The organism is Variovorax sp. GW821-FHT09B01, from assembly GCF_059418345.1.
In genome coordinates this window covers 112,823-170,493 of the sequence record NZ_JBWKPQ010000001.1, presented here as the reverse complement: position 1 = coordinate 170,493, position 57,671 = coordinate 112,823, and the positions used below count along the sequence as shown (strand labels likewise).

General features: G+C 69.2%; 34 protein-coding genes (2 of these 34 running past the window's edge). 9 read left to right on the top strand and 25 right to left on the bottom strand.

The window, feature by feature from the left end; translation table 11 throughout:
* The 5 genes from AC07RV_RS00660 to AC07RV_RS00640 form a co-directional block, all read right to left on the bottom strand.
* Positions 1-5,116, bottom strand: partial view of a filamentous hemagglutinin family protein gene (locus AC07RV_RS00660; RefSeq protein ID WP_296783764.1) — the start only. The gene continues 6,617 nt to the left of window position 1, outside the view; 5,116 of the gene's 11,733 nt are visible here — the first part of the coding sequence; the start codon lies at positions 5,114-5,116; its stop codon lies beyond the left edge, outside the window.
* Positions 5,117-5,494: 378 nt separating this feature from the next.
* Positions 5,495-6,487: a FecR family protein gene (locus tag AC07RV_RS00655; protein ID WP_296783766.1), complete on the bottom strand. Its 993-nt coding sequence runs from the start codon at positions 6,485-6,487 to the stop codon at positions 5,495-5,497.
* Between the two features lie 72 nt (positions 6,488-6,559).
* Positions 6,560-7,087 carry an RNA polymerase sigma factor gene (locus AC07RV_RS00650; protein ID WP_296783768.1) on the bottom strand — a complete coding sequence of 176 codons (528 nt, stop codon included), beginning with the start codon at positions 7,085-7,087 and terminating at the stop codon, positions 6,560-6,562.
* A gap of 3 nt (positions 7,088-7,090) precedes the next feature.
* Positions 7,091-7,798, bottom strand: a complete 708-nt coding sequence (locus tag AC07RV_RS00645; RefSeq protein WP_296783770.1) for an STN domain-containing protein — start codon at positions 7,796-7,798, stop codon at positions 7,091-7,093.
* Positions 7,799-7,976: 178 nt separating this feature from the next.
* Positions 7,977-8,147: a hypothetical protein gene (locus tag AC07RV_RS00640; RefSeq protein WP_296783771.1), complete on the bottom strand. Its 171-nt coding sequence runs from the start codon at positions 8,145-8,147 to the stop codon at positions 7,977-7,979.
* 36 nt (positions 8,148-8,183) lie between these two features.
* Here AC07RV_RS00640 and AC07RV_RS00635 point away from each other — a divergent pair, with 36 nt between their 5' ends.
* Positions 8,184-8,807, top strand: a complete 624-nt coding sequence (locus tag AC07RV_RS00635) for a TetR/AcrR family transcriptional regulator (protein WP_296783774.1) — start codon at positions 8,184-8,186, stop codon at positions 8,805-8,807.
* An 87-nt stretch (positions 8,808-8,894) separates the two neighbouring features.
* The gene (locus tag AC07RV_RS00630; protein WP_296783776.1) at positions 8,895-10,094 is read left to right on the top strand and encodes an MFS transporter; all 1,200 of its coding nucleotides are present in this window, start codon (positions 8,895-8,897) and stop codon (positions 10,092-10,094) included.
* A gap of 44 nt (positions 10,095-10,138) precedes the next feature.
* Here AC07RV_RS00630 and AC07RV_RS00625 read toward each other — a convergent pair whose 3' ends face one another.
* The 11 genes from AC07RV_RS00625 to AC07RV_RS00575 form a co-directional block, all read right to left on the bottom strand.
* The gene (locus AC07RV_RS00625; protein WP_296783779.1) at positions 10,139-12,271 is read right to left on the bottom strand and encodes a tripartite tricarboxylate transporter substrate-binding protein; all 2,133 of its coding nucleotides are present in this window, start codon (positions 12,269-12,271) and stop codon (positions 10,139-10,141) included.
* Positions 12,272-12,462: 191 nt separating this feature from the next.
* Positions 12,463-13,209: an ABC transporter permease gene (locus tag AC07RV_RS00620; protein ID WP_281081689.1), complete on the bottom strand. Its 747-nt coding sequence runs from the start codon at positions 13,207-13,209 to the stop codon at positions 12,463-12,465.
* Position 13,210: 1 nt separating this feature from the next.
* Positions 13,211-14,473, bottom strand: a complete 1,263-nt coding sequence (locus AC07RV_RS00615) for an ABC transporter substrate-binding protein (protein ID WP_093345346.1) — start codon at positions 14,471-14,473, stop codon at positions 13,211-13,213.
* Positions 14,470-15,333, bottom strand: coding sequence for an ABC transporter ATP-binding protein (locus AC07RV_RS00610; protein WP_296783786.1), 864 nt, complete (start codon positions 15,331-15,333; stop codon positions 14,470-14,472). Before AC07RV_RS00610 ends, AC07RV_RS00615 begins: the two co-directional genes overlap by 4 nt.
* Positions 15,330-16,406 carry an acyl-CoA dehydrogenase family protein gene (locus AC07RV_RS00605; protein WP_296783789.1) on the bottom strand — a complete coding sequence of 359 codons (1,077 nt, stop codon included), beginning with the start codon at positions 16,404-16,406 and terminating at the stop codon, positions 15,330-15,332. Before AC07RV_RS00605 ends, AC07RV_RS00610 begins: the two co-directional genes overlap by 4 nt.
* Complete coding sequence (locus AC07RV_RS00600) at positions 16,396-16,980, bottom strand: carboxymuconolactone decarboxylase family protein (protein ID WP_093345342.1); 585 nt, start codon at positions 16,978-16,980, stop codon at positions 16,396-16,398. Before AC07RV_RS00600 ends, AC07RV_RS00605 begins: the two co-directional genes overlap by 11 nt.
* A 61-nt stretch (positions 16,981-17,041) precedes the next feature.
* Positions 17,042-18,070, bottom strand: a complete 1,029-nt coding sequence (locus AC07RV_RS00595; protein WP_296783793.1) for an AraC family transcriptional regulator — start codon at positions 18,068-18,070, stop codon at positions 17,042-17,044.
* 57 nt (positions 18,071-18,127) lie between these two features.
* Positions 18,128-18,667, bottom strand: a complete 540-nt coding sequence (locus AC07RV_RS00590) for a P-loop nucleotide/nucleoside kinase family protein (RefSeq protein WP_296783795.1) — start codon at positions 18,665-18,667, stop codon at positions 18,128-18,130.
* Between the two features lie 14 nt (positions 18,668-18,681).
* On the bottom strand, positions 18,682-20,373 hold the full coding sequence (locus AC07RV_RS00585) for a response regulator (RefSeq protein ID WP_296783798.1): 1,692 nt from the start codon (positions 20,371-20,373) through the stop codon (positions 18,682-18,684).
* Positions 20,374-20,383: 10 nt separating this feature from the next.
* Positions 20,384-21,880 carry an ATPase domain-containing protein gene (locus AC07RV_RS00580; RefSeq protein ID WP_296783801.1) on the bottom strand — a complete coding sequence of 499 codons (1,497 nt, stop codon included), beginning with the start codon at positions 21,878-21,880 and terminating at the stop codon, positions 20,384-20,386.
* Positions 21,881-22,087: 207 nt separating this feature from the next.
* Positions 22,088-22,867, bottom strand: a complete 780-nt coding sequence (locus AC07RV_RS00575; RefSeq protein WP_296783803.1) for a sulfite exporter TauE/SafE family protein — start codon at positions 22,865-22,867, stop codon at positions 22,088-22,090.
* Between the two features lie 630 nt (positions 22,868-23,497).
* Between AC07RV_RS00575 and AC07RV_RS00570 the strand changes: the two genes are divergently transcribed.
* Positions 23,498-24,268 carry a winged helix-turn-helix domain-containing protein gene (locus AC07RV_RS00570; protein ID WP_296783806.1) on the top strand — a complete coding sequence of 257 codons (771 nt, stop codon included), beginning with the start codon at positions 23,498-23,500 and terminating at the stop codon, positions 24,266-24,268.
* Positions 24,269-24,281: 13 nt separating this feature from the next.
* On the opposite strand, the gene AC07RV_RS00565 is transcribed toward AC07RV_RS00570, so the two are convergent.
* The 3 genes from AC07RV_RS00565 to AC07RV_RS00555 all read right to left on the bottom strand — a co-directional run bounded on the left by AC07RV_RS00565 (position 24,282) and on the right by AC07RV_RS00555 (position 38,629).
* Positions 24,282-24,707 (bottom strand): ANTAR domain-containing protein, encoded by a 426-nt coding sequence (locus AC07RV_RS00565; protein WP_296783808.1) that lies wholly within the window; start codon positions 24,705-24,707, stop codon positions 24,282-24,284.
* A gap of 69 nt (positions 24,708-24,776) precedes the next feature.
* Positions 24,777-25,652 (bottom strand): OmpA family protein, encoded by an 876-nt coding sequence (locus AC07RV_RS00560; protein WP_296783810.1) that lies wholly within the window; start codon positions 25,650-25,652, stop codon positions 24,777-24,779.
* 17 nt (positions 25,653-25,669) lie between these two features.
* Complete coding sequence (locus AC07RV_RS00555) at positions 25,670-38,629, bottom strand: ESPR-type extended signal peptide-containing protein (protein WP_296783811.1); 12,960 nt, start codon at positions 38,627-38,629, stop codon at positions 25,670-25,672.
* A gap of 315 nt (positions 38,630-38,944) precedes the next feature.
* On the opposite strand from AC07RV_RS00555, the gene AC07RV_RS00550 reads away from it, so the two are divergent.
* Genes AC07RV_RS00550 through AC07RV_RS00540 form a run of 3 tightly spaced genes read left to right on the top strand, consistent with a single transcriptional unit; the run spans position 38,945 to position 43,381 of the window.
* On the top strand, positions 38,945-39,682 hold the full coding sequence (locus tag AC07RV_RS00550; RefSeq protein ID WP_208512853.1) for a response regulator transcription factor: 738 nt from the start codon (positions 38,945-38,947) through the stop codon (positions 39,680-39,682).
* The gene (locus AC07RV_RS00545; RefSeq protein WP_296783812.1) at positions 39,682-40,980 is read left to right on the top strand and encodes a FecR family protein; all 1,299 of its coding nucleotides are present in this window, start codon (positions 39,682-39,684) and stop codon (positions 40,978-40,980) included. Before AC07RV_RS00550 ends, AC07RV_RS00545 begins: the two co-directional genes overlap by 1 nt.
* Before the next feature lie 7 nt (positions 40,981-40,987).
* Entirely contained in the window at positions 40,988-43,381 is a 2,394-nt protein-coding gene (locus AC07RV_RS00540) for a CHASE2 domain-containing protein (protein WP_296783814.1), read from the top strand.
* Between the two features lie 59 nt (positions 43,382-43,440).
* Here AC07RV_RS00540 and AC07RV_RS00535 read toward each other — a convergent pair whose 3' ends face one another.
* From AC07RV_RS00535 to AC07RV_RS00525, 3 genes are all read right to left on the bottom strand, one after another.
* Positions 43,441-46,278: a peptidoglycan-binding domain-containing protein gene (locus AC07RV_RS00535; protein WP_444852609.1), complete on the bottom strand. Its 2,838-nt coding sequence runs from the start codon at positions 46,276-46,278 to the stop codon at positions 43,441-43,443.
* 9 nt (positions 46,279-46,287) lie between these two features.
* On the bottom strand, positions 46,288-47,466 hold the full coding sequence (locus AC07RV_RS00530) for a cell wall hydrolase (protein WP_296783819.1): 1,179 nt from the start codon (positions 47,464-47,466) through the stop codon (positions 46,288-46,290).
* Between the two features lie 111 nt (positions 47,467-47,577).
* A complete protein-coding gene (locus AC07RV_RS00525; RefSeq protein ID WP_296783822.1) occupies positions 47,578-49,059 on the bottom strand; it encodes a hypothetical protein in 1,482 nt (493 codons plus the stop codon).
* Between the two features lie 287 nt (positions 49,060-49,346).
* Between AC07RV_RS00525 and AC07RV_RS00520 the strand changes: the two genes are divergently transcribed.
* Positions 49,347-50,195, top strand: coding sequence for a peptidoglycan-binding domain-containing protein (locus AC07RV_RS00520; RefSeq protein ID WP_208508153.1), 849 nt, complete (start codon positions 49,347-49,349; stop codon positions 50,193-50,195).
* A gap of 4 nt (positions 50,196-50,199) precedes the next feature.
* Here the strand turns inward: AC07RV_RS00520 and AC07RV_RS00515 are convergent, their stop codons facing one another.
* The 3 genes from AC07RV_RS00515 to AC07RV_RS00505 all read right to left on the bottom strand — a co-directional run bounded on the left by AC07RV_RS00515 (position 50,200) and on the right by AC07RV_RS00505 (position 55,543).
* The gene (locus tag AC07RV_RS00515; protein ID WP_296783827.1) at positions 50,200-54,054 is read right to left on the bottom strand and encodes a patatin-like phospholipase family protein; all 3,855 of its coding nucleotides are present in this window, start codon (positions 54,052-54,054) and stop codon (positions 50,200-50,202) included.
* Positions 54,055-54,126: 72 nt separating this feature from the next.
* Positions 54,127-55,023, bottom strand: coding sequence for a hypothetical protein (locus AC07RV_RS00510; RefSeq protein WP_296783829.1), 897 nt, complete (start codon positions 55,021-55,023; stop codon positions 54,127-54,129).
* 199 nt (positions 55,024-55,222) lie between these two features.
* On the bottom strand, positions 55,223-55,543 hold the full coding sequence (locus tag AC07RV_RS00505) for a hypothetical protein (RefSeq protein WP_296783832.1): 321 nt from the start codon (positions 55,541-55,543) through the stop codon (positions 55,223-55,225).
* A 232-nt stretch (positions 55,544-55,775) separates the two neighbouring features.
* Here AC07RV_RS00505 and AC07RV_RS00500 point away from each other — a divergent pair, with 232 nt between their 5' ends.
* Together AC07RV_RS00500 and AC07RV_RS00495 are read left to right on the top strand one after the other, a co-directional pair.
* Complete coding sequence (locus tag AC07RV_RS00500) at positions 55,776-56,960, top strand: efflux RND transporter periplasmic adaptor subunit (protein WP_492713613.1); 1,185 nt, start codon at positions 55,776-55,778, stop codon at positions 56,958-56,960.
* Positions 56,960-57,671, top strand: partial view of an efflux RND transporter permease subunit gene (locus AC07RV_RS00495; RefSeq protein WP_296783838.1) — the beginning only. 2,423 nt of this gene lie beyond the right edge of the window; the window shows 712 of its 3,135 coding nt (coding positions 1-712); the start codon lies at positions 56,960-56,962; its stop codon lies off the right edge, out of view. The genes AC07RV_RS00500 and AC07RV_RS00495 overlap by 1 nt, the downstream gene beginning before the upstream one ends.

The following is a 57,671-nucleotide window of genomic DNA, read 5'->3' as shown; positions in this document are numbered from 1 at the left end:
CGGGCGCATTCAGCGTCAGGCTGCCGCCGGCCGACAGCGGCGCCGCGGCGCTTCCGTTGCCGCGCACGGTGATGGACCGGTCCGAGTTGATTCGCGCCGTGACGGCCGTGGCCGGGTAGACCTGCGCGGCCTTGATCTCCAGCGCGCCACCCACGTCCAGCGTGGCCCTGAGCTGGGAGTCGTCGTAGTCGGTGCCGCCTTCGCTGTAGGCCCCTGCCACGAAGCGCAGGTCGGCGGTGTCCAGCACCGTGCGTTCGAAGCCGCGCATCTTGACGTCGACGGGCGACGCAGACTCGCCCTTCGCACCCCTGCCTGCGATGTCGATGGCCTGGCTGGCCGACAGGATCAGTTCGCCGGCATTGCCGGCCGTGGCGTCGACCGTGCCTGCCAGCGGGTTCAGTTGCAGATGGCGGGCGTGCAGGCGCACCACGCCGCCCTGCCCGTCGCTCCTGATGACCGGGGCGGTGATGCCCAGGCGACCGGCGACGCTCAGGTCGACGCCGCCGGCCAGCCGCACGCCCACTTGCGTGGAATGCAGATCGACCGCCGAGAAGCCCGTGTCCTGCAGCGCCCTCGCCGACACGTGCAGGGTGCCATCCGAGGTGGCGATGTTGCCGATGTCGATCTTGTGGGTCAGTGCCGTTCCGGTGCCGCTCCAGAAATACTTGTTGAGCAGTTCGACCACCCGCTTGTCGATGCCCGCGTCGTGCTCCCACGGCGCCCTGTCGGCGCCCGGTCCCGCGGCAAGCGCCGCGCCCGCGTCGAGGACCAGCCCCTGGCTGCTGGACACCGACGTCGGCAGCATCGTGTTGAGCGCGGTGCGCATGGCACTGCTCATCTTGACGTCGCCGACGTACTCGTCGTGGACGTCGAGGTTGCCGCTGGTGCCGATGATCCGCGCGTACCTTTCGCCGTTGAACGTGTACGTTCCGGTGGGGCTCTTGTAGTAGAGGAAGGAGCCGATGTCCGGCGCCACCAGGTCCCCGGACGCACTCCCGGCCGCGCTGGTGTCCGTGATGGACAAGGACCCGCCCGCCGCCTGGGCATTGCCGCCGTGGGCGCGAAGCCTGGCATTCATCGCACCGCCGGCCGCGGCCGTCATCACGACCGCGCCGCCATCGCTGCCCAGCTCCTGGTTCACGCGCCGCAGGGCGCCGAGCGCACCCGTGCCGCGATCCCAATACGCCACCGTGCCCCGCGCGCCCGACACGTCGATCAGCGCACCCGCTTGCGCATCCAGCGTGCCGGCGTTCAGCGTGACCGTGCCGCCCGGCAGCACCCTGCCCTGGGGCAGGCGCATGACCGGGTCGTGGAAGATTTGCGCCATGCCGGGCAGCAGCAATTCGGCCCCATCGGCCAGCGTCAAGGTGTTCTTGGCGCGGATGTTCAGCGTCCCGGCCGGCGCCTGAAGACGGCCCGCCACAAGCACGGAAGCCCGCCCGGACCCGTCGGCGTCCAGCGAGATCGCGCCGCCGGTTTCGGTCTGGATGCTGGCGTTCGCGTCGATGCGGATGCCGCCGCCGGACGCGGCGGTCGCCAGCGACAGGCCGCCGGGCGCGCGCGCGGCGCGGCGCGGCTCGCTCGGTTCGTCCAGTGCCCTGGGGGCCAGCACATCGCCCAATGCGCTGCCGCTGGGCAGCGTGCGCAGCGTCGATACCGCGGCGGGCATGTCCCAGCTCGCGGGTTGGATGTGGACCCGTGCGCCTTCCGCGACCACGATGTCCCCGCCGAGCGAACGGATGCCGATCGTGCCGAAGCCGCGCTCGGCGTACAGGGTCTGCGGCAGGTGCAGCGGCTTGGCTGCGCCCGATGCACTTCCGCCCGTTGCCCCGCCCGCGGGCGCGGAGCCGCCCACCTGCACGTCACCGGTCGCGGTGATGGTGAGCCGGGACGCATCGCCCCCCGCCCAGCCGCGCAGGTCCAGCGTGTCGAGCGCCGTGTTGTCGAACGCCGTCAGGGTGATGGCCCCGCCATTGCCCGCCTGCACCTTGCCCGCCTTGCCGCCCGACGTGACACCGGACAGCCAGCCGCCGCCGGACACGTCCAGCGCTGCGCCGGCGGCCACGTCCACGTTGCCGTACACCGTGCCGAGGCCCTCTTTCATCGGGGTCCCCAGGGCAATCGAGCCACCATGGATGGCGCGGCCCAGCGTGACGCCCCCAGCGGTGTCGTTGACCCACTGGCCCGCGACGCTCAGCAGGCTGTTCGCACCCAGGCGCAGCACGCTGTCCGCCTGGCCGCCGGCGCTCAGGGCAATGGAGCCACCCGGGGCGATGAGCTTGCCCTGAATGTCGAAGTTGCCGGGGATGCCCTGGCCGTCGTAGACCGCGGCCGTGAAGCGCGCCCCCGGCTGCAGATTCACCACCGCGTTGTCTTCCAGCACGAAGCCCGTGTTGAGGTTCAACTCGATGGCGCCCAGGCCTGAATGGCTCAGCCCCGCGGCGGACAGCCACGTGGTGCGGCCCACGCCCGCGCCGGCGCCGGGGGATTGCCCTTCCGGCTCGGTCAGGAAGGCATCCCTGCCCAGCGGGCTGTCGATGGAGAAACCCGCCGGCAGCAGCGCGGGCCTGTCGCTGATGATGACCTGCCCCAAGGTCCACATGCCCTCTTGCGCCCGGTTGGAACCCACCGTGAGGCGGCCGGCCCGAGGCAGCTCGGACGCTTCCTGCACCCGGTCGCCGGGCTGCACCGAGCCCCTGAACTCACCCTCCAGGATGAAGGCGCTGCCGGCACGGATGTCGATCGAACCGGCATTCCGGCCTTCCTCGTAGCCCGGCTCCCAGCGCCGCCCCGACAACAGCGGATTGACATAGGTCTGCGTGACACCCCAGCGCGCATGCGTGTACTGGTACTGGCCCGCGATGCCCTCGTAGGTCATGTCCGCCGGAGCGGACGACATGGTGTAGCTGCGCCCGTCCACGCCTCGCAGCAGCGTTTCCGTGTTCCAGCCGTCGCTGTAACGCACCGAGCCGCCGGACACGTCCAGAATGGATCCCGGCCGCGTGATCACCGAGCCGTTGGATTGGATCGTGATGTCGCCGCCTCGCGCCGCCAGCTCGGACAAGCCGATCAGGCCGTTGCCCACCCAGCCCGTCACGTCCGCCAGCGGGGTGCCGACCCAGACGCCCTTGACCGCCTTGCCGGACTCGTCGGTGACCCATTCGACCCCCGCCATCAGCCCCTTGAAGGTCCCCGACTTGCGTCGATCCACGACGACCTTCCGGCCGTACAGCCAGGTATTCGCTTGCAGGTGGGAGTCGCGCAGTTCGTTGATGCGCAGTTCGGCTTCGATGAAGTTGCTGGCCATGTCCACCGGCATCTGCATCAGTCCCGCGGTACTGACGGTGGCATGTTCACCGATGAGGATGCGGCTGCCGTCGCCCACCTGGGTGTTGCGCTGCAGGGCCGCAGGGTTGGCCTGGGCCTGGATGTCGATGTTGCCTGCAGCGGCGGTGACCTGGGCACGGGTCTGCACGTCGATCGTCTTGCCGTGGAGCTCGATGCGGCCGGGCTGGTAGCGGTTTGCCAGCGAGCCGCTTTCGATCCGGGTGGTGTCCTGCCAGTCGTTGACGACTTGCGTGATGCTGTCCGGCCCCAGGGTCAGCGTGCCGCCCGACCAGGCCGCCAGGTGCGAGACGTTGGCCGCCAGATTGATGTCGATGTTGTGGACGCCCTGGCCCCAGGCGTGCAGGCGGATGGAGCCGGTCCGGTTGTTCAGCGCGGTGCTGGCTTGCAGGATGCCGTGCTGGTTGATTTCGCGCGACACCATGGTGATGTCGCCGTGATCGGCCTGGACGATGCCGGTGTTGAGCACGCTGTAGCCGACCTGGGCCGCGCGCTGCTCCATCAGCGGCAGGATGTCGGACACGATGCGCCCGATGAGGTAGGGCTGGAAGGCGGGCGCTGTCTGCGGATTGATCAGGAACTTGGCCGGAAAGACCCAGGGCCGCACCGACGAGGCGACGGCATCGAAGCCGCGCACGGTGGGGCTGATTTCCCTGGCTTCCAGCCACACGTTCTCGCCGGCGCCCAGCAGCGTCTGGCCACTCGGCGTCCGGATGCTGCCCGCATTGCTGACCTTGGGTGCGAACATCAGCACGTGGCCACCCTGGCCCGTGATCTGCGCACCGGCCAGCACCTTGACGTCGCCCGGCGGCTTGCCCGGATCGAAGGCCGGGCCCATGTCTTCGAACAGGACGTTCGAATCGGTCGGCATCTGCTTGGGGTTCTCGCCGAAGGTGGGAATCCCGACGCCGACTTCCAGGCCGCTCCAGTAACCGGGGTCGCCCGCTTTCGCGCCCAGGCGCGTGTTGAGACCGGCCTTGAACTGTTCGTCGCTGAGTTTCAGGCTGGAGGCGACCAGGTTGCGCACGTTGACCTGGCTGCTGCCGGTGAACAGGATGCCGTTGCGATTGATGAGGTAGACGCTGCCCTCGGCCTCTATGCGGCCGGCGATCTGGCTGGGTCGGCCGCTGGGATCGTTGATGCGGTTGAGCGCGATCCACTCGTTGACGCCGGTCTTGGCCTGGGTGCCGGCACGCTGGTCGAACTTCACCGTCGTGTTCTTGCCGACATTGAAGGTCTCCCAGTTCAGGATGGCCTTGTCGGCGGTCTGCTCGATGGTGACCGTGGTCCTGCCGTCCGCTGCTGCTTGAACGGGATTCCTGGCATTGAGCCAGCCGGCCGTCAGCGAATGAGTGTCGACCTTCAGGCCGCCTTCGGCCAGGCCGTCCGGCGGAGATTCGCCGCTGGCCAGCGCCTCGGCCCGCTTCTGTGCCTGCTGCGCCTGTTGCGCGGCGATCGTGCGCGCGGCCAGGTTCAGGTTGTTGATGGAAGCCTGCAACTGCTGGCTCGCCGCGGCCGATGGCTGCGTCGGGTTGATCAGGCTGGACGCCGGCGTGCCGTTCGGCAGTTTGCCCGTTGCGATCACGCCCGCCCGAGTGGCGCCCTTGTCGGCGAACCACGCCGGACCGAACACCCGCTGGGCGTGCGCGCTGCCGAGGACCCCACCCGCGGCCAGCGCCACCGCGATGGCCCGCGCGACTGGCGCCATCCTGAAAACCTGCCGCGCCGCGCGTGTCGGTCGATTCTTCTCGTTGTACCCACTGATGGTCATTTCTTGTTCCCGCCGAAGTAAGGACTGTGCCGAAGGGGCTGCACGCTTCGCGCAGGCAAGCCGCATTCAAGAAGCCCCCCGCGATGGCGATCAAGAGCCAACGCGATAGGAGCCGTCAGTTCCTTGACGGGACGGAAACGTCGAATTCCAGAAGAATATTTTTGGACTCGTTGCGGGCACGCGCTTGCCGCTGCGGCCTCCATCTGAAAAGTCCTTGCAGATCAACGACGGGGACGCGCTGCACTTCGGCAAAGTCACGAAAGCTTCACAGTGGCTGCGCACGACAACCATGAGACGCCTCGACAACGCCACCGATCATTCGACGTGGACCCGACGCGACATCGAGACAGGGTCACCACCCGACCCCTGGGCCTGTCCCTAGCTCAGAACCAGCACACCGGCGGGGAGCGACCGAGCGTTCAAGCCGAAGGAACGCTGCATCTGGAGCAATGCCAGATCGAGACGGTCGAGCCTGAAGGTCGCGGTGACCGTTTTCCCCCGCAGCGAATCCACCATCAGGACCACGCGCCCGGGGCGGTAGCGATTGATCTCATCCAGCACCGCGGACAAGGGGACCTGCTTGAACACGAGTTCACCGCGCCGCCAGGCAGAAGCCACCTTGGGGTCGACGGTGGCGATGCCGCTGATCGAGTGATCGCGGTAGACCGCTTGCTGGCGTGCGAGCAGCAGGCGGTCGCCGGCCGGATGCTCGATGCGTACGCGCCCCGCCAGGCAGGTAACGCACACCCGTCCTTCCAGGCGGCTGATCTCGAAGCGAGCCGATTCGGCAATGCTGCGACCGGCGCCAGCCACGACGCTGAAGTCGCGCGCGCTGGCCAGCATCTCGATCGCCGCTTCGCCGTTCAGCAATTCCAGCCCCACGGTCTGGCCGTCCGAGGTCAACCGGCGGACGCTGGTCCGGGTGTTCAAGGTCACGCCGATCTGATCGGACAACGCGATCGCACGCTGCTCGCCGGCGACCGTGCGCCAGTCCGCGTTCCATTCATTGGCCGCGGGCCACAACCCCAAGGGCGAATAGACCGCCACCCCCGCGACACCAGCCACGGCTGCCGCTCCAGCCGCGCCCAGGAAGGCCCGGCGGCTCGCCTCGGGCGTGCGCAGGGTTTCGCGGTGAAGTTTCGCCGCTTCGGCGTCGCTGCGCACCAGACTGTTCAGCGCGGGTTGAAGCACTCGCCACTGCTGCCGGGCCTCGATGAACGCCGCTTGATGCGCGGGACTTGCGTCACGCCAGCGCCGGAACGCCTGTGCCTCCCATTGCGTCGCGGCGCCCGAATGCAACTTGCGCACCCAGGCGCGCGCGTCTTCGCGCAGGGTCTCGGGCAGCTTCAGTGGTTGAGGGTGCGTCGTCATGATGGTCTCAGGGGGCCCGTACCTTGTAGACGGTTGCGGACGCCGCAATCCTCAAACTGTTTCTTCGTGCCGTCATGAAAACCCGCCGGATTTCGGTTCCAGTCGTGAGAACAGAAAATCCTGCGCGGCTTTCAGTTCGTACTCGACGTTCCGCACGGGAATACCGAGCCGCTTGGCCACGTCCCGCTGGGACCAGCCCTCCAGCCGAACCAGCAGCAGGATTTCGCGGCGGCGCGGCGGCAAGCGCGACAGAAGGTCATCCAGCGCCTCCAGCTGCGAACGGGCTTCGGCCACCTCGGCGGGACCGGGCGCCGGGTCCGGCAGTTCGTTCATCAGCGCCTCGATGTCGTCGGACAGCAAGACCTGGCTCTGCGCGCGCCGCACATCGATGGCCAGGTTGACCGCCATGCGCAGCAGATACGCCTGGGGCGTGGCAATGGGCCCCGGAATGGACTGGCTGCGCTGCAGCTTCAGCCAAGTCTCGTGCAAGGCGTCTTCCGCCAGTTCGGCATTCCCCAGCCGCAGGGCCAAGCGTTGCTTGAGCTGATCGTAGCGTTGAACCAGGAAGCTGCGCAGCAGCGGGATGACGTCCTCCGTCATGCGTCAGTGCACCGTGGCACAGCGGGGTCCGGGCAATACGTCGTGCGGGAGGATGGCGAGCGTGAGCGGCAGAGCCAGGTCCGCTGGTGGTGGGCGGTCCATCTTCAGATTCGCCAATGCCGCGAGCATGGCCGCATCCCGCCCAGGATCTCCCGAAGACGAAACCAGGCTTGCCTGGCTGATGTGGCCCGACGCGGCCACCCGCAGTTGCAGGATCGAGCGGTAGTGGCCGGGGGCAGTGCGGAGATCGGCACACAATGCCTCCCAGACACGGGCCTGAACCAGGGCGTCGTACCGGCGTTGCGAACCGGCAGCCGATGCCACCACAGGCGCCCCTGCGACACGCTTCAGTATGAAGGCACCGGAAAGCTGGGTGTCCACGTCATGCGCAGTGAAGCCTGTGCCGGCCAGCAAGATCCGCAAGGCTGCATGCGAGGTATAGCGCCCTCGCACCGGCGCGGAAGTTCGCCCGGCCACCCATTCGTCGATGAACATCACCGATCGCCCCGACACCGTGGCGTATTGCGCCAAGGCAGTCACCAATGGCTGCGCCGGCACATCGAAGTCCAGCATCTGCGATTCGGACGAAGCGCCAGTGGCGATATCCACCGACTGCGCGTCGGTACCCGCGGCGACCGCCTTCGCTGTCGATATCCAGGCGATGCAGACGCAAACTGCGGTACACGTCAGGCCGGAGGCAACGGCTCGCACGAGCCTGTCGTCCTTGCCCCGGCCAGAGCCCCGTACGACAACTCGCCCACAACCACCATGCACGGAAGCCGACAAGGAAGAAGAGGATCGTATCGGCAAGCTTGTGGACGGTATTTCAACTGCTGCGAGGATCACATTCGCGAATGACGGTCTCGTGACCGCCGGCATGGCAGCCCCCTCACCCATGCGTCCACCGCGCATGCAGCCAGCGCGCCAACGCATCGAACAGATCGCCCAGCGCCCCGATCAGCACGATCCAGTTGATGCCGATGGCCAGCCGGATGCCCGTGAGCAGGTCTAGGGAGCGCAGTTCAGCGGCCGGGAAAGCCTCGCCTTTGCCGGTCCGCATAATAGGGATCGATCATTCCCTATATACTCGCCGCCCATGTCCTCCTCCCCTTCGATCCAGGTCAACACCACGCGGGGCCGCGGCCGCCCACGCGAGTTCGACATGGACGAGGCGCTCGACAAGGCCGTGCTGGTCTTCCGCGAACGCGGCTACCACGGCACCTCGATCACCGACCTGACGGCCGCGATGGCGCTGACCTCGGGCAGCGTCTACAAGGCCTTCAAGGACAAGCGCGGCATCTTTCTCGCGGCCTTCGACCGCTACAAGGAGAGGCGCGACCCGCTGATCCGGGCCCAGGTCGAGCGCGGCGCCACGGGCCGCGAGCGGCTGTTCAACGTGCTCGGCTTCTTCGCGGGCTCGTCGCATGGCGTCGAGGGCGAGCGCGGTTGCCTGGTGGTCGGCACGGCCACCGAACTGGCCACGCTCGACGACGAGGTCGCGCAGCGCGTCAAGCGCTCGCTCGACAGGAACGAGGCGCTGCTCGAGGAACTGATCCGGCAGGGCAAGGACGACGGCTCCATCGCCACCGCCCTCGACGACAGGACCGCCGCGCGCCTCGTGCTGTGCGTGCTCCAGGGCATGCGCGTGGTCGGCACCACGGGCCGCAGCAAGAAGGAGATGCTGGCGGTGGCCGAGGCCGCGATGCACATCTTCGACTGACCTTCGACTGATCTTTTTTTTGCCAATTTTGGACATGAACATTTCCTTATTTGGCACTCTCCTTTCTTCCACGCTCTCACGCTCCCCATGACGACCTCCACGAACACGGCGACGCCACGCGCCACCGCCGCGCAACCCCATGCCTGGCTGGTGCCGCTGGTGGCCACGGCCTGCGGCCTGGCCGCGGCGAACCTCTACTACGCGCAGCCGCTGGCCGGACTCATCAGCGCCGCGCTCGGGCTGTCGCCCGCCGCCACCGGCCTGGTCGTCACGCTGACGCAGCTCGGCTACGGGCTGGGCCTGCTGTTCATCGTCCCGCTCGGCGACCTGGTCGAGAACCGGCTGCTGGTGCTGGTCCTGCTGTGCATCGATGCGTTGTCGCTGCTGGCCGCGGGCCTGTCCACGCATCCGCTGCCCTTCCTGGCGGCGGCGCTGTTCATCGGGCTCGGCACCGTGGCGGTCCAGGTGCTGGTGCCCTACGTCACCCACCTGGTGCCCGAGGCCCGGCGCGGCCGTGCCGTCGGCAGCGTGATGAGCGGGCTGATGCTGGGCATCATGGGGGCGCGGCCGGCGGCGAGCTTCGTCGCGCAGCTGTCGTCATGGCACATGGTGTTCGTGCTGTCCTCGGCGCTGATGCTGGTGCTGGCCCTGGTCCTCGCGCTGGCGCTGCCGACGCGCACGCCGTCGCACCGGCTGCGCTACGGCGAGTTGCTCGCATCGATGGTGCGGCTCGCGCGCACCACGCGGGTCCTGCAGCGGCGCGCGCTCTATCACGCCTTCCTGTTCGCATCGTTCAGCCTGTTCTGGACCGTCACGCCGCTGCTGCTGGCGAGCAGCGCCTACGGGCTGTCGCAGGCGGAGATCGCCCTCTTCGCGCTGGTGGGCGTGGCGGGCGCCGTGGCCGCGCCCTTGGTCGGCCGCGCCGCCGACCGCGGCTGGAGCCGCGGTGCGACCATCGGCGCCATGCTCGCGGTGGCGGGCAGCTTCCTGCTGGCCCACTTCACCCATGGCGGATCGCCGCTGTCGCTGGGCCTGCTGGTGGTCGCGGCGGTGGTGCTGGACTTCGGCGTGGCGGCCAACATGACCCTGGGGCAGCGCGCGATCTTCGGCCTTGGCGCCGAACTCCGCTCGCGGCTCAACGGCCTCTATATGGCCACCTTCTTCCTCGGCGGTGCAGTGGGGTCGGCACTCGGTGCTTGGGCCTATGCGAAGGGCGGATGGCCGCTGGCGTCGTGGATCGGGTTCGCGTTGCCGGCGATGGCGCTGGCGTGGTTCGCGACGGAATGAGCGCGACCGTCGAGGTCGTCACGCCCGAAGACCCGGCAGCGCGATCAACGCGCCGACGAGGAAAGCGCACGCAGCCAGCGTTCGCGCTCTTCGTCTTCCAGCGCCAGCAAGCTCTCGGGTGAACCGCCGCCGCCGACCACCTGCAGGTCTTGCAGCTGCTTGCGCACCTCGGGCCTGGCCAGCACCTGGGCCACGGCTTGCTGCACGGTGCGATTGGACGCGGCATCCGAATTCGCCGGTGCCCAGAGGCTGAAGTGGTCGTACGTCGCGTAGCCGGCCAGCGGCGCGCTCGAGGCCAGCGTCGGCCACGGCACACCGTCGAAGCTTTGCGGGCGCGCCGGGTCGGCGGTGGTGCCCAGCACGCGCAACTGGCCGCGCCGTACCGCGACCGCCACGCCGTTCACGGGCGCGAACAGCAGGTCCACCGCATGCTCCTTCGTGATGACGTCCGAGTCGGGGTACATGCCCTTGAAGACCACGCGTTGCACGTCGACGCCGCTCAGCGCGCGGAACTGGCCGAAGGCGAGGTGGCCGGTCCAGCCGTCTTCGCCCGTGCCGATGCGCAGGCTGCCGGGGTGGGCCCGCGCATAGGCGAGCAGGTCGTCCGTGTCGTGAATGCCCAGCGCATCGGCCTTCGTGCTGTCGATGGCCAGCACCAGCGGCTGCGACGCCAGCAGCGTGACGGGACGAACGGCCTGCATCAGCGCATCGATCGGCGGGCCCTGGTGCACGCCCTCGATCCCTCCGCGCGGCAGCCTCAGCGCCGCGAGCAGGACCTTCTCGTTGCCGCCCTCCGCCATCAGCCGGCGGTAGTCGGCCTCGGTGGCTTGCGGCACGTGATCGACCTGCACGCCGCGTCCCAGCAGCCTGGGCAGGTGGCTCGCCAGCATCCCGGCATAGTGGCTGCTGCGGCCACCGGGTGGAAACGGCACGGTCACGTGCAGCGTGGGCTGCGGCACGGCGGCCAGCCATTGCCCGGCATCGTCGAGCAGGCCGTAGCGTATCTCCCATGCGCCGGCGGTGGACGCGTTGCGCACCAGGGCTTCGGCCACCCAATGGCGGCCCATGCGGTGGAACTGCCGGATGATCGGCCGCTCGTCCTGCCACCCGGGCGGCCGCCAGTCCGGGGGGAACGCGCCCGCGACGACGGCATAGCCATGACGGAACGCTCGCGCCTCCTGGAACTGCGGCGCGATCGCCCATTGGCCCTGCGCGTTCCGGTAGCCCCATCGGCCGGTGTCCGCATCCTTGGCCGGCCGCAGTGCGGCGTCGGTGTTGCTGCCGTGCAGCCGTTGCCAGCGGCACGCGCGCGGCGTGCTGGCGTTGCGCTGGCGATCGAGTCCGACGGCGGTGCACAGCCGGATGCGCCGCTGGGCCGTCGCGTCGGGCAGCCCGCCGAAGATGAACGGGATCACCATCCTGCCTCGCGCGTCGATGAGGCCCGAGCCGGTGGAGCCAGGTGTCGGCATCTGCCGCTGGTAGTCCATCCATTGCGCCGTGGTGATGTCACGCGGCGGCGGCGGCGTGCGCCACTGCCCCGCGGCATCGCGCAAGCCGGGCTGTGCGTAGACCGTGTCCACCTGCAGGTCGGAAGCCGCTGGCCTGGATTCGTCGGGCATCAGGTAGGAAAGAGCGGCGGGGGAGTCGATGGACGTCGTGTCCTTGCCATCGCAACGCACGGGCGGCACGGCCCACTGCCCTTGCGCATCGATGCGCCCGATGCCCACGGTGGTCCGTTGACCGCCGCCAGGCTTCTGCTCCACCAGCCATACCTTGAACGCGGGCTGGAGCGCGGTGCCGACGCCGATGATGCCAATGCGCTCCAGCCACACGACCTGCCAGCGGCCATCGCAGAAGCTGCGCGCCGTCGGTGACAGGAAAAGCACTCGCCCATCGAGGGCGTCGAACAGCGCGGGCGCGCGCTCGCTGTTCCTGCCCGGATTCAGGCTCAGCCAACGCGCCTTTTCGATCAGGTCCGGGGCGATGCCGATGGTGAAAGTGAAGACGTCTTCCCAGGGCGGCGCTGATGCATTCACCGGCCGCAATTGCCAGGTTGGCTGCATCGGCACAGTGCCCGGGTCAGCCTGCAGATCCTGGTAGGTCGGCGGCGCCGCGTTGGCCGAGCCGAGGGCGATGCAAAGCCACAGCAGGATTGCGAAGAGAGGCAGGCGCTTCATGAAGCTCGCCTGGTCGTGGCAGACAGGGGGATCGGTCTTTCGCTCATGGCTTCCGGTTCTTTTGCCGGTTGATTCTGCTTAAAAAACCAATGTATTCAACGCTTTATATGAAGTCCTTGCGTCATTCAGAAGGCTGAATTTTCCAGTTCGCTTTCCTGTTCGGTTGCCCCTGCCCGCCGCACGCGCCCCCCTCACCCATGCGTCCACCGCGCATGCAACCAGCGCGCCAACCCATCGAGCAGATACCCCAACGCCCCGATCAGCACGATCACCGCCATCAGCTCCGAATAGGCGAGCCGGTCGCGCGTGTCGAGGATGAAATAGCCGAGCCCGGCCGACACACCGAGCATCTCGGCCGGCACCAGCACGATCCAGATGATGCCGATGGCCAGCCGCACGCCCGTGAGCAGGTGCGCGGTGATGCCCGGCAGGATCACGCGCAGCACGGTCTCGCGACGCGTGGCCGACAGGCTGCGCGCGAGCGTGAGCCAGTGCGGGTCGAGTTGCGCCACGCCGGCCGCGGTGTTGAGCAGGATCGGCCACACGGCCGCGAAGGCCAGCAGGAAATACACCGGCAGGTCGCCCACGCCGAGCACCATCACGGCGATCGGCATCCACGACAGCGGCGAGATCATGCGCAGGAACTGGAACACCGGCGTGCTGGCCTGCGCGAAGCCGCGCCACAGCCCGGTGAGCACGCCCAGCGGCACGCCGAACACGATCGCCAGTGCGAGGCCGATGGCCACGCGCTGCAGGCTCAGCAGCGCGTGCTGCCAGATGTCGGGACCGGCGACGAGACGCACGAGCGCCAGCGCCGATGGTCCGGGCGCGAAGGCCGCGGCGATCGGCGTGCGCTGCGCGAGCCAGGCGCTGCCGGCCCACCACAGCACGAGCGCGAGCGCGAGGCCGGCCAGCGGCAGTCCGAGGCGGCGACCCACGTCAGACCGCGATGGTCTCGCGCCGCTGGTAGTCCGGCGCCACGCCGAACACCTGCGGCCCGCCCACGGCCTCGATCGCCTTGCGCACGAAGCGGTCGTCGACCAGGTCGCGCGCCACGAACTTCGGATCGAGCGCGCGCAGGAAGGCGTTCTCGCCCTCGACCCGGGTGCCCTGCACCGCGCGCACCAGCTGCTCGGTGTAGGAAGCGAAGGGATAGGGCTGGAAATCGATGCGCCGCTGGCTCCAGCCCTTGTGGCGCACCACGCCGCTGGCCTCGTAGCTCGCGTAGTCGGTGGCGGCCAGCACCTTGGCCAGGGTCTGCGGCGGATGCGGCGTGTAGCGCCGCTCGCCGGCATTCGACAGCAGCCGTGCCGCGTCGAGCCGGTTGTCGCGCGTCCACAGCTGCGCCTTGACGATCGCATGGGTCACGCGCTGCGCCCATTCGGGCTTCTCGGCGATGTCGCGCTCGGCCAGGAAGGTGACGCAGCAGGCATGGTCCTTCCAGACATCGCCCGAGAAACGCAGCACCTTGCCCACGCCCGCGATCTCGGCCGCCGCGTTGAAGGGCTCGGCCACGATGAAGCCCGCGATGGAGCGCGCGGCCAGCGCCGACACCATCTCGGCCGGCGCCAGCACCACGAGGTTGACTTCCTTCGGACCCACGCCGCCCCCGGCCCCCGCACCCTTGGTGACGGCACTGAGGCCCTCGGCGCGCAACATGTCCTGCAGCAGCACGTTGTGGATCGAATACCAGAACGGCACCGCCACGGTCTTGCCGCCGAGGTCGGAGAGCTTGCCGATCTCGGGCAGCACGGTGAGCGCCGAGCCGTTGATGTGGTTCCAGGCCGCGATCTTGGCCGGAAATTTGGAGCCGTAGCGCACCCACAGCGTGGCCGGCGTGAGCAGGTGGATCACGTTGACCTGGCCCGCGACGAAGGCCTCGACGATCTGCGCCCACGAACGGAACATGCGCGGCGCCTCGGCGCGCAGCCCCTCCTTGTCGAACAGCCCGCGCGCATGCGCGATCAAGAGCGGTGTGGCATCGGTGATCGGCAAATAGCCGATCTTCACGGGCTGGTCGTCGCCCTTGAAGCCTTGGGCCATCGCATCGCCGGCCGAGAGAAAGGGCGCCGCCACCGCCGCGCCGGCCAGGGCCGACAGCCGCAGCATGTCGCGCCGCGTGAGGCCGCAGTCGCAGGCGGACGAGGCGCAGACATGGGTGGCGCGCGGCGCGGCGCCGTGGGCGGGATTCGGGTCGGTCATTCGACGGGCTTTCTTTCTGGCATGCCGGGTGGCGATTCGATGGAGGTATGACGGCGCGTGGCCTGCAGCGCGGCGAGGATGTCGAGCCGCAGCGCGGTGAAGGCGGCGCCATCGCTGCGCGGGCGCGGCATGTCGACACGCCACTCGCGCACGATGCGGCCGGGACGCTCGCCCATCAGCAGGATGCGGTCGCCGACGAGGATCGCCTCGTCGATGTCGTGCGTGACCAGCAGCGCGGCGGTGCGCCAGCGGTGCACCACATCGACCAGCAGTTCCTGCATCTCGGTGCGGGTGATGGCGTCGAGCGCCGAGAAGGGTTCGTCGGCCAGCAGCAGCACCGGCTCGCGGGCGAGCGCCCGGGCCAGCGCCACGCGCTGCGCCATGCCGCCCGACAGCTGCGACGGATAGAGCCTGCCCTGCCCTGCGAGCCCCACGGCCGCGAGCGCATCGCGCACGCGGCGCGCGCGCAGCTCGCGTTCGAGCTTCGGCTGGCGCGCGAAGTCGAGCCCGAAGCCCACGTTGCGCGCGGCATCGAGCCATGGCAGCAGGCCCGGCTGCTGGAACACCAGCGCCGCGCGCGGATGCGGTGCGCTCGAGGCCTCGCCGAGAAAACGGATCTCGCCCTCGGCATGCCCGAGGCCGGGCACCTCGAGCCGCGCGAGTTGCCGCAGCAAGGTGGACTTGCCGCAGCCGCTGCCGCCGAGCAGGCAGACGATCTCGCGCGGCGCCACCGCGAGCGACACGCCGCTGAACACCGGCCGCGCCGCATCGAAGCCGAAGGCCAGATCGCGTGCCTCGAGCACCGGGTGCGGCGCGTTCGCGGCCTCGTCGAGGCCGATCTCGGCAGCCAGGGCGCTCACGATGCGGACTGCGCCGCGCGGCGCGCGAGTTCGCCACGCAGTTGCACCACGCTCGGCGTCACGATCGGCACGAACGCCACCTCGCGCCAGTGCCGCGCCAGGCTCAGCGGCTGGTCGCGGTGGTAGCCACGGCCGCCGCTGGCCTGCAGCTCGAGCTGCACCGCGGCCTGCGCGATGTCGGCCAGCGCGAGCCGGGCGCGGAACAGCGCCTCGGGCTGGGTGCGGAAGCGGCCATCGGCGATGCCCGCGTAGAGCCCATCGACCGTGGCATCGAGCGCCTGCCGCTGCTCGGCCAGCGATGCGTCGAGCACCGCGCGACCGGCGCCGCCGATCTGCGCCGCGGTCGCGAGCGCGGCGCGCGCGAGCCCGATCGACAGCCCGCATTGCAGGCCGAGGAACTCGGGCCGTGCCGTGGGCAGGAAGCGGTTGGCATCGTCATGGATCAGTTCGTCGGCCGCGAGCCGCGCGCCTTCGATGCGCAGCGACGCGGTGTTGCTGCCGCGCAGCGCGATCAGGTCGAGGTCGGCGCTGCGTTCCACGCCCGCCTGCCCGCCCTGCAGCGCGGCCACCAGCGGCGCGCCGCCATCGGCACGCTGCACCACCACCGCGGCCACGAAGCCCTGCGGCCGCAGGTTGGTGCACCACGGCACGCTGCCATCGAGCCGCCAGCCGGGCGCTCCCTCCTGCCGCGTGGCCGTGATCTGCAGCGCCTCGATGCCGCCGAGGAACTTCATCGCGTTCGACAGCCCCGAGGCACCGGCCAGCGAGCCGTCGAGCAGCGCGGGCAGCCAGCGCTCGCGCAGCGCCTGGTTGGGCGACTGCAGCAGGTATTCGATGAAGACGCGCTGGCCCCAGAAGGTGAAGGCCGCCGCGAGCGAATGGCCGGCCACGGCGGCGATGGCCTCGATGGCATCGCGCGTGTCGCCGCCCTGCCCGCCGATCGCACGCGGCACGCCCAGGCCGAACAGCTGCGCGCCCGCGAGCCGCGGCAGCACCGCGTGCGCCTGCGCGTTGTCGCCGTCGAGCGCCTCGGCCTGCGCGTCGAGCCAGTGCCGGTCGGCCTCAGCCAGCATGGGCGGGCGCTGCGTCGGCGCGCAGGTTCTCGGGCAGGTAGGGCTGCAGCTGCGGATTGACCGCGCTGCCGGCCAGGCTGTTGGCGAAGTTGCACAGCGTGGCCAGGCTCACGCCGAGCACCACCTCGAGCACCTGGCGCTCGGAGAAGCCCGCGCCGCGGAAGGCCGCGAGCGCCTCGTCGCTCACCTTGCCGCGGCTCGCGATCACGGCCTCGGTGAAGGCGCGCACCGCATCGAGCCGGGCCTCGCCCGTGGCCTCGCCGCGCTGCAGCGCCACCACGGCCGAGGCCGGCAACTTGGCCTGCTTGAGCGCCGCGGCCGAATGGCCGGCCACGCAGAAGTCGCAGCCGTGGATGCGCGCGGCCGTGATCTGCAGCACCTCGCGCTCGGCCAGCGTGAGTTCGCCGCGCGCGGTGGTCTGGGCCACGCCGAGGTAGGTCTCGAGCGCCTGCGGCGAATTGGCGAGGATGCCGATCAGGTTCGGCAGGAAGCCGTTGTTGGCGGCGGCGCGCGCCACCAGCGCACGGCTGGCTTCGGGCGCGGAGGTCTCGGTGTGCAGGGTCAGGCGTGTCATGTCGGTGCGGCTCGTGTAGTGCGGAAACTGGCACCGATTCTTCGCGGCGCGCCCGCGGGCATCAATGACCGGGCGTCTCGGATCTGTGCCGGTTCGTCTCGCTGGCGGTCACGCTGGCGGCCTCGCTGCGGTCGAGCCGGCGCGCGCGCTGCCAGGCGCCCGGCTGCTCGCCGATCACGCGCTTGAAGGTGCGCGAGAACGCGGCATAGGAGTCGTAGCCCACGGCCTCGGCAGCCTGCGCGATCGACTCGCCCTGCGTCAGCTTGCGCGCCGCGATCTGCATGCGCAGCAGTTGCAGGAACTGCAGCGGCGACTGGCCGCAGGCCTCGCCGAACTGGCGGAAGAAGGCCGCGCGCGAGAGATGCACACGCTGCGCCATGTCGGCCACGCTCCAGGGCCGCTCGGGCGACTGCAGCAGCGCCGCCAGCAAGGGCGCGAAGCCGCGCCGGCGCAGCAGGCCCCAGAAGCCGCGCGCGTTCGCGTCGCTGCGCGCCACGTGGCGCAGGCCATAGAAGAACAGCAGGCCGGCCAGCCGGTCCATCAGCACCGAGGGCTCGGTGCCGGCGCGCAGCGCCTCGCTGCGCATCAGGTCGAACAGGGTCGCGGCCGAGGCCATCGCGAGATCGTCGGCGCGCAGCACCAGGCAGTCGGGAAAGGACTGCGCGACCAGGTCGCGCAGCGGCCCGTCGAACGAGAAGAAGCCGCAGGCCAGCGCCGTTTCGCCGAGCGCGGGGCTGGCCGACAGCGGCTGCATCGCGCGCGGCGTGCAGTCGATGCCGGGGTCGGCATAGGGCGAGAGGAAATGCGGCACGTCGCGCATCAGGAACACGCCGTCGCGCGGCGACAGCGCCACCGATTCGAGCCCCGGCCGGTGCAGCCAGCAGCGGCCCTCGAGGATCAGGTGGAAGCTCGCGCGCGCACGGCCCGCCGTCGAGGCGCGCCAGCGGCCGCAGTACTGGCCCACGTGGAACAGCGTGGCGTTCCATTCGAGGCTGCCGAGCAGCCAGTCGGCCACCCGGTCGGCCTGGGCATCGAACCCGGCATCGGCCGACGGGCTGGCTGCGTCGGGAATGACGGTGAGGGAAGGCATGGGCCCGCCAGTGTGGCCTAGACCTCGCGCGGCGCCAAAGAACGAATCGCTGTGAGCTTATGACCCGGAAATGGGCAAGGCGCAGGCGGCCAGGATGCGCCGCGCGGCCTCGTCGGACGAGACCCGGGCCGTGTCGATCACCAGCCGCGGCGTGGACCAGGGAACGTAATCGTGAGCCTGCACCGAGGCCCAGGTCGGCGGCACCAGGCCCGGCAGGTCGCTGGCACGCGTCTCGACGCGACGCCGGTGCTCGACGAGGTCGGCACAGACCAGCTCGACCTCGATCGACGCTGCGCCGGTGGAACGCGCGACCTCGCGCCAGGCCGCGCGCGTGACCTCGAGCGGATTGACGCTGTCGGCCACCACGGTCTGCCCGAGCGCGAGGTTGGCACGCGCCAGCGCATAGGCCACGGCATAGCCTTCGATGCCGACGCTACCGCCGTGCTGTGCCCGTGTCGCGGCGATCGCCTGCTCGATCGCATCGATGCGCAGGAACACCGCGGGCCGCTGCGCGACGATGGCGCGCGCCACCTGCGTCTTGCCGACGCCGGGCAGGCCGGCGAGCACGATCAGCGTGGCGGAGGGGGAGTTCGTCATGGCCGCGCAGCATATCAACCGCCGGCGGCCTGCAGCGTGATCCGCGCGCGGCCGAGCTCCGCGCTCACGGCGCCGCTGAGCGTCTCGAGGTCGAAGGGCTTGCGCAGCACGGAGTGCGAACCCACCACCTTCTGCACCTCCGCCATGTCGGCATAGCCGGTCGCGACCAGCACCGGCATCTGCGGATAGAGCCGGCGCGCGGCGGCCGCGAGCTCGGCGCCGTTCATGCCCGGCATCAGGTAGTCGACCATTAGCAGGTCGGGCCGGCGGCGCTGCAGCTCCTGCAGGCCGCTGTGGCCATCGCTGGCCTCGCGCACGGTGTACTGCAGCAGGCGCAGGCCTTCGGCGATGCCCTGGCGGACCTCGGTGTCGTCCTCCACCACCAGCACCTCGCAGCGCGGGTCTCCTCTGGCGGGCGCGGCGCCGTTGCCCTGGGCCGTCGATGCGGCGCCGGCAACCTCGTCGGGCTGCGACAGCGGAAAGCGCAGGGTCACGGTCGCGCCCTGGCCCGGCGTGCTGCGGATCTCGGCCTGGCCGCCCGACTGGCTGGCGAAGCCGTAGACCTGGCTCAGCCCCAGCCCCGTGCCGTGGCCGTTGGCCTTGGTGGTGAAGAAGGGATCGAATACCTTCGACAGCACCGCGCTCGGTATGCCGCTGCCAGTGTCCTCCACGCTCACCAGCACCTGCGGCGAACCGTCGGGCGCGCTCGCCAATGCCGTGCGGATGGTCAGTTGCCCACCCTCGGGCATCGCGTCGCGCGAGTTCACCGACATGTTCAGCAGCGCCATCTCGAGTTGCGCGCCATCGAGCATCACCCAGAGTTCGCTGGGCCAGAGATCGAATGCCACCCGCACCTTCGAGCCGACCGAGACCTCGATGAGCTCGCGCAGATTGGTGACCAGCGCATTCACGCCATGCAGCCGCGGCACCAGGCTGCGCGCCCGCGCGAACGACAGCAGCTGCCCGGTCAGGCGCGAGCCGCGCGCCACCGACTCCTTCGCGCGGCGCGCGTAGTCGGTCAGCTTGCCCTCGGGCGCCAGCCGCGCGATGAACTCCAGGTTGAGGTTGACCACGTGCAGCAGGTTGTTGAAGTCGTGCGCGATGCCGCCGGTGAGCCGGCCGATGGCCTCGAGCTTCTGGCCCTGCACCACGTTGGCCTGCAGCCGTTCGCGCTCGGCGATCTCGCGCATCAGCCAGTCGTTGGCGCCCGCGAGCTCGGCCGTGCGGGTGGCGATGCGCCCTTCGAGCTCGGCATTGAGCCGCTCGACCGTGGCCTTGGCGGCCTCGATGTCGTTCAGGTGGCGGCGCGTCGCGTACTGCCGCTGGCGCGCGCGCAAGGCGGAACGCGCGGCGCTCGCGAGCGTCTCGGGATTGAGCGGCCGCTCGAGCAGCACCGAGTTGCCCAGTTGCTGCAGCGAGGCCTGCGCGCTGGCCGAACGCCGCCCCGACTGGCGCATCGCCAGCACCACGAAAGGCAGGTCGGACCAGGCCGGCTGCTTCGCCAGGCGGGCGCCCAGCGCACCGTCGAAGCCGTCCGCCAGCGACTCCTCGGTCACGATCGCGGCCGCGGCCGCAGTCTCCAGTTCCGCCAGCAGCGACGCCGCATCGGGGCAGACCAGGCACTCGATGGCCTGGCCTTCGAGCACGGCCCGGATCACCTGCGCATCCCGGCCGCGCGGCGCGAGGATCAGGATGCGGTTTTCCACACCGGCCCTTTCATGGGGTCGGCGTGGCGATATCGCTATCGCCCAGCAACGGCTGCGTGCCCGTGTAGCGGGCCGCGCCCGACAGCACCCCCTGGAAGTCGCTGAGCGCCTTGCCGACCTCGACGCCGTGCGGTCCGAGGCGGAACTCGCGGATCGATTGCTCGTGCGCGTTGGTGCGGCTCTTGATCACCGAGATCGCCTTCAGCAGGTTGCCGCGCGCCTCGAAGTACCTGAAGTTCAGCATCGCGTCGCTCAGGTAGCTCAGGTCCACGTCGGCGCGCACCTCGCCCACGGTGCCATGCAGCGACAGAATCAGCAGCGTGGTGAGCCCGCGCAGGTTCAGGTAGGCCAGCAGCTCGTGCATCTGCAGTATCAGGTACTTGCCGCCGGGCATGGCGTGCAGGTAGGCATTGAGGCTGTCGATCACCACCATCTGCACGCCGTCCTGCTCGACCGCCATGCGCACCGAATGCGCGAACTGGCCCGGCGAGACCTCGGCCGGATCCAGCGTGCGGATCGAGATGTGGCCCGAACTCATGTAGGGCTCGACGTCGAGCCCCAGCGCCCGCGAGCGCTGCCGCAGCGTGCCCAGGCCTTCGTCGAACAGGTAGTAGGCGACCTTCGAACCGCGCCGCGCGGCGGCCACGGCGCAGCTGATCGCGGTGGTGGTCTTGCCCACGCCCGCGGGCCCGGCCAGCAGCAGGCTGCTGCCGGGCGTCAGGCCGCCGCCGAGCAGGGCGTCGAGCGCCGCGGTGCCGGTCGAGACCAGCCGCTCGTCGATCTTCTGCTCGTGCTCGCTGGCCACCAGCCGCGGAAACACCTGCAGCCCGCCGCGGTCGAGGTTGAAGTCGTGCTCGCCGCTGCGGAACTTCACGCCGCGCAGCTTCACCACGCGCAGCCGCCGCTTGTCGGCGCCATAGTCGTTGGTGTTCTGCTCCAGGTGCAGCACGCCGTGCGCGATGCTGTGCAGGTGCTGGTCGCCATCGCCGCCCGAGCGGTCGTCGAGCATCAGCACCGTGCAGCCGCGCTGCGCGAAGAAGCGCTTGAGCGCGAGGATCTGGCGCCGGTAGCGCAGCGCGCTCTGGGCCAGCAGCCGCATCTCCGAGAGGCTGTCGAAGACCACGCGCTGCGGCTTCTGCTCGTTGACCAGGCGCATCACGTCGCGCGTGGTCTCGCCCAGTTCGAACTCCGAGGGATGCAGCACGGTCTGCTCGGCCTCCTCGCTGAGCCCCTCGTCGCTCACCAGGTCGTAGACCTCGATGCCCTCGAGCGACCAGCCGTGCGAGGCCGCGACCTGGGTCAGTTCCTCGGAGGTTTCGGACAAGGTGACGTAGAGCCCGCGCTCGCCCGCGGCGCGGCCGGCCTGCAGGAACTGCAGCGCGAGCGTGGTCTTGCCCGTGCCCGGCGTGCCCTCGACCAGATAGAGGTGCTGCGCGGGCAACCCGCCGCCCAGGATGTCGTCGAGGCCGGGAATTCCCGTGGAGGTGAGGGATGACGAGGATGGCATGACAGCGAGGGCGGTTTTTTTGGAAGGAACACACGCCCGGGGCGACCGGAGCCTGTCTTCGTGCAACGCGAACGACCTGGGGAGGTTCTGGCCGGATTTTCCAATGCGCCATGCGCCGCGACAGGGGCGGTTCGGGCACTTCGCGTGTAAGCCGCCGCCTCGTGAAGGCCCCGCGCGGCGGCGCCATGCCACCGCGATCGGTGGCGCTCAGCCGTGCGCGATCGCGGCCCAGGCCGCGGCGAACAGCGTCGAACCCGCGGCAGCCAGCAGTCCGCCCACCAGCCATTTGAGCGTGCGCGGCTGCAGCCGGTTGGGCAGCCGGTGGTGCAGCCGCGTGGCCCCGTAGACCACCGGCATCGCGCAGGCCGCGAGCAGCGCGGCACGCCACGAGAAGTGCCCAGTCGGCACCACGATCACGAGCCGCACCAGCGAGTTGAACGCGAACATCAGCAGCAGCGCGCGCCGCACCAGCTCGCGGTCCAGCGGCTGCCGGTACATGTGGAACACGATCGGCGGCCCCGAGCTCGAGAACAGCCCGCCGAGCACGCCCGACAGGCAGCCGACGATGGCGAAGCTCTTGCGCCCCGAGATCGCGGGCAGCGGCTTCGCCTGCAGCACCAGCAGCACCGCGCAACCGAGGATCGATACCCCCAGCAGCGCGCGCAGCCAGTCGACCGCGCTGCCGCTGAGCCAGGTCAGCAGCATCAACCCGACGATCACGCCCACCGTGCTGCCATTGAGCGCCGGCTTCATCAACTGCCACGGCACCGGCCCGGGCCGGGCGCGGAAGTAGGTCCAGGCATTGATCAGGCTCAGCACCGTGGCCGCGTTGGCCGCGTCGCTGACGCTCGCGATATGGAACACCGAGACCAGGCCGAGCAGGATCAGGCTGAAGGCGAAGCCGGTGAGGTTCTGGGCGTAGGTGGCGAGGGCGACGCAGGCCATGAAGGCCAGCACCGGCGGGGCGCCGGAGAGGAGGTCTTGCACGGGGCGGGCTTCAGCGGCGCGGGGCGCGCAGCGCTTGCGCGCCCACAAAGCCGTTGCGAAACCGCGGGAGCGAAGGGCGATGCGTGGGAAGCGATCCGGCTGGATCGGGAACGAACGGGGGCACGGGCGAAGGCATGGGGAAGCGGGGAAGGCGCGATCGCGAGAGGAAGCGCCTGCATTCGAGGGGGGATGTCAGGGGCGGACATCGGCCGTGAATTATAAGTAGGCCACCAGCGAGGGCCCGGGCCGCCGGGAGAGCCGCGGCCCGAACGCCTCATCGGAAAGGCGGTCTCGAGCCCGCGGTTCCCGCCATCACCGAACCAGATCACGGCCCCGATCAAGGGTCGGCCGGGAAAAAAAACCCGCGCCAAAGATCACACTTTTTTCCGGAGATCGCAGCGCATCCTGACCAATTGTCGCGGCACGCAAGCAGCCTTCCCGCTCCCTCGCCACCATCCAGGACTCGAGCGCAAGGCATGCCGCCAGCGACAACCAGAAACCCCGACCATGGCCCTTGCCGCGACAGCACCGGATGCGGACACCGTGATGCCGGGGCCCTGGCGGCATGCCATTGCGCCTTCCCGGTTGGAGCTCCCGGCACCCGCGCACAGGCATGTCAGCAAGATGGAAATGAAGACGCCCTCCCTCGACAGGACCGATGGGGCCGGCGAGGCGCACGTGGCATTGATCGACGATCGGCACGGCGATGGCGGCCGCCTGCTCGGCCAGTTGCGGCGCATGGGCCACGACGCCGTCGCGTTCGCGGGACCGACGAGCTTCCTGGCCGCGCTGAGTGCCGGCGAGCACTTCGACCTGCTGCTCGTGGCGGTGGAAGACGAACTGACGCGCCGCAGCCTGTTCGCCGTCTGCCGCACGCTGGAACTGCCCACGCTGCTCGTGGTGCGCACGCGGCAGTGGGCGCAGCTCGCCTCCTGGCACGGCGCGCCGGGCTGGGACGACCTGATCGAGTTCGACGAGGTTCCGAGCGAGAGCGCGACGACCGAACTCGAATGGCGCCTGCGGGCGCTGCTCTCGAAGCAGCGGCCGCCCCGCAACACACCGGCCGCCACCTCGGGTTTCGGCGCCTGGGGCGACTACCGTTTTCTCGGCACGGCCAGCACGGTGCTGCACCGCCAGCGCAGCATCCGGCTGCAGCCGCGCCAGTACGCATTCGCGCTGACCCTGTTCCGCCACCTCGGCCAGGTGGTCACGCGCGAATGGCTCTGGCAATCGGTCTGGCAGACGCCCACGCCGCGCGCCGGGGCGCGCGTGCTCGACGTCTGCGCCACCAACGTGCGCAGCCGGCTCGACCTGCGCGCCGAGAACGGCTTCGTGCTGCGCGCGGTGTACGGCCAGGGCTACCAGATCGTCGCGGTACCGGCCGAGCCCGCGCAGCCATAGCGGCCGTCTTGCGTCAGGCCCGTGCGCGCAGCGTGCCGCGGCCCCAGGCCGCCAGCGTCTCCAGCCAGGCCAGCAGCTGCGCGTCCTCGACCGGCGAGCACAGCAGCTGGAACGACCGGCCCGCGCGCAGGGCGGTCGGCACGGCATCGACGGCCTGCAGCTCGCTGCGGTGCGTCACGTACACCAGCGGCAGCGCACGGCCGGCCGCGGCCTCGAGGTCGGGCACGCGCGACAGCGTCCGCCGCGCATCGGCATGCAGGCCCACGACCACGCCGTCGAACTTCTGCCGGGCATCGAAGGCGCCGACGAGGTCGGCGAGATGCACGAAGGGCACGACGTCGGCCCCGAGCGCGGTGAGCGAATTGGCGGTGCAGGCACGCTGCAGCGCGTCGGCGTCGACCAGCGCGATCCGCAGCCCGAGCTGGACGCGCTTGCCCATCGAAACACCGCCGTGCGTCGCGCCGCGATGCGGGCTGGCCAGGGGGCGGCTCGGCGCCGCGCGCATGGCTTACTGCTCCCCCGCCACGTCGATCTCGACCCGCCGGTTGGGCTGCAGGCATTGCAGCAGTGCCGGCGATGCGCGCGTGCCCTCGCAGTCGCTGACCACGGGCTGGCGCTTGCCCATGCCGGCGGTCCGGATCAGCTTGCGCTCGATGCCCTGTTGCACGAGCAGGTCGCGCACGGTGTTCGCGCGCGCGAGCGACAGGGCCTCGTTGTAGGCATCGCCGCCGAGCCGGTCGGTGTGACCGGTCACGACGACGTAGTGCAGCGCGCGGAAGCCGTGGCGCAGCTCGCCGGCCAGGCGCTCCACCCGCGCACGGCCCTCGGGCAGCAGGTCGGTGGCCGCGGCGCCGTCGAAGCGGAACAGGCCGTCGGCGCTGAGCGTGAGCTTCTGTGGCGGCGCGAGCCTGGCGCTGGCGGGAATCGGCGTGGCCGCGGGCGGCTGCGCGAGCAGCGCGCACTCGGGGTCCTTCCACCATGCGCCGGTCGCCAGGTTGTCGGCATTGAAGCGCACCATGTACTGGCAGGTGGTGTAGTCGCTGCCCTTGCCGTTGTAGAAGTGGAAGATGTAGTTCCACTCGCGCACGCCCCACAGGCCCTCGCTGAAATGCGGCCAGCCCAGCAGCTCGCGCAGCGGGTCCTTGCCCATGCCGGGGCGCACCCGCTCGAACGCCTTCGGTGCCGGGAACGCGCCCTGCTTCCAGTTGGCCCTGGCCGGATCCGGAAACTCCTCGGGCTTCGGCGGCGCGGGCTGCTCCGCGGCGGCGCGCGCCTGCGCCTCCTTGTCGATCGCCGCACCGGGCGACGCGCAGCCCTGGATCAGCGTCCCCGCCATGACCAACAGGGCCAGCCCCGCCGTCTGCTTCGTTCGACTCGTGCTCATCGTCCTTCTCCCCGTGCTCAATTGAAGACCCATTCCGCGCCCACCGTGGCCGACGCGCCGGCACGGCTCAGGCCGACGCCGCCGGTCAGGCTCCAGGCGTTGCTCTCGGCCGTGCGGCGGAAGCTCACGCCCATCGCGCTCTCGCCCTTGAAGACGCCGTAGCCCATGCGCATCACCGTCTTGCCCGGCACGTATGAGCCCGGCATCTGCACCGCCATCGCGGCCGCGACACCGGCGTAGGCATTGCGCGCCACGCTGCGGATCTCGTTGCCGAGCGCATTCGCGCGCATGTCGGTGTAGGCGTTGTTGGCGGCGCTCGACTGGTTGAGCTGCTGCACGTTGACCGCGTCGGTGGGCGCGACGCCCGGCGCCACGTTCTGGATCGTCACCGGCCCGCTGGAGGCGCCGTTGCCCATCGTCACGCTGTTGTAGTTGACGGTGCCGTCGGGGTTGGTGTCGTAGCGCACCGTGCTCTGCTGCACCGCCTGCAGCTGCCGCACGTTGACCGCGTCGGTGGCCTGCGTGCCGCCGGCCACGTTGGTGATCTGGCGCTCGTTGCCGCTCGCGCCGACCGACAGCGCGCCCTGCGCGGAAGCCACGGCCACGCCCGAGAACATCTCGCGCTGGCCGTTCATGCCCGCGCGGTCGGCCACCGCGCCGTTGCCCAGCGCCACGCCGTTGCTGCTCGAGGCCAGCGAGTTGCCGCCGAGCGCGAGGCTGCCCGCGCCGATGGCGCGCGCGCCGTTGCCGGTGGCGACCGCGCTGTGGCCCAGTGCCTCGGCGCGCGGGCCGATGGCCACGCTCTCGGCGCCGGCGGCGTTCGAGTCCGCCGCCTGCGAGTTGGCATGGAAGTACTTGATGCCCGAGCCGGTCTGGATGTTGTTGATGGCCTGGTTGGTCGCGTAGAGCTGGCTGCCGTTCACCGCGTCGGTGCTGGTGGCGCTGATCTCGCCGGCCGCGACGTTGGTGATCTGGCGCTCCTTGCCTTCCGAGCCCACGCTGACCACGCCCACCGGCTTGGCGCCGGCGAACTTGTAGGTCGTGCCCTGGATCGTCACCTCCTCGGTGGGCCTGGCCTTCGAGGTCGTCGAGTCGTTGCCCAGCGCCACGCTGTTGTCGGTGCTGACCACGGCACCGGTGCCGATCGCCACGCCCCTGTCGGCCTTGACGACCGCGCCCGATCCCACCGCGGTGCCGTCCTTGCCGCTGGACGTCGGCGCCACGTAGGTGGTCGGCGAACCGGTGATCCACTTGTTGCCCGCGCTCGCGGCCTGGCTGGCCACGGCCTGCAGCTGCGCCACGTTGACCGCATCGGTGAGCGCCGAGCCCGCGGCCACGCCGGTGATCTGGCGCAGCAGGCCGTTGGCCGCATCGCCGACGCCGACGGCGCCCGCCGTGGCGGTGGTGGAGGCGATCGCCTTCGATGACGCGGCATCGGCGCCCGGCGGCACATAGCCCGCCGTGCCCGCCGCGCGGTCGGCCACCGAGAGCGCGCCCAGCGCCACGCCGCCATCGGCGGTCGCGGTGCTGCCCGCCCCCACGGCCACGCTGGCCGTGCCCGCGGCGGTCGAGGCCGCGCCGGCCGCCACGCTACCGTTGCCCAGGGCCCGCGACCAGGCACCGAAAGCGGTGCTGTCGATGCCGCCCGCGGTCGAGAAGTAGCCCACCGCGGTGCCGCGGTCGCCGAGCGCCCAGGCGGCGTTCCCGAGCGCCGTGGCGCTGGCGCCGGTGGCCTGCGCCGCCGTGCCCATGGCCACCGCGTTGTCGCCCGCGGCCTTCGCGTCCTTGCCCGAGGCGATGGCGTCGGCACCGGTGGCGCCGTCGTTCTGCGCGTTGCCGCCGCCGGTCGAGTTCACGCTGTAGTACCTGGTCTTGCCCTTGTCCACCGTGTCGTTGAGCTGGCTCACGTTGACCGCGTCGGTGTCGGCCACGCCCGGCGCGACGTTGGCGATCACCTTGCCGCCGGCATCGATGCCCGAGGTGGTCACGCTCGGACCGCCCGCTATCGTCAGGCCGGTCGATCCGAGCTTGACGTCCGGACCCACGGCCACGCCGGCGTTGTTCATCACCGTGTCGCCCACGGTCACGCTGTGGTTGACCTTGACGTCGTCGGCGAGCTTGAAGTCGAGGTCGGTGCCCGTACGTTGGATCGCGATGTTCCCGTCGGAGCTGCCGAAGTTCACCTTGCCGCTCGGCGCCACATTGCCGCCCGTGGCTTCGCCGTTGGCGGCCACGTTCCAGCCCGCGCTGGCGGTCTGGTCGACGAGCTTGAGCTGTTCTTCCGTTGCAGCACGGCCCACGGTCGCAAAGCTCGGATCGGTCAGGGTCTTGTTGCTCAGGCCCTGGATGTCGTTCGTGACACCGCTGAGCTTGACCGTGCCGCTGGTCACGCCGCCCGCCGACACCGCCGTCGTGGTGGTCCCGTTGTTGACCGTCAGGCCTGTCGTGTTCACGACGCTCTGGCCCACCGTCACGCTGTTGTTGACCTTGACGTCGTCGGCGAGCTTGAAGTCCAGATCGGTGCCCGTGCGCTGGATCGTGACGTTGCCATCCGAGTTGCCGAAGTTCACCTTGCCACCCGGCGCCACATTGCCGCCCGTGGCTTCGCCGTTGGCCGCCACGTTCCAGCCCGCATTGGCGGTCTGGTCGACGAGCTTGAGCTGCTCTTCCGTTGCAGCACGGCCCACGGTCGCGAACGTCGGATCGGTCAGGGTCTTGTTGCTCAGGCCCTGGATGTCGTTCGTGACGCCGCTGAGCTTGACGGTGCCGCTGCTCACGCCTCCGGCCGACACGGCCGTCGTGGTGGTCCCGTCGTTCACCGTCAGGCCCGCGTTGTTGACGAGGCTGTTGCCCGTGCTCAGGCTGCCCGCGGCCGTGAGGTTCACGTCCTTGTTGAGCGCCACCTTCACCTGGCCGTCGTTGGCCACGCCGTTCTGCGTCACGGTCATGTTGCTGTCGCCATTGAACGTGACCTTGCCGTTCGGACCGATGTTGGCCATGGTCGATCCCGCGCCATTGGCCGTCACGTTCCAGCCTGCGCTGGCCGTCTGGTCGACGAGCTTGAGCTGCTCTTCGGTTGCAGCACGGCCCACGGTCGCGAACGTTGGATCGGTCAGCGTCTTGTTGCTGAGGCCTTGGACGTCGTTGGTGATGCCGCTGAGGTTCACCGTGCCACTGGTCACGCCGCCGGCCGAGACGGCCGTGGTTGTCGTGCCGTTGTTGACGGTCAGGCCCGTCGTGTTCACGACGCTCTGCCCCACCGTCACGCTGTTGTTGACCTTGACGTCGTCGGCCAGCTTGAAGTCGAGGTCGGTGCCCGTGCGCTGGATCGCGATGTTGCCATCCGAGTTGCCGAAGTTCACCTTCCCACCCGGTGCCACATTGCCGCCCGTGGCCTCGCCGTTGGCGGCCACGTTCCAGCCCGCGTTGGCGGTCTGGTCGACGAGCTTGAGCTGCTCTTCGGTCGCTGCGCGGCCCACCGTCGCGAATGTCGGATCGGTCAGCGTCTTGTTGCTCAGGCCTTTGATGTCGTTCGTGACACCGCTGAGGTTGACCGTGCCGCTGGTCACGCCGCCAGCCGACACGGCCGTCGTCGTGGTCCCGTTGGCAACCGTCAGGCCCGTCGTGTTCATGACGCTCTGGCCGACCGTCACGCTGTTGTTGACCTTGACGTCATCGGCGAGCTTCACGTCCAGGTTGGTCCCGGTACGGGTGATCGTGACGTTGCCGTCCGAGTTGCTGAAATCGACCTTGCCGCCCGGCGCCACATTGCCGCCGGTCGCTTCGCCATTGGCGGCCACGTTCCAGCCCGCGTTGGCGTTCTGGTCGACCAGCTTGAGCTGCTCTTCCGTTGCGGCACGGCCCACGGTCGCGAACGTCGGATCGGTCAGCGTCTTGTTCCTCAGCCCCTGGATGTCGTTCGTGACACCGCTGAGGTTCACCGTGCCACTGGTCACGCCGCCCGCCGACACGACCGTCGTCGTGGTCCCGTTGTTGACAGTCAACCCCGTGGTGTTGAGCACGCTCTGCCCCACCGTCACGCTGTTGTTGACCTTCACGTCGTCCGCGAGCTTCACGTCCAGGTTCGTACCCGTGCGAGTGATCGTGACGTTGCCATCCGAGTTGCTGAAGTCGACCTTGCCGCCCGGCGCGACATTGCCTCCCGTGGCTTCGCCGTTGGCCGCCACGTTCCAGCCGGCGCTGGCGGTCTGGTCCACGAGCTTGAGCTGCTCTTCGGTCGCAGCACGACCCACGGTCGCGAAGCTCGGATCGGTCAGCGTCTTGTTGCTCAGGCCCTGGATGTCGTTGGTGACGCCACTGAGGTTGATCGTTCCGCTGGTCACGCCACCAGCAGAAACCGCCGTCGTGGTGGTTCCGTTGTTGACCGTCAGCCCCGTCGTGTTCACAACGCTCTGCCCCACCGTCACGCTGTTGTTGACTTTCACGTCATCGGCCAGCTTCACATCGAGATTGGTGCCCGTGCGGGTAATCGTGACGTTGCCATCCGAGTTGCTGAAATCCACCTTGCCGCCGGGCGCAACGTTCGCGCCTGTGGCTTCTCCGTTGGCCGCCACGTTCCAGCCCGCATTGGCGGTCTGGTCGACGATCTTCAATTGCTCCTCGGTCGCCGCACGGCCGACAGTCGCGAATGTCGGATCGGTCAGGGTCTTGTTGCTGAGGCCTTGGACATCATTGGTGACGCCGCTGAGGTTCACTGTGCCGCTGGTCACTCCACCTGCCGAAACCGCCGTCGTGGTGGTTCCGTTGTTGACCGTCAGCCCTGTCGTGTTCACCACGCTCTGGCCCACCGTCACGCTGTTGTTGACCTTCACATCGTCGGCCAGCTTCAGGTCCAGGTTCGTACCCGTGCGAGTGATCGTGACGTTGCTATCCGAGTTGCTGAAATCGACCTTGCCACCAGGCGCAACGTTCGCACCCGTGGCTTCGCCGTTGGCTGCCACGTTCCAGCCCGCATTGGCGGTCTGGTCGACAATCTTCAGTTGTTCTTCAGTAGCGGCACGGCCCACGGTCGCGAAGCTCGGATCGGTCAAGGTCTTGTTGCTCAAGCCCTGGATGTCATTCGTGACCCCACTGAGGCTCACTGTGCCGCTGGTCACGCCACCGGCAGAGACGGCCGTCGTGGTGGTTCCGTTATTGACCGTCAGCCCTGTCGTGTTCACAACGCTTTGGCCGACCGTCACGCTGTTGTTGACCTTCACGTCGTCAGCCAGTTTCACATCGAGATTGGTACCCGTGCGAGTGATCGTGACGTTGCCGTCCGAATTGCTGAAGTCGACCTTGCCGCCAGGCGCAACGTTCGCACCCGTGGCTTCGCCGTTGGCCGCCACATTCCAGCCTGCATTGGCCGTCTGGTCGACGATCTTCAGTTGCTCTTCGGTCGCCGCACGACCGACAGTCGCGAACGTCGGATCGGTCAAGGTCTTGTTGCTCAGGCCCTGGATGTCGTTCGTGACACCGCTGAGCTTGACCGTGCCGCTGCTCACGCCACCCGCTGACACCGCCGTCGTGGTGGTGCCGTCGTTGACCGTCAGGCCCGTCGTGTTCATGACGCTCTGGCCCACGGTCACGCTGCTGTTGACCTTGACGTCGTCGGCCAGCTTGAAGTCCAGATCGGTGCCCGTGCGCTGGATCGTGACGTTGCCATCCGAGTTGCCGAAATTCACCTTGCCACCCGGCGCCACATTGCCGCCCGTGGCTTCGCCATTGGCGGCCACGTTCCAGCCCGCGTTGGCGGTCTGGTCGACGAGCTTGAGCTGTTCTTCGGTCGCCGCGCGGCCGACGGTCGCAAAGCTCGGATCGGTCAGGGTCTTGTTGCTGAGGCCTTGGACGTCGTTGGTGACGCCGCTGAGGCTCACCGTGCCACTGGTCACGCCACCGGCCGAGACGGCCGTCGTGGTGGTTCCGTTGTTGACCGTCAGTCCCGTCGTGTTCACGACGCTCTGCCCCACGGTCACGCTGTTGTTCACCTTCACATCGTCGGCCAGCTTCACGTCGAGGTTGGTGCCCGTGCGAGTGATCGTGACGTTTCCGTCCGAATTGCTGAAGTCCACCTTGCCGCCCGGCGCCACGTTCGCACCCGTGGCCTCGCCATTGGCGGCAACGTTCCAGCCTGCGTTCGCAGTCTGATCTACAAGCTTCAATTGCTCTTCGGTCGCCGCCCGGCCGACGGTCGCAAAGCTCGGATCGGTCAACGTCTTGTTGCTCAGTCCCTGGATGTCGTTGCTCACACCGCTGAGATTCACCGTCCCGCTGCTCACGCCCCCAGCCGACACCGCCGTCGTGGTGGTCCCGTCGTTGACGGTCAGGCCCGCGTTGTCGACCCGGCTGTTGCCCGTGCTCAGGCTGCCCGCCGCCGTGAGGTTCACGTCCTTGTTGAGCGCGACATTCACCTGGCCGTCATTGGCAGCCCCCGTCTGAGTCACGGTCATGTTGCTGTCGCCATTGAACGTGACCTTGCCGTTCGGTCCGATGTTCGCGGTCGACGAACCCGCGCCATTGGCCGTCACGTTCCAGCCCGCATTGGCGGTCTGATCGACCAGCTTGAGCTGCTCTTCAGTCGCCGCACGCCCCACGGTCGCAAAGCTCGGATCGGTCAGCGTCTTGTTGCTCAGGCCCTGGATGTCGTTGCTGACACCGCTGAGATTCACAGTGCCACTGGTCACGCCACCCGCCGACACGGCCGTCGTCGTGGTCCCGTTGTTGACCGTCAGCCCCGTGGTGTTGAGCACGCTCTGGCCCACCGTCACGCTGTTGTTGACCTTCACGTCATCGGCCAGCTTCACATCGAGATCGGTCCCGGTGCGGGTGATCGTGACGTTGCCATCCGAATTGCCGAAGTCCACCTTGCCGCCCGGCGCGACGTTGCCTCCCGTGGCCTCGCCGTTGGCCGCCACGTTCCAGCCCGCGTTCGCGACCTGGCTCACGGCCTTGAGCTGGCTCACGTTGACCGCGTCGCTGTCCGCGGCGCCCGCGGCCACATTGGTGATCTGGCGCAACTGGCCATTGCCGCCCACGCTCACCGCCGCCAGCGTGCTGGTGGTGTCGGCGATCGCCGTGCCGCTCTTCGCGGCGGTGCCGGTGCTCGGGTCGTAGCCGACCACGCCCGCGGCCGTGTTCGCCAGCGAGTTGCTGCCCAGCGCCACGCTGTCGGCCAGGGCGGCGGACGCACGCACGCCGAGCGCGGTGCTGCCGTCCTGGAACGCGCGGCTGGCCGCGCCCACGGTCACGGCGCCGACGCCCTGCGCATCGGTGTTGGAACCCACGGACACCGACGCGAGGCCGGTGCCGGTCGCACCGGGGCCGACGGCCACGGCCGCGGTGCCCACGGTGGTCGCGTTGAAACCGATGGCCGCGCCGCCATTGGCGGCCTTGGCCTGGAAGCCGGCGGCCACGGCATTGGTGCCGGCGCTGCTGCCCGCGCCCAGCGAGGTCGCTTCCGAAGCCAGCGCGCTGGCATCGCCGCCGAGCGCCGTCGAGTTCGAGAAGCTCGCGGTCGCGCCGCTGCCGATCGCGGTGGCGCCATGGTTGACCGCCCCGCCGCTGGAGGTGAAGGCGCTGGCGCCGCGGCCGATGGCCACCGAGCCCCCCGACGTGCCGTCCGCCACCGCCGAGGCACCGACGGCCACGCCGTCGTTCGCCTTGGCCGCGGCGCCCACGCCCGCGGCCAGCGCGTTGGTTCCGGTCGCGCCCTTGTTGTCGTAGTTGTCGCCCGGCGTGCCGTTGTCGTTCACGCTGTAGTAGTGCGTCTGCGCGGCCTTGAGCTGGCTCACGTTCACGGCGTCGGTGTCCGCGCCGCCGGCGGCCACGTTGGTGAGGCGCCGCTCCGCGCCCGAGGCGCCGACGCTCACCACGTTGCTGCCGGTGGCCGTGCCGGCCACCGCGGCCCCATTGGGCGCATACGACGCCACGGTCGCCGCGCTCACCGTGCTGCCGTTGCCGATGCCCACCGCGCCATCCAGACCCGCGGCGATGACCACGTTGTTGCCTATCGCGAAGGCGTTGTTGGCCGCGATGTTGTTGTTGTTGCCCACCGCATAGCTGCCCGATCCGCTGACGATGTTCGGGTCGCCGATGGCACCGCTGTTGTCGCCGCTGACGACGTTACCGGTGCCGATGCCGATGCTGCTCGCGCCGAGGGCCTGCGCGCCGGTGCCGATGGCAATGGCGTCCGTCCTGCCGCTCGCACCGGCGATGGCGCGCTTGCCCAGCGCGATCGAACGGTCCGAGTCGGTGATGGCATGGTTGCCGACGGCCACGGTGTCGTTGAGCACGGTGCGCGGCGGCGTGGCCGCCACCTTGTTGCCGTTGCGGTCGGTGAGCAGGCCCGTCTTGGTGTCGATGAAGTAGCCGGTGCCGGCCGAGGTACCGACCGCGACGTTGTTGTCGCCCTGGAGGGCGAAGCCGGCCGCGCTGCCGGCGACATGGTTGTCGCTGCCTTGCAGGTTCATTCCCGCGAAGGTGCCGACGGCGACGTTGCGGTCCCCCTGGGTCGACAGGCCGGCGGAAGTCCCGACGATGGTGTTGTAGTCCCCCGCCAGCTTGTAGCCGGACGTGGTGCCCAACGTCGCGTTGTAGTTTCCGGTCGCGCCAAGGCCCGCGCTGCTGCCGACGTAGGTGTTGGACGCACCCTTGGAAGCCGCGCCGGCACTCGTACCGACATAGGTGGCATAGTCGCCGCCGGTCACGCCATTGCCGGCATTCCCGCCGATGGCCGTGGTCTGCTGGCCCCGCGCCTGCGAAGAATTGCCCACGGCCACGCCGCCGCCGCCCGAGGCCACGGACGAAACGCCGACGGCCACCGACTGGTCCGCCGTCGCCGCGGCATTCACGCCCGCCGCCAGGCTGTTGATGCCCGTGGCCCCGTTGTTGTCGTGGTTGCCCTGGGGCGTGCCGTTGTCGTTCACGCTGTAGTAGTGCGTCTGCGCCGCCTTGAGCTGGCTCACGTTCACCGCGTCGGTGTCGTCCGCGCCCGCCGCGAGGTTGGTGATGCGGCGCTCCTTGCCCGCGCTGCCCACCGACACTTCGCCCACCGGCGCGCTGCCGGCCACCGCGGCGCCATCGGGCGCATAGGCGTTCTTCAGCGCCAGCGCGGCCGCATCCTGCGTCGCCTGCGATCCGGCGCCCAGCGCCACGCCGTCGGCCGCGCTGGCCTGGGCCTCGCGGCCCACCGCGACCGCGCCGTCCTTGCCGGCCACGGCGCTGCTGCCGATGCTCACCGTGTCGCTGGCCTCGACGTTGACGCCCGCCATGCTGCCCAGGGCCACGTTGTTGTCGCCCTGGGTGCCCAAGCCCGCGTAGAAGCCGGCGGACAGGTTGGCGTTGCCCTTGATGTCGGTGCCCGCATAGTGGCCCTGGGCCGCGTTGTACGAGCCCTCGGTGCGCGTGCCCGCGCCCTCGCCCACGCCGAGGTTGAAGTCGCCGGCCACGCCGTTGCCCGCATTGCCGCCCAATGCGACGTTGCTGGTGCCGGTCACGTTCTGTCCGGCCTTGGTGCCGAAGGCGGCGTTGTAGGCACCGCTCGAGCCCCGGCCCGCGTTCGGGCCCACGCTGAGGCTCTCGTCGCCGTTGGCCTGCGCACCCGGGCCCATGGCCACGGCCTCGAGGCCGCTGGCCTCGGCGCCCTTGCCCACCGCGATCGCGCGGTCCTTCGAGGCGTAGGCGAGGTTGCCGATCGAGACCGTGTCGTTCGCCTTCGTGGCCGCCGGCTGTCCCGCCAGCAGGTTGCCGCTGCGGTCGACGTAGCCGCCGCGGTCCAGGTCGAGCATCGCCGCCGTGCCGGCGCCCCTGCCGATGGAGACGTTGTTGTCGCCATCGACCACGCCGCCCGCGCCCTGCCCCACGCCGACATTGCCGCTGCCCTTCACGAGGCTCACGGCCCCCGTGCCGAGCGCGGCGTTGTCGGTCCCCGTCACCACGCTGCCGGCCACCGTGCCGACGCCGACGTTGCGATTGCCCTGCACGCCGTTGCCCGCGCTGCTGCCCAGGCCCAGGTTGTCGTTGCCGTCGATGCTGTCGCCCGCGTTGTTGCCGACCGCCACGTTGCGCGCGCCCTTGGCGCCGGTCCCCGAGTCGTTGCCCACGAAGGTGTTGCGGTCGCCCTGGGCATCGACCCCGGCCGAGGTGCCGAGGCTGGTGTTGGCCTCTCCCGTGACGCCCGTGCCGGCGCCGCTGCCGAAGGCCGCGTTCTCGCTGCCCGTCACCGACGCACCGGCCGAGGCGCCCACCGCGGTGTTGCTCGCGCCCGGCGTGCCCTGGCCTGCGCCCACGCCGACGGCCGTCGAGCCGGCACCGGCCGCCTGGGCGCCCGAGCCGACCGCGGTCGCATGGTCGCCTGCCGCCGCGGCATCGACGCCGGCCGCCAGGGCATTCAGACCCGTGGCGCCGTCGTTGCCGTGGTTGCCGCCCGTCACACCGTTGTCGTTCACGCTGTAGTAGTGCGTGCTCGCCGCCTTGAGCTGGCTCACGTTCACCGCGTCGGTATCGACCGCGCCGGCCGCGACGTTGGTCACGCGGCGCTCGGCGCCCGCGCTGCCCACCGAGACCTCGCCCACCGGCACCGCGCCGGCCACCGAAGCCGCTCCCGGTGGCACGTAGGCCGCGTTGGCGTTGAGCGTCACCAGGTCCTTCGAGGTGGCGCTGTTGGCGCCCAGGGCCACGGTGTTCGCGTAGGCAGCCGTGGCGCCCGTGCCCACCGCCACGGTGTCGCTGGCACCGGCCTGCGCACCCTTGCCGAGCAGCACCACGCCGCTGGCGTTGTCCGCGACCTGGCCGCCATCGGCCAGCACCACGCTGGAGCTCACACCGTTGAGCGTGGTGTCCACGCCGCCGACGAAGTTCTTCTCGCCGCCGGTCACGCTGAGGCCCTTGCCGATCACGCTGGTGGCCGAGGTCGCGCCGACCTTGTTGTTGGCACCGATCACGCTGGTCAGCGAGGTGCCTTCCAGCGTGTTGACCGTGCCGAGGACGCTGGTGTTGTCGTTCTTGCCCGTCAGCGCGTTCTGGTTGCCGATCACGCTCACCAGCCGGTTGCCGTCGCCCGTGATGCTGTTGTTCCGGCCGATCTGGCTCGTGCTCTGGTTGTCGTTGCCGCTGAGCTCGTTCTGGTAGCCGATCAGCTGGTTGTATTCATTGGTGTTGCCCGCGATCGCGTTGAGCCCGCCCGAGACGATCGCACCGTAGTTGCCGCTGCCCGAGACGCTGTTCTGCTCGCCGTTGGCGAACAGGTAGCTGCCCGTGGCATCGGTCAGCGCGTTGTTGTTGCCCTGCGCATGGCTCGAACTGGCGGCGATCGTGTTGTGGTTGCCGACCGCATAGGAATTGTTGCCGCTGATCGTGTTCGGATCGCCGATGGCGCCGCTGTGGTCGCCGTTGACGACGTTGCCCGTGCCGATGCTGATCGACTGCGTGCCGTTGGCCTGCGCGCCCGTGCCGATCGCCACGGCCGAGACGCCGGAAGCCTGGCTGCCGCTGCCGATCGCCACCGCGGCCTTCTCGCCCGCGACCGCCGAGGAGCCGATGGCCAGCGCGTCGTCGCCGGTGGCGCGCGAGAGGTAGCCGATGGCCGTGGTGCGGCTGGCGTTGGTGCCGGCCACGCCGTTGCGCTGCGAGGCGCGCACGAACGAGTCCTGCAGCTCGGCGGCCGTCACCACCACGTTGCCGCTGCTGGCCTGCACCACGTTGCCAGCGCCGTCGATGGTGTAGCTGCCGTCGTCGATGCCGGCCTGCGTCACGCCGCGCGAGGCGAGGAAGCCCATGAACTCGTTCTGCGCCGCCAGGCTCGCCGCCTGCACCACGGCCTGGGGAATGGGGCTGTTCGGATCCTGCGCGGCCAGCGCCAGGTTGGCGCCGGCGCCGGTGCCCAGCGCGATGTTGTTGCTGCCGGTGGACTGCAGCCCCGCGAGCGTGCCCTGGTGGATGTTCTGGTCGCCGGTCACGACCTGGCCCGCGCGCTGGCCGAGCGCGATGTTGCGGTTGCCGGTGGTCAGCCCGCCCGCGCCGAAGCCCATGCCGACGTTCTCGTCGCCGGTGACGATGGCGCCGGCCTGGTTGCCGACGTAGGCGTTGCGGGCACCGCTGCCCGCGACGCCGGCGCCGCTGCCCACGAAGGTGTTGAAGGCATTGCTGAAATCGTTGGGATCGGACTTGGCCGGCCGGCTCATGCCCGCGTACATGCCGACCGCGACCGTGTCGTAGCCGGCCTCGGCACGCGAACCCAGCGCCGTGCCGCGTCCCTCGGCCTTGGCCGAACCGCCGACGGCGACCGAGTTGCTCTCGGTGGCCGCGGCATAGGCGCCCAGCGCCACCGAGCTCCAGTTCTCGGTCGGGCTGTTGAGGTTGTTGCCGCCGCTCGCCAGCGCGCCCCGGCCGATGGCGATGTCGCCGAGCTTGCGTGCCTCGGTGCCGTTGCCCATGGCCACCGTGTCGCCCGCGCTCGCCTTGGCGTCGGGCCCGATCGCCACGCTGTTGGCGCCGGTCGCGCCCGAATTGGCGAGCGTCGAATTGCCGGCGGCGGTCGCGTTCACATGCAGGTAGGGCGTCTCGTCGACGCTCACCCAGCGCCCGCCCTTCCAGGTCACGAGACCCTGCGTGAGGCCGTTGGCGGCCGTGCCGGGGGTGGTGTTGAACAGCACCATGCCGTCGGCCGGCACGCCGCCGGGCAGGCCCCAGACGGTCGCGTCGGTCAGCGCCACGCGCGGCATCATCACGCCGCGGGTCGAGGAGTTGATGTCGAGCACCGCGCCGGGCACCGGGTCGGGGTTGGCATGCCCGGTGCCGTCATGGATGCCGGCCTGCGCCCAGGCATCGCCGGCACCCAGCGCCGTCACCGCCGCCAGGCCCGCGGCCAACACAGCCGCGCGTACGCGACCGCCTCCCTTGCCGCGGGCCTTCACCGTTTCCGACGCCGCCACCCAGGCTCCGAGCGCTTCGTTCCAGACCGACCGGTACGTCTTGTTCATTTCTTCGTGATCCTCAAAATCAGATGGGCCGCATGCGCACGACCTGGCCCATGGCTGGGGCCCGAAGGGCGGCGATGCGATGGGAGGGCAGCGCTTGTTCGCTGCACAGGCGGCGGATGATGTCGAGGGGCCCTGCCGGGCGAGAGCGGCGCGCGAGGTTTGGTCAGATTTGCAGAAAGCTTCTGCCTGCATTTGTGAATTTCTTTACTACTTTCTTGCAATTGCAAACAATGGGACGTGGCGTCTCGCCTGCGTGAATTCGTCAGATTTCGCGTCGGGATTCACTGTCAGAATCGCCTCGCTACCTCTCGGACCATGCGCATTGCCATCCTCGAAGACGACCCCGACCAGCTGTCACACCTGGTCCGGACACTGGAGCAGTTGTTAACAATTGGCGACACCACGGTCAGCTGCACGGCCCTCTCCGACGGCCTCGCGTTGCAGCAGGTGCTGCGGCGCGAAAGCTTCGACCTGCTGGTGCTCGACTGGAACGTGCCGGGCCTGGCCGGCGTCGAGCTGCTGCGCTGGCTGCGCACCTGGCAGGCCGACCAGGTGCCCACGCTGATGCTGAGTTCGCGCGCCTCCGAGCAGGACGTGGTGGAGGCGCTGAGCCTCGGCGCCGACGACTACATCGTCAAACCGTTTCGCCCGCTCGAGCTGCGCGCGCGCGTGCAGCGCCTGATGGCGCGCCGCGCGCCGGTGGAAAGCTCGCCCGGCGAGCGCTTCGGCCGCTGGGAGTTCGAGCGCCTCACGCACAGCGTGCTGATCCATCCGGCACCGGGCGAGGCGGCGGCGCCCGAACGCCATGCGCTGTCGGACCGCGAGTTCAGCCTCGCCCTCACGCTGTTCCAGCACCTGGGCGGCATCGTGTCGCGCGCCCACCTGCTCGAGAGCGCCGGCTACAGCAGCGACGAGCTGCCCTCGCGCACGCTCGACAGCCACATCTACCGCCTGCGCAACAAGCTCGGCCTCGAGGCCGCGCGCGGCCTGAGCCTGCGCACGGTCTACGGCCGCGGCTACCGGCTCGAGGCCATGCAGCAGGTGGAATCCTGATGGCGCCGTGGCGCGCCGCCACCCGGCTCGCGCGGCGCCTGGCCGGCGCGCTCGCGGTCTGCGCCGGCCTGGCCGCGCCGCTGGCCATGGCCCAGTCGCCCCACGTGGTGCAGCCCGGCGAAACCCTCTGGGGCATCTCGAACCAGCACCTGCGCACCCCGCTGCGCTGGCCCGAGGTGCAGCAGCGCAACCAGGTCGGCGAGCCACGGCTGCTGCAGCCGGGCAAGCTGCTGTATTTCGCCGACGGCCGCCTCGTGCCCGAGGGCGCCGCCGTGGTCGCGGCGGTGGAGGGCCGGGCCTCGCGCCAGCGCCCGGGCGGCCCCGAGCAGGTGCTCGCGCCCGGCACGCCGATCCTGCCGGGCGACGTGCTGGTCACCGGTCCCGATGCCTTCGTCACGCTGGGCCTGCCCGGCGGCAACCGCGTCGTGCTGCCGTCGCAGAGCGCGCTCGAGGTGCAGGCCATCGACACCCAGACGATCCAGCTGCGGCTGATCCGGGGCCGCGTCGAATCGCAGGTGCAGAAGCAGCAGCCGGGCCAGCAGTTCGAGATCCGCGCGCGCTCGATGGGCCTCGGCGTGCGCGGCACGCACTTTCGCGTGCGCGACGAGAACGGCACGCTGGCCAGCGAGGTGATCGAGGGCGAGGTGGTGGTGCGCCAGGACCGCGGCGCCGCCGAACCGCCGCTGGTGCTGCGCGCCGGCAGCGGCGCGGTGCTGCTCGACGGCGCCGGCGCGCAGGCGCGCACGCTGCTGCCGGCACCGCAACTGCTGGCCTCGAACGCGCCGCGCGCCGATCGCGCGCTGCAGTTCGAGCCGGTGGCCGGTGCCCAGAGCTATCGCCTCCAGCTCGCGCGCGACGAGCGCTTCCTGCTGCCGGTGCACGAGCAGCGCGGCGAGGCCCCGGCCTTCACGGCGCCGGCCGACCTCGAGGCCGGCTTCTACCAGCTGCGCCTCACCGCCTTCGATGCGAACCAGCTCGAAGGCCTGCCGGGCGACAGCACCGTCTACCTGCCCGCGGCCGCCGGCGCCGACACGGGCCGCGGCAGCGCGACCCTGCTGTCCGATGGCCGGGTCGAGATCCGCTGGCCGGGCGCCACGGGCCAGCGCTACGCCTTCGAACTCTCGCGCGGCCCCGACTTCTCGGTGCTGCTGATCGACGAGCCCGCGGCCCATGTCGCCGGCATGGTGGTCGGGCCCTTCGTGCTGGGCGGGCGCTACCACTGGCGCGCGCGCCCCGTGGGCGAGGGCGAGGCTGGCGCCGCCGGCTTCGGCGGCAGCTTCGAGATCCCGGCGCGCTGAAGCCGTCATGCCCTCGACCCGGCTCGTCGTCGAACGGCTGCTGATGGCGCTGCTGCTGCCGCTGGCCATGCTGGTGCTGGCCCAGCGGCCCGGCCTGCTGCAGATGGATGCGTTCATCCACGACCGGCTGCTGATCCTCGCCTCGCACACCGCGGCGCCCGAGATCCTGATCATCGCGATCGACGAACGCAGCCTCGGCGAACTCGGGCGCTGGCCCTGGAGCCGCGAGATCCATGCGCGCCTGCTCGAGCGGCTGGCGCCGGCCGCGCCGCGCGCCGTGCTGCTCGACATGTTCCTGACCGAGCCCAGCACCGATCCGCGCGAGGATGCGCGGCTGGCCGAGGCGATGGGCCTGCTGCCGGTCTACCTGCCGCTGCTGCATGCCGGGGCGCATGCGGGGCCGGACGCGCTCGACGAAGGCACGCACCCGGGCTTCCTGGCGCCGCTGCCGCGTTTCGCCGAACGCGCGCGCGGCCTCGGCCACGCCGGCCTCGCGCCCGATCCAGACGGCGTGGCGCGCACGCTCTACCTGCGCGAAGGCTACGCGGGCCACCTGCAGCCCTACGTGGGCGCACTGATCGCCGGGCGGGTGCCGCCGCCGCCGTCGCCGGAGGCCGGTCGGCCCGGCGACTGGCTGCGCCAGGACCCGCTGCGCCTGGTCTTCGCGGGCCCGCGCGGCAGCTACCGCACGGTGCCCTACGTCAGCGTGCTGCGCGGCGAGGTGCCCGCCGAGCTGCTGCGCGACAAGCTGCTGCTCGTGGGCGCCACCGCGCCCGGCCTCGGCGACCAGACCCTGACGCCGAACGCCGGCATGCGCGGCGTGCTGCCCGGCATCGAGGTCAATGCCAACGCCATCGACGACCTGATGAACGCGCGCAACGTCGCGCTGCTGCCGCCGGCCGGCTACGCGGCCTGGACCGTCGTGCCGCTGTGGATCGCGCTGTGGCTGCTGGTGCGCCTGCAGCGCCATGCGCTGCCGATCGCCTTCGGCCTCGCCGTCGCCTGCCTGCTGGCCAGCGGCATCGCCATGCTGGGCTGGCACTGGTGGCTGCCGCCCGCGGCGCCGATCGCCGGGCTGTTCCTGCTCTACCTGCTGTGGAGCTGGCGCCGGCTCGAGTCGCAGCTGGCCTACCTGCGCCAGCGCGCGCGGGTGCTGCATGCCATCCCGAGCGGCGCGTTCGAGGTCATGCCCGCGCCGCCCGCGCTCTCGGGCGACCCGGTGGTGCATCCCAAGCAGGCGCTCGACCGCGCCATCGCGCGCGTGCAGCGCATGCAGAAGCTGATGGACGAGGCGATGCATGCGATGCCGGTGGCCATGCTGATCTGCGACGACCAGGGCCGTATCGCCTCGGGCAACGCGGCCGCTTCCCGCCTGCTCGGCGGCGGCGAGCTCGCGCAGCGCGACAGCGATCCCGATGCGCTGCGCGGCCTGTCGCTGCCGCAGCTGATCGCGCCGATGACGGCGGCCGCGAAGGCCGATGCCCCGGGCTCGGCGCGACTGCACTGGACGATCCGGCTGCGCGACGAATACACCACCGCCGACGCGCGCGTGTTCCGCCTCGAGGCCGCCGCCTTCGGCGCGGACGCGCCCGACGACCGCGGCTGGGTCGTCATGCTGCCCGAGCTCACGACCGAGCGCGAGGCGCAGCGGCAGCGCGACGAATGGCGGCGCTTTCTCTCGCACGACCTGCGCAGCCCGCAGGTCACCATCCTGAGCCTGCTGTCCATGCACGAGGGCGACCCGGACGCGGCTGGCACCGCCGACATGCGCAAGGCCATCCGGCGCGAGGCCAAGCGCACCCTCGACCTGGCCGAGGGCTTCATGGATTTCGCGCAGGCCGAGTCGGACGACTACCGCTTCGCCGACACCCACGTGGGCGCCGTGCTGCTCGATGCCCGGGACCAGGCCTGGCACTACGCGCAGGCCAACGGCGTGCGCATCGATGCGCGTCTCGACGACGCCGACGAGACCCTCGTGCGCGCCGACGGCTCGCTGCTCACGCGCGCCATCGTCAACCTGCTAAACAACGCCATCCGCCACAGCGCGCCGGGCGCGCGCATCGAGCTGCGCATGGACCTCGAGTCCGCCACCCCCGACGCCGCGCCGGACCGCGTGCGCATCACCATCGCCGACCAGGGCTCGGGCATGACGCCCGCACAGCTGCACGCCCTGCTCCATGCGCCGCGCGGGCAGCGCGCCCAGTTCGCACCCGAACCCGTGGCCACGCCGCGCGCCGATCCCGATGCCTCGGCGGCCGCCGCGCCGCGGCGCATGGGGCTGGGCTTCGCGGTGGTGCGGGCCGTGGTCCAGAAGCATGGCGGGCAGCTCGGGGGCGAGAGCACGCCGGGCACGGGTACGCGGTTCTGGCTGCTGTTGCCGCTGCGGCGGGAGCTGCGCTGAGCCGATGCCGCAGCGACCCGCGAGTGTCCAGTTCGCAGATGCGCGCGGCTGTCTTGGCCTCAATGCCCCAGCTCGGCCGCTTCCAGCACCGTGGTCATGAAGCGATAGCCGTGATTGGCCTGGTAGCGGACATCCCGCTCGCAACGCGCCATGAACTCCGAGTGTCCGGCGCGCGACTGTCCGACCAGGCACCCGGCGCTCGTGTTCCCGACGTTGTTGTCCGGCGCGTCGTAGCCCGAATGCTGATTGATCGACGAGGCGATGGACACGCGCTCGCCCTCGTCGCGCCTGAAGTTCTTGTCGAGATCGCGATAGATGACGATGGGCGCGGTTTGCACGAGTGCCGGTTGCGTTCCCTTGTGAAAGCCCACGCTCCATGCCTTGAACTGCCCCAGGGCAATGCGTGCGACCCCGGGGGTGCCGTCCAGCGGCTTCATCGTGTAGACCAGTCCGGGCTCGGTGGAGGCCTCCCAGCAGCCGACCCATTCGGCCTTGCCGCCCGGCGCGATGCGCAGCAAGGTCCGCAGATCGTTGAACCGGTTCGGTTCGTTCGCGTTGGGTGTGCCATCGCGCTTCATGCCTTCGACATAGACGATGTTGACGGCGTCCGGGTGCCGGCACAGCCAGTAGCCCTTCTTGAGCATCGCGGCCGCCGTGCGGCCCGCAGGCGAGTGATCGAGCACGATCGGATACAGGGCTCTTGCCTCGCTGGACAGCAGCATCTCGGCCAATCCGGCATCGACAATCTCGGCCGGGGCGGCATTCATCGCCTTGCCGAATTCTCGCAATGCCCAGAGCGACACGGGTCCGAAAACACCGTCCGCGGGCGGATCGAGCAGTCCGATCTCGGCGAGTGCCGTCTGGATTTCCCTCGCGAGCCCCTTCTGGGTCCCCAATTCTTCAAGCGAAACGGCGCGGCCACCCGACGCAATACCCTGCAGCAGCGGCATGGTTCCATTCGCCCCTCCGTTGCCGGGAGGTGAAACGGATGCGGGCACGTTGCGCGGCAACAGCTTGGCCGCTGCACCGGGTGCCATGCTCAGAAGCTCGTCGAGCTGGATCTCCGTCAGTTGACCGGTCTCGCCGTAGCCCTTGGCGCGTTGCCACTCCAGGATCGCCTGGCGGGTGGCTGCATCGAACTGCCCGCTGAGCTGTGCGCCGAGAAGCCCCAGCGCCATCTGCACCCGCCGCACCTCGCTGACAACGAGCTGCTGCTCGTGGGGACTCGGCCCCTTGATCACCGGTCCCTGGTCCGCTTCGGTTGGCGCCTCCGGCTTCGGGCCGGGCTTTGCGCCACCATCGTCTGCGTGGGTGCCTGCGTCTGCCGCTCCACCATCCCCGCCACCTTCGTCCGGCGGCTCCGAAGGCAGGGCCATGGTGGAGCCGCCCGGTGGCGTTCGCACGGTCCCCGCGTCCTCCACCTCGGACGGCTTGGCGCCGGAAGCGCGCAGCTTGCCGATCTTGCTCAGGAGGTCGAACCAGAATGGAGCGCCCAGGCTGGCGGCCACCGCCGTGATGAGCCAGCCGATCGCGATGAGCAAGGCATTTCCCACCCGCTCTGCATCCCAGCAGTCCGAGCTCTGCACGCATCGGGACTTGAACACCTGGGGTGCGATGAACGGCTCCCAACCGATGGGCAAGCCGATGGATTTCAGCGAGTTCATGGCATCCAGGCGCTCGCAGAAACTCTCGACTTCCCTGTCGCTCCCGGGCAGGACCGTGTCCTGCCTGCACCCGGCATCCACGACCGAGCCCAGCAGTCGAGACTGCGCCCTCTTCTCGGCATCCATCGCCTTGCGCAGCGTCGTCACGAGCGACTGAAAGCCCGCTGTCGAAACGCTTTCCAGTGCTTTCATGCGCGCATCGACGTTGGCATCGGCCTCGAGCTGCCGACGTATGCCGCGGAACGACCCACTCTCGGGAACACGCGTGGCGTCGAGCGCCGAGCGCAGGGCCAGCAGTTGTTGATAGCCGTCGTAGGCCTCTCGCCACACCGGCGTGGAAGCGGACGCACCTGGCTTGTCCAACACCTGCTCGAAGGCCAGCTTCAATGCCTGCAGGCTGCGCTCGGTTTCCTCGACCGAACTGCGGTGCCGCTTCTTTTCCTCGGCCTGCGCCGGAGCAATCGCCGAGCGGGCCGCTCTCAGCGCGGCGGCATCGATGTCCGCGCCGTTCGAGGCGTTGGCTGCCGCGAATTCTTCGCCCGCGGTCTTTCCCGCCGCAGCAAGCGCCTGTCGCATGGGTGCGTCTTGCCAGAGTCGAGGCGCGATCGCTATCGGGTTGATGTTGGCGGCCGCGGCAACGACGAAGCCGAAGATCAGCAGGGTGACCTGGTTCTTTCGCTTGAACCACCCGATCGAGCGCTCGGTGACGGCGTCGTACCAGGCGCAAAGCCGCGCTTCGAAGCCGGGCCAATCGCTCTCCACGCCATGGATCAGGCTGCGCATCGCGCGAAGCAGCTTGGGGTTCGGAACGAAAGCCCTTCGAACCCCGGAGCCGTCCGCAGCGAACTCTGCCTGCGCATCGCCCCGATTCGCGGGCGTGTCCAGAAACTCGCGCACCCCATCGAGAAACTTCGCGGGCGTTGCGGGGCGCACGCCCTGAAGACAGGTCTCCACGAGCGAAGCGATCAGCGAGGTCACGACGATGTCGGCGCCCATGTACGACGGCGTTCCACCTTCTTGCTTCTTGCTCAGGGAAGTGAGCAGCGGATGCGCCATCAGCGTGCTCGCGAGCGCCTTGTTGTCGCCCAGGAAGGAAGTCAGGGCCTGCTGCAGCACCTTGCCACGGGATCCCCAGGCCGACGCCCAAAGTTCGCGCAAGGCTGTCACGAGCAGGCTGGTCAACGCAAAGATCAGCGCCAAGCCGAGCGCCACCTCAATCATTCGCATGTCCATTTGGCTGCCTCACTTGACGTCGTTGTAGAAGACGTGTTTTCCGATGTGCGCGCAGATGGCGTGGCCTTCCGTCCACCATGGCGGCGGCACCAGGCTGCTCGCGTGGTAGTGGGTTCCCCCGTTCGTGGGGTCCTGTGCGCTGACTCCCGCACGGGCATCGGCGAGCATCTGGGTGGCGATCGTCAACGCCGACCTGAACCAGGGATCGTTCGCGCCGACCGCCTGCAGCAGCGGAAGATTGGGATCCCCCGGGTTCCAGCAACTGAAAGCCGAGGGATAGCGGCACACCTTGGCGACGTCGGAGCCCCAGTAGCTTCTGCGTTGCACCCGGTTGCGCACGACGAAGGCGATGGCGCGCATGCCCGGTTCCTTCTCGCCACGCGCCTCGCCCCAGATGGTGCGAGCGAGGATCTCGGCGTGGGCATCGTCGAACGGCGATGGCTTCGACGCGACGATCGGCTGGACCGGCTGGACCGGCGCACGCTCGACGGTGCTCGCGAGGGGCCGCCGGCCGCGGACCGCCGCAAGAGCGTTCGACAACTCGTCCCTCACGACCAGGTCCGCGTTGAAATAGCGCAGGATCGTGTCGATCGGTATGAAGAAGGGCTGCGCGGGATCTCCGAGCCGGATCCCTCCGTGGATGCCGACCAGTTGGTCCTGATCGTTCCAGACCGCTCCTCCGCTGTCGCCTCCCTGCGTCCCGCCCGGTGCGTGCCAGGCCTGCACTGGCGACAGCGTGTATGCCGGACCGCCCGCCTCGACGCGCACCGACACCGCAACACTGTTCTGCGCACTGCCGTCGACCGGCCCCCGATCGCTCGTCAGCAGTCGCAGCGCATCACCGCTGCGCGCGATCGCGGCACCGACGGGCCAGAGCGCGGATTGCATCGCGAGGTCCCGCAGGTCTTCCTGCGCCACGAGCACTATCGCCGCATCCACCGCTCCGGTCTTCGCGTCGGGCGGGAAAGTCGGCGCCCAATCGACCAATCCTCCCGCGAATTGCAATTGCCCGGAAGAATCCGCGAAGGCGATGACGTCTCCGGCCGTGGTGCCAGGATCGGCCCCGACGGCGTGTCCAGCCGTCAGCGCGTAGAGCCGGTGCGGGAGCCGCCGGTCGCGCAGGATGGCGCCGAGAGTGCCTCCTTCGCCCGAGCGGCCGCGTGCCGAATTCTCAACCGATGGCCACATGCGCGCCCCCTTTCTTGCTGGAGCCTGGCTTGAGGAGGGCATCGCCCGCGCCCGCCGGCCTGCACGGGTGCGCAGCGGTGAAAACTATCATTGAGGGCTTCTCGCTGCCTCTCATGATTTCACCGCCGGAACTCGGGCGGATTGCAACGGCGCGACGATCTTGACGTTGACCGTTCTCGACGGACCCGCAGGATCCGTGAAAAGGATCTGGTCGCCTTGGGGCGCCGCGCCTTCCGCCGGTGCCGTGTAGATGAACGACCTCTTTCCGCTCTCGTCGCCCGCCTTGATCGTTCCGGGCTTTCCACCTCCGCGGCTCGTTGCGAACCAGGCCAGGCCCTCGCCTGCGCCCATCACGTAGAAGGTCTGCTGGGAACCGGCCGGCACTTCGATCTCCTCCAGATCCGGCACGAGGGTCAGTGTGCGCCCCGGCACCTGCAGCTTGCAGGTCGCCTTGGGCTTGTCGACCTCCAGAAGGATCGGACCGACCAGTTTGCTCAGATCCATCGTCGCGGCGGCCAGGTACTCCGTGGCTTTTGCGATCTCCCGTTCGAGATTGCGTGCCTTCGCATCGAACGGCCGCGCCCTGGACTTGCCGCCGATCGACCCGCTTTGGGCGACGCTCGGCACGGGCTTCAACGCATCCTGGCCGCCTATCGCAAGGGCGGTGGTCTTTATCTTCTCGCTCGCGGCCAGGAAGGATGCAATGTCCGGCACGGTCTTCGAGACCTCCCTGCCCACATTGAATTGGATCTCTCTCGATCGGAAGCGCAGGTCGCTGGCCGCGCCAGCGATCCTGGTGCGCAGCGCCTTCACCCTGGCATCCAGAGCCAGGGCATCCGCGACCGCCACGTCGGCACGACCAACCGTTCGCTGCAAGACCGGATCGGCCGTCAATACCGTCGTCGTCTTCTTGCCGGGCACGGCGCACTCCTGATCCCTCGTCGCCTTTGCCGCCAGGCACGACGTGGTGAGCCGGTTCCTTTCCTCGGTCGTCATCGCCGTCAGGCTCTCGGGTTTGAGGTTGCAGTTCGGCGCGGGCTCCGCCTTGCAGCTCTGCGGCTGTGCCCTCGCCGGTGCCGCAGCGAGCGCCGTGTCCCGGATGGCACCGGCATGGATGCGCAGCAACTCCTGCAGTTCTGCGAGACGCGCGTTCATCGATTGCTGCGACGCGTCCCAAGTGCCCGACGTCGACGCCGCGACATTGAACGGCTCGCTCGCGGCGATGACGCAATTCAATGCGCTGGCGCCAGCCATGTAGATTTCCTCGCGCTGCTTCGACACGAGCGTGCTGCCGTAGGCCACACCCGCCGATCCCCCGACCGCAACCTTGGCGAGCGCGGAGCCCGAGGGGTTCGTGACGCCCTTGATCACCGCGACCGCGCTCGAAAGGATCAAGGCGGCTCCCACGCGGGGGTTGAAGCTCGACAGTTCCTGAACAGCGGCGATATAGCGCCGGATCGCCTGTTCCGCGTCTTTCCTTGCGTCTGCGTACGACAAGGTTTCGGAACTCCGCGAAGCGTCGAGAAGCAGATCGTCGGAATAGATCTGGGGAGAAAGGGTGGCACAGCCCGCCAATAGCACGGCGGAAGCCAATGCGACGATCCGAAGTCGCCTCGATCTGCGAAATCCCAACGGAAAGCCGTGGCCGCTCGGACCAGGTCGCGCTTGGCATTGCATTCTTCCGCTCCTCGAATTTTGAGTAGCTTTTAGCAGTACCTAATTGCGCCGGCATCCCCTGTTTGAGGGATGCACCCTCACCTTTGGAGGAAGGCGATCCATGACTTCCCCGAGGGTTTCGTTGCCGCCGATCCATTCATCGTCAACGTATTTCGAAATTTCGTCCCATTGCAATAACTCGATTCGCGCAACATGACATTCCCATGTCATACCTGATCCAGATGATGGACAGCCAATTGGCATTGCTGCACCATCGCCGTCCCGAGCGATCCACCGACCTGCACGCAACACCGGATCATCGATCGACCGGACTTTTCATCAACCACGCGAAGGGGGAAGAGATGGCAACCGGAAAAGATTTGCTGAAGCTGGCCGAGAAGCGCATCGGGGATAAATACGAGAATGTGCTCGTTCCGAAGGACAATTCCAAATGGACTGGCCCTTGGGACTGCGCCGAGTTCGCGTCGTGGGTCGTCTTCCAGATCACGGGAGAGCTCTACGGCTGTACCGACAACCGAGGGAATCCCGCCACCACGGAAGCCTATTCAGGCTCGTGGGTCCGGGACGCCGAAAACGGAACGCTCACCCCAGTCACGAAGGCCGTGGCAAACAGCACGCCCGGCGTCATTCTGGTTCGCAGGCCTCCCATGCCGAAACAGATGGGACACGTGGCGATTTCAGATGGAAATGGTGGAACTGTCGAGGCGGCCGGAAAAGGGCTGGGCGTCAAACGGGGCAAGGTCGAAGGACGCATCTGGCACTTCTACGCACAGATTCCCGGAGTCCAGTACAGCGCCAACAACGTGAACGTCACGCCGAAGCCGCTACCGTTCATCCTCACCCTGCAATCGCCCAATATGTCGGGGCCGCTGGTCAAGGCCGTACAACGCGCACTGAAGCAGGCCGGCTTCGATCCCGGAGCGATCGATGGCGAATATGGCCCGCACACCGTTGCCGCTGTTCATGCATATCAGAAACAGAACCGCTTGGTCGCCGATGGAGACACGGGCCCGCTCACAGCGCGAAAACTCGGCATTGCCTGGCCTGCGTGACCGCCTATTGCGTCAGCACAGGCTTCGCGACGATTGGATCGTCGGGCGCTATCCATACCTCGATGTTTCCGGGTGTCGGTTGGAGCCGCGCGGACAGACGTTCGACCTTCCAGTTGGGAGGCTTCTCATTGCCTGACGCGTTCTGGGAGATCGCATCGGCACAGGCACGGCTGCCCTCGTCGTGATATCGCACGATGGTCGAGCCGACCGGTTTCGGATCGGGCCTGCCGGCGCGCCTTGCCGCATCGTTGACGTTCTCGATCGGAGGAACGCTCGCCCCCAGGGCTTGCCATACGGGTCGGAACTTCCTCACGGCATCGCGTTGCGCAGGCCCGTAGATCTGCACGTACACCGTCTTGCGGCGGCAGATGTTGCTGTCTATCGCGGGCAGGTTGCTCGGCCGATTCGCAGCCGAAGCGGCGGAGGATGCAGGCTGTGCGGAAGCACTCGCCGGTGGAGACGCGGAAGGAAGTGGTGGCTGGGTCGGCTGCACCTCCGAGACGGACTCCGTGGAAAGTTTCGGTGTGTCTGTCGGCGGCGGGCTGCTCACAGGCGAGGATTGCCAATTGCACGGCTTTTGCGTGTCCGGTCGATCTCCTGCCTGGCGAAGCTTCAGCTTCGCTCTTTCTCTCTCATGGAGCTTTTCATCCTCCGCGAGCTTGGCCAGCTGCGGATCGCAGGGGTGCATGGTTCCCACGGCCGCATCCATCGTGTAGTCGTAGCCCCAGTACCTGACCTGCGCCGCTGGAAGCAACTTGTCGTCGTATCGCAGGCAGCCCGGGAGATTGCTCCGTACCGTGGGATTGTCGGCCTCGAGCAGTGCGATGCATGCCGGCGTCTTGGGAGTGACCAGGAGCTGGCAGGCGGAGACCGCCGTCGTCACGATGTGATTGCCGAGTTCGGACCGCTTGAGCCATCCGGCCTCGTCCCCAGGGCACAGGCTGTCGGAGGTTCGAACGATCGCCGCCGCCAGTGCCGAATACGGATCCGAAGCACCACGCTCCAGATTGCCCGTGCGGATATCAGAGGCCTCCGATCGGGCCTGGTTCACCTCCGCCAGCAGCGTTTGATCGACGGGAAGAGGAGGCAGCCTGGACCACAGTTCCGTCAGCTCCTTCATGGCCTCGCGCCGCGACTTGACCTGATTCGCTTCGGCCACGCGGGCGCTGTCGAGCGCTTGCCACAGCGAGATGCCCACCGTGGCAGCCGCGCCCAGGCCCAGGGTTGCACCCACCGCCGCAACGTTGATGCGGGTGGGTAGACGCCGCGTCTTCTCCTTGTCCTCGGCGCCCGATTTCGAGTCCGCGCTTTCCTTGGGCTTTTCGGGCGTCGCCGCCGAATCCTTGCCCTTGACGGGGAAGATATCCTCTTCGAAGTAGAGGCCTGGATCCGCGATCAGCGACTTCAGAAATTTCGGCTCGAGCTTCTCCGCGAGAAAGTTTCCCAGCTGGAAATAGCTTTCCCACTGGGCCTCCGAGAAGAACTGATCGCCGGTGCTCTGCTGGGGAAAGTCGGGGCACTGCGCCTTGTAGTTGATGAGGTCCATGCCCAGGCCTTGGCACATGTTGGGCTTGATCAGTATCAGCAACCCCTGGGATCGGTCTTCCGAATACTCGACCTTGGCGATCGCTAGGCAGGCCGTGCTGTCCGGCGACACCAGATCGTTGAGCGAGCCGAAATACGTCATTTGCGACGGCCATCCCGCAGGAGCTTTCTGCTGCGCTTCGACGGCGTTCGTGGCACTCGAGAAGACGGGTCTCTGGAACTTGATGTCGGCGCCAAGGTCGATGCGCGCCCGGCGCACCAGGTTCTCCAGATCATGGAACTGGTACTCGGGGTCGGCACCGCAGTCGACGAGCACGATGACCTTGGCCCTCTCCGCCAGCAGCGCGTAGGCCCCCGTGTTCTCGAAATGGCCGCCGTCCGACAGGAACCAGTCCTTGCCGCGAGCCCCGTCGAAGATGCCGAAGGTCTCGCGAAGCAGGCTCCACGTCTTTCCGAGGGCGAGGAATCCCGCGGCTCTGCCGTTGCGTGCCGCCTCGGTGAGCCAGAAGCCGAGCCGGATGCCGGCAAAGGTCAGAAGCGCAGAAAGACCTCGGCTGGTCCGGTATCCGAGCCCCGGGGATACTGCCGCACCCGACACCGCCATCCAGGTTCCGAGCCCTCTTTCGCGAAGACCGCTGCTCACGGTCCAGCCTTCCTGGCTGACCTGCGAGCGTCCGCCTGAAGCGATGGTCAGCGACAGGCCCTTTCGGTCCTGATTGAAGAGCGCGCCTTTGGGATCGGCGGTCTGGTTGATGCAGACGTTGATCAGGTGGATCGGACCACCGAAACGCTGCGGTTTGTAGTTCTTGAGAAACCTGTCGTCGTCTCCGTGAACTTCGCCGACGTTCGAACCCACGGGCGCGGTATGCGCCCACCGCTCCATCGGCTCGAGAGCGCCATCGAGCGGCGACCTGTCGAAGCGCGCGCCGTTGGCCGCTCCGAGGTAGCTCCTGACGAGCCGCGCGCGATAGAAGGCATGCAGCGAGGACAGATTCAGGAATTCGAGGTTCGACCCCGACAAGAGCATGTACGCGCCCAGGATCACGGAAGCGAGAAGGATCGGCGCCAGCGCATTGCTGAACGTGAGCTCCCTGTCCGTAAAGACGGTGCTGGCGATCGTCTTGTGGATCACCGCGATCCACCACACCAGGAGCGCGAATGCCAGCAGGATGCCGGCGAAGCGCGCCACCGTGCCGGCGAACGCGGAGATTCGGGGAGCCCGCGTGCCGGAGGCGGCGATCGCGGGCAGGATGCCGCGCAGCAGCACCGCCGCCAGGCCCAGCGCAAGCCCCAGGTCCAGGGTCAGCGAGGCCTCGAAAGCGACCCGCCAGGCCAGCCGATCGACGATTCCCGCCGCGAGCACCGCTGCAGTCAGCATGCCCCAGGTGGCGAGGCTCGTGGTCATCGCATTCCTCGCCCGGTCGATCGACCCCTCCCGCAACCCGATGCTTCGCGCCAATGGCACGGCCCAAAGACCGACGAGCCAGATCGCCAGGATGACGGCGGCGATGGCGTCGCGAAAGGATTGGGCGATGGCGGCGCTGCGTGGGAACCAGTAAAGGTACATGAAGCTCGCGACGCCGAGGGCCGACGCGGCGACGCCCCACCACCAGGCGAGCGCGGCCCCATCCGATCGAGTGGCCCAGGGCAGTTGCCAATAGGCCAAGGCGTAGCGCGCCGCGATCGCCGCCGGAATGGGCGCGAGCAACCAGGCTGTGGGCAACCACGGCTCGAGGCCGCGAAGATGATCGAACACGGATGAGGATGCATACCCCATGCGGTCCAGCACCGCCCACACGCCGAGATCGAGGCCGGTGATCAAGAGGCCGATCAGCAGGCCGACGAGCGCGAGCTCTACGTGAATGCCGAGGAGATTGCGCATGTACAGCGCCAGCGCGAACAGACGGTCGGCGCCACCGCCGGGCGCGAGGTATCGGCCATTGGAGCGCAACCACCATCCGAACCTGCGCGTCTCGGCGCCGGCCATCGAATCCTCGACCTTCACGACGTCGTCCGGCACCGTCGCCCGGTCGAAGAGCCTGCCGAGCATCCCGCCCACGTAGCCGCCGCCCGACACCGTCGAGAGCAGGTCGAAGCGCAGAAGCAACTTGTGCTGCGCCAGCGCACGCAATACACCGAAGCAGAAAGTCGCGCTGCGGATTCCTCCCCCGGACAAGGCCAGTCCCCAGATCTCGCCACTGCCTTGCGGGGCACTCTCCCTTCCCGCCGCATTCGCGCCTCGTGCCCGCGCCAGTTGCCTGCGTCGACGCTCCACCAGCCGGTCCAGGCGTTCGACGGACTTTTCCTTCTCCATGTTCACCTCCGCCTCGATGAGGATGATCGGATCCAGGCGCGGAGAAAGCGGCCGCGCACCAAGGCTGCGGACCTACCCGGGCATGCCGTAGCGGCTGAACCTCTGCAGGATGAACGAAGAGAACGGTTGGCCGAGCTTTTCCGCACCGGAGGTGCGCAGGTGGATCTCGTTGACCCAGTCTCCGCTCGGGCCCGTGGCGTCCGGGTCCGCCTGATCGAGGGGGATCGCGGCGGAGTCGAACACATGCACGTTCGGGAGCCGGTATCCGCTCCTGGCATCCGTATCGAGGCCGAGCAGGAACAGCCGCAGTTTTCCGAACACGATGTCGGTCACGCCCTGGTGCAGATCCTTCGGCACGCCATTCCTGACCAAGGCGGGATGGAGCCAGCCCTTGGACTTTCCGGGCACACCTGCCGGGCGCGCGACGGGCACCGAGTAGGTATGCAGGAAGACAGGGCGCCCCTTGCTCTGGCCCGCATCCCGCCACTCGACCAGGCTCGCGAACCACCACAGCAGATAACCCGCCAGCGCGTTCATGCCGGCCTCGCTGACATAGGCATGGGGATCCGATGCGTCGATCGCCTCCGCCTTGGTGAGAAGAATCCGCTCCCGAGCCGGACGAAGCTGGCCCGTGGAGTCGTTCGGCGTGACGTTGATCGCATCGATGAGGTCGTTGCCCGACGCGGACACCAGGATCGCGAGCCACCAGCGTTGCTGCAGAAGCATCTTGAACTGCGGGTTGCGCTTGAACATCTTCCCTGCGATGTCGCCAGGGGCTGCGCAATTGATCGCCGCGGCCGCCTTGGGGAAATGAAGACAAGGCAGCAGGTTCCGGTTGTTCAGCACCTCATCGGTGATCGAGAACCAGGAGTCTCCCTCCGCGAGGAATTGCCAGTTGTATGGGTCGAGCGGGAATGGCTGGTTCGGGTCGAGGTAGTGGCCTACCGGAACAGGCAGAAGGTACGGCATTCGCTCGACTCCTCGCTCATTGGAATGCGTGCAGCATATTTCATCGAGCCCGGATCCGAAATAGGGATGTGCTCCGGCTTTCGGTGGTTTCGGCATGAATGCGAGATGTCGATCAAGCCCGCGACACGCGCATGCGACTCAATGGCCTCCGCCATGAGGGAGTTGATTTTTTTCGCACCTCCGCGATTCGGCGTCCATGTCAGTTCGGCCCGTCCATCTTCTTGCTGCCGACCGCCTGCAGCACCGCATCGAAGTACCCCGCCTCCGCCAGCAGCCGCCTGACCTGCGAATCCACATGCGCATCCGACAGCGCCGGATGCCATTCGCCGTCCCGCCGCCAGCGCCAGAGCATGGCGACCACGGTCGAATCGATCTTCGGGAAGACCTCGAGCAGCAGCGAGCCGAAGTCCTGCCGGCAGGCGACCAGGCCGCGCTGCAGCAGGTCCTCGAAGACCTGCGTGGGCCGTGCGTCCGACAGCAGCCGGCGCAGCTCGACCTGCCTGAGGTCCAGTTTGCTCATGGTTCTGGAAAGGGTTCCGTTGACGAAGGGGCGGCCATGGCCGCGGCGGGCAGCGCACGATGGCCTGCCTTTCAGGATCGCGCATCGACCGCGCATTCGCAAGCCGGTGGCGATTGCCGGAGCGCCGCCCGTGGATAGATAGCTTCCCGAAAGCTTCGCGGCCTAGGCTGGTCGGCTCCCTCCTTCTCCGACGTCGTGCCCGCACGGTCGGTCCGTACGTACCGCCGCACCGATGAGCCTGCGTCCTCCTGCCTCCCGCCGGGTCCTCCTGGTCCTTCTTGCCTCGCTGGTGCTCGCCGGCGCGGCATTGCTCGTCTGGCGCTCACCGCGATCCGATGCCGCGCCGCCCCCGCCGCCTGCCGGTGCGAGCAGCGCTGCCGATCCCGAACAGTTGCGCTACCCGAAGGGCGCGGCCCAGCTCGCGATGATCCGCACCGACGCCATGCCGCGCGTGCCGCTGCCCCTGGCCGAACCTCTGAGCGCGCGCCTGGTCTACGACGAGGACGCGACCGCGCGCATCGGCGTCGGCTTCTCGGGCCGCATCGTGGCGCTGCGCGTGGGCCCCGGCGACAGCGTGCGTGCCGGCCAGGTGCTGGCCGACATCGACTCGCCCGACTACGGCACCGCGCGCGCCGACCTCGGCAAGGCGCTGGCCGACGAGAAGCGCAAGCAACTCGCGGCCGAACGCGGGCGCGAGCTGGCGCCGGGCGATGCCATCGCGCACAAGGACCTCGAGGCGCTCGAGGCCGACCATGCGCAGGCGCTGGAAGAAGTGGAGCGTGCGCGCCGGCGGTTGCAGAACATGAATCCGCGCGGGCTGCGCGGCGAAGGCCAGCGCCTGCAGCTGGTCAGCCCGATGGACGGGCTGGTCGCCGAGCGCACGGCCACGCCGGCGCTCGAGGTCGCGCCGGGCATGGCGGCGCCGCTGTTCGTGGTCACCGATCCGCGGCGGCTGTGGCTGATGATCGACCTGCCCGAGCGGCTGCTCGGCCGGATCAAGCTGGGCAGCGCGGTGAGCGTGGAGTCGGATGCCTATCCGGGCCGGCGCTTCGCCGCCACGGTGCGCCAGGTCGGCCATGCGGTCGACACCAACACCCGGCGCGTGCCGGTGCGCGCGCAGCTGGACAACGCCGGGCTCGAACTGCTGCCCGAGATGTTCGTGCGCGCCCAACTGCTGCAGGAAGACGGCAGCGGCGTGCGCGTGCCCAACGAGGCGCTGGTCAACCGCGGCGTGCACAGCTACGTGTTCGTCGAGGAGTCGCCCGGCGCGTTCCGGCGCCGCCAGGTCGAACTGCTGGCGCAGGGCAGCGACACCAGCTACGTGCGCGAGGGCCTGGCGGGCAACGAGCGCGTGGTCACGGCGGGCGCGCTGCTGCTCGACGCCGAGCTGACGACCCGCACGGGCGAGCGGCCGTGATGCAGCGGCTCATCTCCTTCGCGCTGACACAGCGCGTCTTCGTGTTCGTACTGGTCGCGGCGCTCGTGGGCTTCGGCGGCTACGCGGCCTCGAACCTGCCGATCGAGGCCTTCCCCGACGTGCAGGACGTGCAGGTGCGCGTGATCTCGCAGCGCACCGGCGCGGCGCCGCAGGACATGGAGCGCTCGGTCACGCTGCCGATCGAGCGCGAGGTGGCGGGGATCCCGCGGCTGTCGAACGTGCGCTCGGTCACCATGACCGGCCTGTCGATCGTGACCCTGACCTTCGCCGACGGCACCGACGACTACTTCGCGCGCCAGCAGGTGCTCGAGAAGCTCTCGACCGTCGACCTGCCCACCGGCGTGCAGCCGCAACTCGCGCCGCTGTCGACGGCCGTCGGCGAGATCTACCGCTACACGCTCGAGGCGCCGGGCCTGTCCGAGGTGGAAGCGCGCACGCTGCAGGACTGGACCGTGCGCCCCTTCCTGCGCATGACGCCCGGCGTGGCCGACATCGTCACCTTCGGCGGCGCGCTCAGGGAGTTCCAGATCGAGGTCGACCCGGTGGCGCTGCGCAAGTACCAGGTGACGCTGGACCAGCTCGGCCAGGCCGTCTCGAATGCCAACGGCAGCGCGGGCGGCGGGCTGATGCGCCGCGGCGACACCTCGCTGGTGGTGCGCGCCAGCGGGCTGTTCGACAGCCTCGCCGACA

Bases quoted from the DNA above. Each gene is read 5' to 3' on its own strand.
- AC07RV_RS00655 (WP_296783766.1), bottom strand. From the start codon at position 6,487: ATGACGACGCACCCTCAACCACTGAAGCTGCCCGAGACCCTGCGCGAA.
- AC07RV_RS00650 (WP_296783768.1), bottom strand. From the start codon at position 7,087: ATGACGGAGGACGTCATCCCGCTGCTGCGCAGCTTCCTGGTTCAACGC.
- AC07RV_RS00640 (WP_296783771.1), bottom strand. From the start codon at position 8,147: ATGCGGACCGGCAAAGGCGAGGCTTTCCCGGCCGCTGAACTGCGCTCC.
- AC07RV_RS00635 (WP_296783774.1), top strand. From the start codon at position 8,184: ATGTCCTCCTCCCCTTCGATCCAGGTCAACACCACGCGGGGCCGCGGC.
- AC07RV_RS00630 (WP_296783776.1), top strand. From the start codon at position 8,895: ATGACGACCTCCACGAACACGGCGACGCCACGCGCCACCGCCGCGCAA.
- AC07RV_RS00625 (WP_296783779.1), bottom strand. From the start codon at position 12,271: ATGAAGCGCCTGCCTCTCTTCGCAATCCTGCTGTGGCTTTGCATCGCC.
- AC07RV_RS00615 (WP_093345346.1), bottom strand. From the start codon at position 14,473: ATGACCGACCCGAATCCCGCCCACGGCGCCGCGCCGCGCGCCACCCAT.
- AC07RV_RS00605 (WP_296783789.1), bottom strand. From the start codon at position 16,406: ATGCTGGCTGAGGCCGACCGGCACTGGCTCGACGCGCAGGCCGAGGCG.
- AC07RV_RS00600 (WP_093345342.1), bottom strand. From the start codon at position 16,980: ATGACACGCCTGACCCTGCACACCGAGACCTCCGCGCCCGAAGCCAGC.
- AC07RV_RS00595 (WP_296783793.1), bottom strand. From the start codon at position 18,070: ATGCCTTCCCTCACCGTCATTCCCGACGCAGCCAGCCCGTCGGCCGAT.
- AC07RV_RS00590 (WP_296783795.1), bottom strand. From the start codon at position 18,667: ATGACGAACTCCCCCTCCGCCACGCTGATCGTGCTCGCCGGCCTGCCC.
- AC07RV_RS00580 (WP_296783801.1), bottom strand. From the start codon at position 21,880: ATGCCATCCTCGTCATCCCTCACCTCCACGGGAATTCCCGGCCTCGAC.
- AC07RV_RS00570 (WP_296783806.1), top strand. From the start codon at position 23,498: ATGAAGACGCCCTCCCTCGACAGGACCGATGGGGCCGGCGAGGCGCAC.
- AC07RV_RS00565 (WP_296783808.1), bottom strand. From the start codon at position 24,707: ATGGGCAAGCGCGTCCAGCTCGGGCTGCGGATCGCGCTGGTCGACGCC.
- AC07RV_RS00560 (WP_296783810.1), bottom strand. From the start codon at position 25,652: ATGAGCACGAGTCGAACGAAGCAGACGGCGGGGCTGGCCCTGTTGGTC.
- AC07RV_RS00555 (WP_296783811.1), bottom strand. From the start codon at position 38,629: ATGAACAAGACGTACCGGTCGGTCTGGAACGAAGCGCTCGGAGCCTGG.
- AC07RV_RS00550 (WP_208512853.1), top strand. From the start codon at position 38,945: ATGCGCATTGCCATCCTCGAAGACGACCCCGACCAGCTGTCACACCTG.
- AC07RV_RS00545 (WP_296783812.1), top strand. From the start codon at position 39,682: ATGGCGCCGTGGCGCGCCGCCACCCGGCTCGCGCGGCGCCTGGCCGGC.
- AC07RV_RS00540 (WP_296783814.1), top strand. From the start codon at position 40,988: ATGCCCTCGACCCGGCTCGTCGTCGAACGGCTGCTGATGGCGCTGCTG.
- AC07RV_RS00535 (WP_444852609.1), bottom strand. From the start codon at position 46,278: ATGGACATGCGAATGATTGAGGTGGCGCTCGGCTTGGCGCTGATCTTT.
- AC07RV_RS00530 (WP_296783819.1), bottom strand. From the start codon at position 47,466: ATGTGGCCATCGGTTGAGAATTCGGCACGCGGCCGCTCGGGCGAAGGA.
- AC07RV_RS00520 (WP_208508153.1), top strand. From the start codon at position 49,347: ATGTCATACCTGATCCAGATGATGGACAGCCAATTGGCATTGCTGCAC.
- AC07RV_RS00515 (WP_296783827.1), bottom strand. From the start codon at position 54,054: ATGGAGAAGGAAAAGTCCGTCGAACGCCTGGACCGGCTGGTGGAGCGT.
- AC07RV_RS00510 (WP_296783829.1), bottom strand. From the start codon at position 55,023: ATGCCGTACCTTCTGCCTGTTCCGGTAGGCCACTACCTCGACCCGAAC.
- AC07RV_RS00505 (WP_296783832.1), bottom strand. From the start codon at position 55,543: ATGAGCAAACTGGACCTCAGGCAGGTCGAGCTGCGCCGGCTGCTGTCG.
- AC07RV_RS00500 (WP_492713613.1), top strand. From the start codon at position 55,776: ATGAGCCTGCGTCCTCCTGCCTCCCGCCGGGTCCTCCTGGTCCTTCTT.